Consider the following 57671-nt stretch of genomic DNA (forward strand, 5'->3'; position numbering starts at 1 on the left):
CGCACGATGGATATTCGATGACTGGTGCTTTTCGTATTGGCTTCCTTCGAAATATGGACAACATAATCATTGTTTTTAAGACGGCTTTCTCCGATTTCTTTCAATGTGTTTCTGATTTTTCCCGCCTTTTCCGGCTGGCTGCCATAAATGCTTCCATTCGGGGCAAGCACCGATATCATGGCGATGCTTCCGTTAATCAGCACAAGCTGTTGCATGGAGGTATACATGTAGTTGGCATCCGCAAAATATTCTTTGTCTGAAGAACGCTTGGACTTTTCCAGAATAGAGCTCAGCTTAAAATTCGTTAAATAAAAAAAGGAATAGCGGGCATGATTCGCAAAAAAATCGTTGATGCTTACATGGGTCCGGCTATCCAGCTGCTGCAGGATTTCCTCGTAATCGGAATTTGTCTGCTTGTACAGCTGTATACCCGACAGGAACATGGCCGTTATGACCGGGATCACGATAATGAGCACGTAAGTTAAGACAAGCTTGCTGCGAAAACTCGATCTGTGGAATTTTCGAAGCAAGTACGGCTGCAATTTCGGCATGGGATCACCTTTCTTAGATATGGAGTTTGATTGGCCGTATATGTGCGGTAATCAGCTTCATTATTTGTCATCAAGGACGTCTTTTCAATCCATTTTGAATAAAAACCTGATTTCAGGCACTTGGGACGGGTCAAATGTTAATTGCGGCAAGCCATATTCATTAACACTCCAAAAAAATGGAGGTTATTTGGCATGCAGCTTGGTGCATATTAGCAACCCGCACTAGATCTATTCAATAGATAATTAACTAGAATTATTTGGTTGTTCGCCCCGAAAAAAAGTTCAGAATATCCGGGCTGTCATGTAAATAGAGATGAATATACGCTCTCGTAAGCGTATACAAAATCTGGATATTTACTAGATGCTGGGGCAGCCAAAGGGAGGGAGAACAATTGAAATCATTCAAGAGAGGACTGGGGTTCGTAACTACGACCTTGCTGAGCGTTTCCATGCTGTTCGGTTGCGCGGGGGGCAAGGATACGCCCGATGATGCGGGAAGCGGGGGGACCGACAGCGGAGGAAAGACCGTCATTAACGTTACGTTCCGGGATGACGGGATCGGCGAGAACGGTTCGTTTTATAAATGGCTTAAGGAAATGTCCGCAGCCTTTCCGGACAAAAGCGTCGAGATCCGGCCGGCACCGATCCAGGCCTCCGAAGGCGACTATTTCGCCAAGGTTGCGCTGGCGCTGAAATCCAAGGATACCGCGCCGGATATCGTCACGGAGGATACCTTTATTTTGAACTCCGATGCCAGCGCCGGCTACCTGGAGCCGCTTGACGAACGATTGGCGCAGTGGGAGGACTGGGGCAACGGCTCGTTCATCGAGGCGATGAAGAAGGGCGTGACCGCCAGCGACGGCAAGGTGTACGGCGTTCCATACAATACGGATTCGCGGGGATTGTGGTATAACAAGGACATTTTCAAGCAGGTCGGGCTTCCGGAGGAATGGCAGCCGAAAACTTGGGAGGATGTACTGAATGCCGCCCGTACGATTAAGGAGAAGGCGCCGGATATCGTGCCTATCTGGATGAACATGGGCAAGGCGACCGGCGAAGCGACTTCCATGCAGACCTATGAGATGCTGCTCTACGGAACGGGCGAGCGGTTATACGATGGATGATACAAGCGGCAAATGGATCATCAAAAGCCAGGGTATCCTGGATGCCCTGACATTTGTAGAGACGGTCAACAAGGAAAAGCTCGGGCCGCCGCTGTCGAAGGTATTGAACGGTCAGGCCGGGAATACCGCATCCCGGGAGTATTTGCCGCAAGGCAAGCTGGCGATATCGCTTGACGGCTCCTGGATTACGGGCAACTATCTCGAAACCGGGGCCGCGCCTTGGCCGGAGTATAAGGATGTGCTGGGGTTCGCGCCGATGCCGACCAGCCAAGGCCAGGCTCCGGGCTCGATCACATTGGCCGGCGGGTGGGCGCTGTCGATCCCAAGCAACTCCAAGAACAAGGAGAAGGCTTGGGAATTCATCAAGTTTGCCTTGAACAAAGAAAATACGCAGAAGCTGGTCATGTCCTCGGGCAACATTACGGTCCGCGCCGACGTGGCGAAGGATCCGGAGTATACGAAGATGCCGTTTAACGAAATCGCGACGGAATATTTGCAGAATGCGGAATTCCGTCCGGCACAGGAGAAGTATCCGGAGGTGTCGACGCAGATCCAAACGATGGTTGAATCGGTCGCCACGGGCACCTCGCCGGCCGATGCGATGAATAAATACGCTCAGGACGTTACCCGGATCGTCGGCGCGGAGAAGGTTGTAGAGAAATAACCAGGCCCATCCACAATCGTTTAAATGGATGCCAACGCTTGCTCAAGGTCCCGATCGTTAAGGGAGGCCTTGGGCAGGCGGCTTTTCACGATCATCAGGAGAAAAGGGGAGAGCTCACGCATGAGCAGTCTAACGGCGAACGACGCTTTGAATAAGCGCAAACCATCGTACCCTTGGCTCTTTTATCTGCTTCCCTCGATTGCGATCATGCTTGTGTTTTTTATTTATCCGATTCTGCTGACCTTCTATTATTCGTTCACGAACCTGGCGTTAACGGGCGAAGCCGCGAGAGAGCTGAAATTCATCGGATTTGAGAACTATGCAAGAATGTTTCAAGACCCTACCGTTCGCATCAGCATATGGAATACGCTCGTATTCCTGATCGGCTCGGCCGTCATTGGACAGCAGGTGCTCGGCTTCCTGATCGCGCTGCTGATGAAGCAGCGAAACCGAACATTTCGGCGGGTCATCGGCACGATTGTCCTCGCCGGATGGGTGACCCCGGAAATCGTATGCGCCCTGTGCCTGTACAGCTTCTTCGGCGATGAGGGCACTTTGAACGCCATCATTGGCTTCTTCGGGTTCTCCGAAGTGACGTGGCTGTTCACGGTTCCGATGCTGACGATCATTTTGGCGAATATCTGGCACGGCACCGCCTTTTCCATGCTGGTGTTCCAAGCCGCGCTCGACGACGTCCCGAATGAGATCGAAGAAGCGGCAGTCGTCGACGGGGCGTCCAAATGGAAAATCTTCACGAGCATTATCATTCCGTATATTAAAGGGACGATCACGACAAATATGATGCTCGTCACGCTGCAGACGCTCGGCGTGTTCGGGCTGATCTATGCCATGACCGGCGGAGGGCCTGGCAATTCGACGACCACGCTGCCGATCTTCATGTACAACCAGGCTTTTGTCAATTACCAGCTGGGCTATGGAACCGCGATCTCGCTGCTGCTGCTTCTGATCGGCATCGTGCTCAGCCTTCTGTATATTCGATCGATGAAAGAGTAAAGCGGGGGTGAAACGATATGAATGCCAAACAACGCAAGCTCGTGTATCGTATCCTGCCGTATGCCATCCTTGCCGGAATCGGGATATGCTTCCTGCTGCCGCTGCTGTGGGTACTCGTAGCATCCGTCGATCCGAATGCGATGCAATCGCTGAAGATGCCGAGCCGCATCACCGGGGCGAACTACGCGGAGGTCATCACAAGCAGCGAGAATCAGCGGGCGTTCCTGATCGGCCTTATCATGTCGCTTGGCCAAGCCGTACTGGTTGTTCTGCTTGCGCTGCTCGCCGCTTATCCTTTATCCAGGTATCAGATGAAATATAAGAAGCCTTTCATGCTGACGATTCTGTTCATGACCTCGCTTCCGATAACAGCCGTTATGGTGCCGGTTTACCAGCTGTTCCTGGGGCTGAAGCTGTATGACAATATCTTCGGCGTCATCCTGTTCTATGTGGCGTCGTCCATGCCTTACGGCATCTGGATGATGAAAAATTTCATGGATTCCGTGCCGAATGATCTCGAAGAAGCTGCCTGGGTGGACGGGGCTTCGGTGTTTACCGGCATCCGCAAGGTCGTTGCGCCGCTGATGGTCCCGGGCATCTGCACGGTCGCGATCTTTACCTTCTCCGGCAGCTGGGGCAATTTTTTCGTGCCGTATATCCTGCTCCAGTCTCCGGAAAAATTTCCGGCATCCCTCAAGCTGTACCAGTTCTTCGGACAATACGGCATGGTCGAATACGGCAGTCTTGCTGCATTTTCGGTGCTGTATGCCATACCGGCGATCATCCTGTACATTTTGTCGCAGCAGTTTATGTCGAAGGGCTTCGGGCTCCAAGGCGGAACGAAGGGGTAAGCGACACTCAAAAAGGCACCTCCTTGCAGCCGTTCGGCTGCAAGCGGGGTGCCTTTCCATTCATATTTTGAAAGTGCGTGTCAGTACAGCCGGTAAACTCTGGCTTCATAGGGGCGAAGCTCGATCTGGTCTTGCCGTTCGTCCGGCACGGGCTCGTAATTGGAAATCAGCAGCTCCTGCGATAAGCCGCGAAGGTCCTTCGGCCACTCCATCCTAGGCATGTCGTCAAAAAAATTAAGGATCACGAGAATGGTATCCTGCTCCCATGTACGGGTGTACACATACAAATCGGGATCCAGGGGAAGGAGCAGCTTATATTCTCCGTACACTAGCGCTTTATGCTGTTTACGAAGGGCGATCAGCTGCCGGTAGTAATGGTAGATGGATTTCGGATCTTTCATTGCTAATTCCACATTCACTTCCGTATAATTCGGGTTCACCTTGATCCATGGTTCTCCGGTCGTAAATCCAGCCTGAGGGCCGCCATTCCATTGCATGGGAGTACGGGCATTATCCCGGCTCTTTGCGCGAATGGCCGCCATGATCCGGTCATTCGGCTTGCCTTGAAGCTGGGATTGCCCGTAATAATTCAGGGTTTCGACGTCCCGATAATCGCTGATGGTCTCAAAGGCTGCATTGGTCATCCCGATTTCCTCGCCCTGGTAAATATAAGGGGTCCCTTCCAAGGTAAGCATGAAGGTTGCCAGCATCTTGGCGGATTCGACGCGGAACTGCTGATCATTGCCGAATCGGGATACCGGTCTTGGCTGGTCGTGATTGCCCAAGTAGTTTGCATTCCAGCCCTGGTTATGAAGGGTGGTTTGCCAGCGGCTCATAACTTTTTTAAGTTCAAGCAGGGTCCAGGACCGGGCTTCCCATCTCCCGGTTCCCATCGAGACGGAATCCAGTGTCATATGTTCAAATTGAAACACCATATCCAGCTCGTGCCGTTTATCCCCAACGTATTGCAGCGCCTGTTCCGGGCCAAGGCCCGAGGTCTCCCCGACCGTCATAATGTCGTAATCCATCAGCACTTCCTCGTTCAGCCTTCTCAGCAAATCATGGACTTTTTCCAAATTCGAAAAAAGCTGATAGGCCCTCACGACCGGCAGATGCTGCGGATTATCGGCATTAGGCAATCCCTTGGCTTTCACGATATGAGCGATGGCGTCAAAGCGGAAGCCGTCAACTCCCTTTTCCAGCCACCACCGGATCATGTCGTACAATTCGTTGACCATTTCTTCGTTTGCCCAGTTGAGATCCGGCTGATGCTTGGAATACAGATGCATATAATACTCGCCGGTCTTCTCATCGAACTCCCACACCGAGCCGCTGAAATAGGACTCCCAGTTGTTGGGGAACAGGCCGTTCACGCCCTTGCGCCAGATATAATAATTCCGTTTGGAATTATCGATTGAGGACCTCGACTCTATGAACCAGGGGTGCTTGTCAGAGGTATGGTTCAACACAAGATCCATCATGATTTTCAAACCTCTTGCATGTGCTTCCCATAAGAGCTCGTCGAAATCCTCCATCGTCCCGAACGCCGGATTGATCGCATAATAATTGCTGATATCATAGCCGTTATCCATTCCGGGAGATTCGTAGATCGGGCAGATCCATAGGACATCGATGCCGAGATCCTTTAAATAATCGAGCTTGGAAATAATTCCGCGAAGATCGCCTTTCCCATCCCCGTTGCTATCTTTGAAACTGACGGGATAGATCTCGTAGACGACCGCCTCCTTCCACCAGGCTTCCAGCATTCGCCATTCCTCCTGTCCGTCTAGTAAGTGGTCGAACCGAATAACTCAGCCTTGTCCCCCTTGAAAAGCGGGGTATTTGGTCATGCCGCCGTCCGCAAACAGGGTAATGCCCGTGACATAACTGGATTCAGAAGACGCCAGCCATGCAGCTGCGGCGGCAATTTCCTCCGGCTTGCCGATATACCCAAGCGGAATCAGGGCTTCAACACTCGCCTTGGCTGCAGGATCGGAAAATTTGGCAGCATTGATCGGGGTGTCGATTGCCCCGGGTCCAAGGTTATTGACCCGGATTCCCTTCGGCGCGAATTCCAGCGCCAGCGTTTCGGTCATCATCTTGATCCCGCCCTTGCTAGCGGCATAATGGAGAAAATGAGGCCATGGAATCCTCTCGTGTACGCTCGAAACGTTGATAATCCGTCCCTTGATCCGGTGTTCGAGCATGTAATCGATTGCCTCACGGCAGCCTAGAAAGGCCCCGGTTAAATTCACGTCAAGCACTTTTCTCCAGTTATCCAGTGTCAAATCCTCGGAAGGCACCTCGTTTTCGATGCCCGCGTTATTCACCATGACCTCCAAGGAGCCGAAATGATGATGAGCGGCGGCTACCAGCTTCTTCACATCCTCCTCCTTGGTTACGTCGCCATGCACGCCAATGGCTTTTCCGCCGAAGGATTCAATCTTCCGTACGATGGAGTGCACTTCATCCTCGCTGCTGAGGTAATTGATGACTACGTTCATTTTTTCTTGACCGAATCTCAGAGCGATTGCGCGCCCGATGCCGGACGAAGCGCCGGTAATAACGGCCGTGTTTCCCACCAGATCTTTGTACACCATGCATACCTCCTATCGACCGTGTAATGGAATACAATAATATAATTAACCGGATTTCTTCCTTTTCAATATGGACGAGTGGGATCGAACCGCCGATAGATGATGACAGTCCTGAAGCATGATGTCTGTATACGTTTTCTTTTTTGGAAGTATTTGTTATACTTCATTGCAAGTGATTAGCGTGTTTTGTGCGTGGACGCCGGATTCGTTAATTTGGGGAAGTTCGAGAAAAGGGATCTGCGGAGCAGAAGGGTAGAAGGGGAGAGGGGCAGAAAGCTAGAAGGGTTAAGAGCAGAGGAGCAGAAGAGCTGAAGAGTGTAGGCTCTAACAAAGGAGGAATATGTGCTATGGCAGTCAAACGAATTATGGCTAATATTGAAACGGGACGAATTGCGGAAGCTAAACGTTTCTATCAGGACGTGCTCGGTCTGGAACTGCTGATGGATCACGGCTGGTTTGCTACCTACGGGTCGGCGGAAACGATGCAGGTACAGATCAGCTTTGCCGAAGAGGGAGGATCCGGCACGCCCGTACCCGACCTTTCCATCGAAGTCGACGATGTCGAGGCGGTGTTGGCCGATATGAAAAACGCCGGCTTCCCTGTCGAATACGGCCCAGTGGATGAGCCTTGGGGCGTTCGCCGATTTTTCGTACGCGATCCGTTCGGCAAGCTCGTCAATATTCTGATGCATTGAATCCATATGAGGCGACATCCATCCCGGCATGCATCGGACCACGCTTGAGTCCAGAAAGAGCGTACGCAATGATTCAAACAGCGCCGCCATGTTCCCGTTTGGCCTGCCGGCAGCGCGTAGTCTGTGATATACTGTTTATATAATAAACAATTTAATGGCTTATCGGGACTAACAGCCTTCGGAAAGGACGCATAGGTTATGTCAAAAGATAAAACGACAGAGCAGGATATCGGAGCAATGCTCCCCGGCGGCGCTGCGCTTAGCTGGGGATTGGTCAAGCCCCCTCAGCGCGGGCCGAAGAGGGAGCTGAGCATCCGGCAGATCGTTGACGCTGCAATCGAAATAGCCGATCGGGACGGGTTGTCCGCCGTTTCGATGAACCGGGTGGCATCGTCTTTAGGGTACACCGCCATGTCGCTGTACCGCTACATTCCCAGCAAGGACGACCTTCTGCTGCTCATGCAGGATGCGGTCTGCGAGGTTCCGCTTCCGGATGAGGATGCTCCGGACTGGCGGGACAACATGCGCCTATTCGTCAAATTAAGCATGCAGGTATTCCGGGACCATCCCTGGTTCGGCGACATTCCAATCTCCGGCGTGCCGATAACCCCGAACAATCTCCGGGTCATCGATTGGGGATTGCGCTTCATGAGGGATTTTCCGCTGAATGACTATGAAAAAATCTCCTTCATTCTGCTGCTTAGCAACTATGCGAGATCCAGCGGCCTCATCCAACGGGACATGGATCTTGCGCTCAAATCAGGGTCCACCGCGGAGCGGTTCAGCGGGACGGATTATACCTTGGCGCTGAAGGCGCTCGTGAAGCCCGAGCAGTTCCCGTTCCTGTACCCCGTCATCATGTCCGGCGTCTACACGGAAGAGAACCCGGGAGAGAATCCGATCGGGAACGACATTGATTTCGGGCTGGAGCGCATTTTGGACGGAATCGAGCACTATCTGGAAATGAAGAAGAAGGAGCAGGGGAAGGAGAAGGAGGAGGCTAACGGGTAGCGAGGTTCCGGAAATTATAAGTTTAAGAGATCGTGACAATAGGAAAGAAAAAATGCAAAAGCGATCCGATCGGATCGCTTTTTTTGTCCCTGATGGGAGAAGTCATGGACGATTTGAAATTGAGACTTAAGGAATACGCCAACTCCCGGGTGGCATTAGGGATGATGATGTTGCTGCTTGTGACAGCCAACGCGAGATGTTCCCTTAGGAGAGGTCAAGCGTTTGCCCATATTACCGGCGGCCCGCTCTTCTGCGGAATGACCACATGCCCCATAGCAATGAGACGAGCAAAATGAGCAAGCACCACCCGATTGCCCATCCGATAAACTCGCGTATCGAAGCTCCCATCAGCAATCCGCGAAGGGACTCGATCACCGGCGTAATGGGCTGGTTGCTTGCAATCCACTGCAGCCATTCCGGCATCGTATCCGTCTTGACGAAGGCGCTGGAAAGGTAAGGCAGAAAGAGCAGGGCGAACCCGTAGCTCCCCGCTGCGGCAGGGCTGCCGGCGACCATGCCGATCGCCGCAAACAGCCAGGTGAAGGCGAGGATGAACAAGGCGATAAGGGCTACCGCGAATACCCAATCGAGTATGCCGGCAGTAGGCTTGAAGCCGACGAGCAAGGCAACCGCGAGCACAACGCCGGTTGCCAGCAGATTGCGGGCCAGACTAGCGACGACGTGTCCGGTAATGACACTAACGCTGCGAATCGGCATCGTCCGGAACCGGTCGATAATGCCGTTCGTCATATCTTGCGCGACGTCGACGGCCACCGAGGAGGAGCCGAAGCCCGCGCATAACAGAATAATTCCGGGCACGACGTAGTTTACGTAATCGCCGCTGGAATCGATCGCTCCGCCGAATACGTACGTGAACAGCAGCATCAAGAGCACCGGCAGCAGAATCGCCATCAGCATCGCATCCGCATTGCGGAGGCTGTGGCGGAGGCTGCGTCCGATAAAGACGCTTTGGGTAACGGCAAGCGATGTTTTCTTTGCGGTGTGAACAGGTTTGACAATCATACGATCTCCTCCATTTTCTTTTCAGTCAGCGCGATGAATACTTCATCCATGTTCGGCCTGTGGATGCCGACCCGCGTTTCCGTCGGAAGCTGGCGCATAAGCTCCTGAAGCGTGTTTGCAACATCCCCTATAGATCCGCTCGTGGGAATGCGATGAATGACCTCATCCTCCGCGTTCCGCAGCTCCAGTACCTCGCCCCCGACCCGGGATTTTAGCTCCTCCGGACTTCCTTCCGCCACGATATGCCCCCCATCAAGCACCGCAATCCGGTCGGCAAGCTGATCCGCTTCCTCCAGATATTGCGTAGTGAGGACAATCGTGATGCCTTGGCTTTTCAGCTGCAAAATCATATCCCACAGCGCGCGTCGGCTTCGGGTATCAAGCCCGGTCGTCGGTTCATCCAGGAACAGAACGGGTTTTGGCACGACGAGACTGATCGCCAGATCCAGGCGCCTTTTCATGCCGCCGGAAAAGGTGCCTGCGCGCTTGGATCGTGCCGATGCCAGATCAAAGTAAGCCAGCAGCTCCGTGCTTCGAATGCGGGCCTCTGCTCCCGTGAGTCCGGACAGCCTGCATATCATCCGAAGATTTTCTTCGGCGGTCAACACTTCGTCCACGGCGGCGAATTGACCGGTAAGACTGATCGATTGCTGTACCTTCTGGCGCTCCCGGCTCACATCGTACCCGTTAATTAGCAAGGTCCCCGCATCAGGAGTGACCAAGGTTGACATGATGTTGACCAAGGTGGTTTTACCGGCCCCATTGGGACCGAGCAGGGCCAACACACTGCCCTCCGGCACTTTCAGATCGATTCCGTCCAGCACCTGCTGGCTGCCGAACCGTTTGTACAGTCCTTGAATTTCCACGGCATATTTCCGCATGATCGACGCTCCTTTATTAATTGTGTATATAATAAACAGTTTATTTCTTAATCAGTATATTATATAAACAGTTTTATTTCAATATGATTTTTTTCGTTGGCGAGAGGTCCTATAGAGACAGGTATAAAGGAGGGGGCGATGAAGCCTCTTGATGAGATCATGCCGGTAATCCTGAGTTTCATTTTGGACGGAGGTTATTATTCTGTTCGTTCGAATTGAAGGCCCTGTATCAAGAAAATAACCAGCTTTGTTGCAAGGGCGATTAAAGGGGAGAGGAGCTGATAAAGGCAAGAAGCCTCCGCAAGGATGCAATGTACACATCCAGCGGAGGCTCAATCATGCTTGCCTGCAGTATGTTGTTATGACGGGTCTGCCCCGTCCTCAAGCTCAAGCTCGATGACGGTATTGCGTTTGTCCGGGAGCGGGAAGGTGAAGTGCTCCGGACGGGCAAAGCTGACGAATGCATCCTCGGTGAATTCGGCTGCACTCCACGGGCGGCCGAGCAGCAGCTCGTAGCCGTCAGCCAGAAGCCGGGCTTTCTTGACCTTGCCCGCCAAGCCGACGAGATTGATGGGCCCGATCGGCTCCTCGAAGACGTGGGCATACAGCTTGTTGCCTTTTTGGGTATACCGTCCCCATTCCGGCTTCGGAAATTCGGCGGCTGCGCATCCGTAAATGCTGTCGCTGTTGCGGCTCATCCAATCGCCGATTTCCGCGAGCACATCAAGGCTTTCCTTCGGAATGACGCCTTTGGCGTCCGGCCCGACATTAAGCAGCATGTTGCCGTTTTTGCTGACGCATTCCACCAGCTTGCGGATGATCGTGGTCGCCGATTTGTAGTTGCGGTCAGCGGCCGCATATCCCCAGTTATTGTTCAGCGTAATGCATGCCTCCCAAGGAATGGGTGCGCCCGTTACATCGACAACGCCATGCGGAGGGATGATCTGCTCGGGGGAAGCGAAGTCCCCGCTGTATATGGACGGCTCGGTCGTATAGATGCTTCCGCCGCTCTCGCCGCTGCCCTCCAGCCGATTATCGATCAGGATATGCGGCTGAAGCCCGCGGATCATCTTCATGAGCTCGGTAGCACGCCATACTTCGCCGCGCATATTGTCATATGAGAAGTCGAACCACATAATATCCAGTTTGCCGTAATCGGTCAGCAGCTCGCGGATCTGCCCGTGCATGTAGTCCAAATAGCGGTCAAAGTTGTTCGGATCCCGCTTAAAGGCTTCGTTTCCTCTCATCGGATGAATCCGGTCTCCGAAGGCGGGATAGTCCTCATGATACCAATCGATCAGCGAATAATAGAGCCCGACCTTAAGCCCTTCTTCCCGGAAAGCTTCCAGGAACTCTCTCACGAGATCCCGGCCGGCTTTGGTATTGGTTGCTTTATATTCGGTCAGCTTGCTGTCGAACAAGCAGAAGCCGTCATGGTGCTTGGCGGTCAGCACCGCATACTTCATGCCGGCTTTTTTGGCCGCCTTGGCCCATTCGCGAGGATTATAATCGACGGGGTCGAATTCATCAAAATAGGTCTGATACTGCTCGATGCTCATCTGTTCCGTGCTCCGGAGCCATTCGCCTCTAGCCGGGATCGAATAGAGTCCCCAATGGATAAACATGCCGAAGCGGTCGTTCTGGAACCAACGTACGCGTTCATTTCGTTCGAGGATGACTTGATTTTGCGAAGCGGTAGTTGTCGTCATAGGATCAACCTTTCGGTACTAGGATTTGTCGGGTTTGATTTTAACAAGAATATGTTAGTATGAATAGATAATTACTTAACTCTGACGGGTATTATAATAACTTTGAAGGAACATGGAAGATGAAGAGTGAACGAAGCGAGCAAGAAGCGATTCAGCAGATGCTCTTAAACATGCAGGTTCAAATTTTGGAAGCGAAGAAGACGCAATGCTGGCCGGAGTGGAGAGAGCTGGATTACACCGTGTCCTATAATAAGCTCTATTTCATCCTGGAAGGGGAGGGCTGGGTGAAAATCGGAAAGGAGGAGCTGTATCCGAAGCCCGGCCAATTGATTCTGATGCCGGCCCGGACGAAGCAATCCTATTCCACCATCAGCGACCGGCCGTTTCTGAAATACTGGTGCCATTTCTCGGCCGCCGTAGGCGATGCGGATGTGTTCTCATGGCTGGATGTTCCTAGGTGCTACGATCTGGAACAGCCGCTGGAGATGTCGCATTTGTTTCAAGAGCTGGTGGATGCCCATCATACCGAAACCGTTGCCGCCCGCTTGAAGGAGAAATCGGTTATGCTGGACATCCTCTCCAGGGTGTTCTCCGATCAGGAGCCGCAGATTCATTCGCACCGGACCGGGGACATGGAACGTCTTAATAAGGTGCAGCAGTATGTTAAAGATCATCTGCACGAGGAGATCACGCTGGAACAGATGGCGGGAACCTTGCACTTGCATCCGAATTACTTTATTAAATACTTCAAGCGCCATTTCGGGATCACGCCTCAAAAATATCTAAGCGTCAAACGGATGGAGCGCGCTAAGCTGCTGCTGCGGACAACAAGCCTCAGCATCAAGGAAATCGCCGATGCGACCGGCTTCGAGTCGGCGAATTATTTCTCGAAAACATTCCGTAAAGAGGTGGGCTACAGCCCTTCGGAATATCGAAACAATATCTGAGCGTCCATGGCAGCGGCGACGAACGGCTGCCGGGCAGGCAATACAAACTAGGCCAATCGGAACGTACTCCGATTGACCTTGTTTTTTTGCGTCACGTTCATCTGATCAGGGGATGCCTACAGCCCTTTGCCGCCCAGCGGTTTTAGCTTCAGGGGCTCCGCGCCGGCGATCAGCTTGCGGCCGCGTTGCAGCAGCTCCGATGTGTCCGCTCCCTGAAGGGAAGCGGCATGTGCCTCGGCGCTGCTCCATAATTCCGTGACCCATACCGCATTCGGATCGCTGTCCGAAACATTGACGATGTACAGCTCGCAGTCCGCATTATCGCTCAGCATGTCCGCAGCCTCAAGCAAAATGCCTGCCAGCTCGTCGCGCTTGCCCGGATGGGCAATTAATTTTCCGTACATGGCGAATTTTTCCATGGGTATCACTCCTCGTATGTCTTCATTTCAGTCAACAATGCCTCGTAATGCCGGGCCATGCCGCCCGCAACCTCCCACAGCCGCATGATCAGAGATCTCGGCTCGAGAACGGTCAGGGCTTTGCCATAAGGGAGCAGGAAGTAGGGGACATACGACATCAGGGAATCGGCGGCCAGCCGGAAATGAGCTTCTTCAGGCAGGCGCTTGACCAGGGTGTGCCCGAACAGCCAGTGCTGGCACAATTCGTTCAGCGTAAACTCATGGCCCCGGATGATGACGTATTCCAAGTTCTCCGCATTGCCGGTATCCGGAATCAAACCGCCGAGCAGTACATCCTTGGCCGAGAAGTTATCCGGCCGCTCAAAACGATGATCGGTCAGCTCCAGCCCGGACATGCGATCGACGCGGAAGCTTCGTACCTCCTGGCGTAATCGGCAAAAACCGGCGGCATACCAATGGCCCTTCCAATGGACGATGCTGTACGGGTCGAATTCCCGGACAGATGCGTCTTGCCCCCTTCCCTTGGAGTACGTCATCTTCAGCGTGATGCCATGTGCCGACGCATTCTCCAGCGTTCGGAGCAGCGACCGGATCTCTTGGCTGACAGGGGGCTGAAGGACAGTGATGCCCCCGCCGTGCAGCTCGATCTGATGAAGCTGCTCCTCGTTCGTATAGCGCTTCAGCTTATGGATGGCCCGCTCCAGGGCTTCCGTAAACGGATAACCCGCTTCTCTTGCGAAAATGGAGGCATGCACGAGCGCTTTCTGCTCGTCCGCATCGAACATGAGCGGGGATTCAGCAAAGGCTCCGAGCAGCCGGTAGCCCCCGTTCGGCCCCGAATCCGCAATGATCGGCGCCCCGCTGGCGCATAGGGAATCGATGCAGCGATAGACCGTGCGGATATGAATTTCCAGCTCATCAGCGATTTGTTGAGCCGTTATTTTTCTGCCCGATCGAAGCATCCACAGGATGGACAGCATATTATCGGCTTTAGCCATCGGTGAACAGCCCCTTTCGCGAATCATGCCGGAAGCCAGTAGAGGCTCTTTTTGGTTTCCGATCCATTAAGGGGAATGCCGTTCAAGCAGCACAGCTCCGAATTCATGCCCTTAGTGGCCTTTTCATCGGGTACAACATCCTGAACGGCGCTCCCGCTTGTATCGATTGTATCGTCTTTAGACGAGCGGGTCCATGCCCTTGTCGATCCAGGTATCATAGGTCGGACCGTAAAGCTCAGGTATCCGGATGCCTGCCTGCCGCATAAGCACGGTCATCTGTCCGCGGTGATGGGCTTGATGGACGATGAGGAATTGCAATGACTCTCCGTTTCTCCATGCCTCTCCAGCGATATCATGCGACACGTATAGATCCTGCTCCGTCCACTGAGACTTCACGGCATCCAAAAAGGCACGGCTTACCCCGCGGTAGCTTTCCAGAATGACGCTCGCGGAATCGGGAATTTGCTGCTCCCGCGACGGGCCTTCAAAACTCAAACCGAGCATGCTCATATACTGAATCGACATGACCAGATGCCAGGCGAGCTGCCCTACGGAACGGTGCTGTTCCGTGATGGACTGCTTCAGCGATTCATCGGTCAAAGCGTTCATTACCCGCTCGGTGATTTGAACCTCTTTGGTCCATAGTTCGCAAAAATCCTCGATATTCAACATTCAACCAACCTCGCTTTTTTAGTGGGTTATCCATAGGGCAAGTATATTCCCGAATCCCTGACAGTTACGGTCAGTGATTCTTTGTTTGCACAGGCAATTCGGCAAACTGGAAGAATTTCACCGGGAGGATGCGTGCTATAATAACTGTAAAAAAGCGGGAGGGACTCGAAATTATGTCATCAGCAGATATTCAATTTACCGGAGGCAACAATATTGCACTGAAAATTCCGAAATTCAAATACGAGGAAACCGTAAGGTTTTACCGGGACGTTTTGAAGCTTCCGTATTTGGGGTTCAAGGACGAATCCCACGCGTTTAGCCTGGGCCCGAACACGCTCTGGCTCGATTGCAAGGACTCCTATCCTCAGAACGATGTGTGGCTGGAAGTGCAAGCGAATGATCCGGAACTTGCGAAGGACTACTTGCGGGAGCAGGGCGTTGATCGGCGGGACGAAGTGGAAATTTACGAAAATTCGAAGGGGTTCTGGATCTCGGATCCGTGCGGGACGATCCTTCGGGTTAATCCGAAGCCATAGGATCGTAGCGTAGAGAGCGGGGGATTCCGAAAAAAACAATAAAAAGCCAAGCGGTCCCGCGACCTTCCGAAAAGGCCGGGGAAACTTGGCTGTAACATTTGACATTGGATAGCAGGCTTATGGTCAAGGCTTCAGGACCACTTTGGTGCAGTCGTCCTCATGCTCATAGAAAATCCGGTAGGCTTCGCTGGCTTTCTCAAGCGGAAAGCGGTGGGAGATAATCTCGGTCGGATCGATCTCCCCGGCCGTGATTTTCTTGAACAGCTCCGGCATATAGTGTATGACGGGCGCTTGCCCCATCGTGAGCGTGATGTTTCGTTCGAAAATATGACCCAGCGGGAACATATTGTATAAAGATCCGTACACGCCGGTAAGCTGTATGGTCCCGAATTTCCGGACCGCTTCGATGGCGATGTCGATGGCGCTCAGCGTGCCGCCCTGGAGCTTCAGCTTTTGGCCGATGGCCTCCATCGCCGTTTTTTTGCCGTCCATACCGACGCAATCAATGACGATATCGGTACCGCCTTTCGTGATTTCGCGAATATACAAGCCCATATCATCGTAGTCCTCGAAATTATAGACTTCAGCCTGGTTCATTCGCTTGGCCTTATCCAGACGGTAGGGCACTCGGTCGATGGCAATGACCCGCTTCGCTCCCTTCATCCAGGCGAACTTCTGGACCATCAGTCCGACAGGCCCGCAGCCCAGCACCGTTACCGTATCACCCGGTTTGACGCCGGCATTTTCAACGCTCCAGTAAGCGGTGGGCAGCACATCGGAGAGGAGGAGCAGCGCTTCATCCTCAAGCTCGCACGATTCCGGAATGACCAGAGGCATGAAATTCCCGTAAGGCACCCGTAAATATTCGGCTTGGCCGCCGGGATAATTCCCGTAGCGCGCGGTGAAGCCGAGGTATCCGCCGGAATGGACATCCGGATTGCCGTTGGACCTGTCGCATTGACTCTCCATATCGTGATTGCAGTAATAGCAGTGTCCGCATGATACGTTGAACGGAATCACGACCCGGTCCCCTTTTTTGACGCGGGTTACGTTGGAGCCGACTTCCTCCACGATCCCCATGGGCTCATGCCCGATGACATAATCCTTCGCCGCCGGCATACCCCCTAGATAAATATGAAGATCCGAGCCGCAAATCGCCGTCGATGTAATTCGAACGATGATATCGTCCTCGGTTTGGATGGATGGAGCCTCCACCTGCTTCACTTGAATGTCCTTGGCTCCCTGAAACGTAACTGCTCTCATCAAGAATCCCTCCTTAATCAAGATGCACTCGGAAATCTAATACCCGATATGTACATATAGAAACGAACTGCCAAGTCGGCAGGAGATTATTTTGAATCTGCCTCTGGCCATTATCATGCCCCTGCATGATTGTTCCATACGTGCATATCATGGGGCGGCCTGCACGTTTTGGCTAAAACGTACTGCTTTCGTATACGATACGATCGGCATGGGCACCTCATCGGTTTGTAAAAAAGCGGGAAAAAACAAAAACACGGATGCCCCGGTGGGACAATCCGTGCTCTTTATGCGTTCGTTCAGATGTGTGACTGTGTATAGGATGCTGGCAAAGGCTGGCAAGCATTGCGCATAATTAAACCAGCTTCATATACTCCACGATCGTCAGCAAGCCTTTATCGAAATTTTCCAAATTAAAATGTTCGTTCGGCGCATGCAGATTCTCATCCGGCAAGCCAAAGCCCATCATCACGGCAGGGGCGTTCAGCGTGCTGGACAGCTTCTCGACGATCGGAATCGATCCTCCGTCTTTCGTGAACAGCGCGCGTGTGCCGTACACGTTCTCGAAGGCGTCTGCGGCTTTCTGCAGCATCGGATGGGTCGGATCGATGTTGAAGGCGAATGCCTTTTCCTTCGGCTTGAAGGTAATCTTGGCGCCGACCGGGGTGTGGGCATGCAGATGCTTCTCGATCGCGTCGAGAACAGCCTGCGGATCCTGGTTGGCCACCAGACGGCAGGTGATTTTCGCATGAGCTTCCCTCGGAATGACCGTCTTGCTGCCTTCGCCCTGGAATCCGCCGTATACCCCGTTCAGCTCAAGCGTTGGGCGCGCGCCGACGCGTTCCACGAAGGAGAAGCCTTCTTCGCCGTAGAGGGAATCCAGCCCGAGATCCTTCTTCAGCTTCTCTTCGTCAAACTCCTGCTTGGCGAATTCCTCGCGCATTTCAGGGGAAAGCTCAAGCACGCCGTCGTAAAAGCCGTCAACCGCGACGCGGCCTTGCTCGTCATGAAGCGATGCCAGCAAGGACACCATCGCATGCAGGGCGTTCGGCACGCCGCCGCCGTATGTACCGGAATGAAGATCGGTGTTGGCTGTTTCAAGAGACAGCTCGAGGGAGCATAATCCGCGAAGGCCGGTCGAGATCGCAGGCTTGCCCGGAGCAAGCAGGGAAGTGTCCGAGATCAGAATCGCATCGGCAGCCAGCTTGTCCTTGTTGTTATCGAGATACAGCGGCAGGTTCGGGCTGGATACCTCCTCCTCCCCTTCGATACAGAACTTAATATTGACAGGCAGCTCCTTCTCCTGCTTTAAAATGGCTTCGACCGCCTTAACATGCAGAAACAACTGGCCCTTGTCGTCGGTAGCTCCGCGTGCGTACAGCTTGCCGTTCCGTATCGCAGGCTCAAACGGCGGCGTCTCCCACAGGTGAAGCGGATCAACGGGCTGGACGTCGTAATGGCCGTAAATCAGCAGGGTCGGCTTTCCTTCCGCGTGGAGATAATCGGCGGTAATGATCGGGTGTCCGTCCGTCTGGTGAATTTCAACATGCTCGAGTCCCGCCTCGGTCAGCTTGCCTGCAAGCCATTCCGCAGCTTTAGCAACATCGCCTTTATGCTCGGACAGGGCCGAGATGCTCGGGATCGACAGCCATTCTTTCAGTTCGTTAAGATGAGTCTCCCGGTGTTCAGCGAAATACGCTTTATAATCAACGCTCATGATGGTTCCTCCTTCGATTTACATTGGCATTCGAAAGATGCCGTATCTTCTTATTCTAACCGTTTTTCGGCGAATGCGAAATATGAGGCGGAAGAAGGATGCCATTGGCTGGGACAGAAGCAAAGGATACGCCCGCATTTCCGCGGCGTATCCCGTCTTGTGAAGCCCTGATTAGAATTCCTCGGCAAAAATATCCCAGCCGTTTCCGATGACCTGACGACGGGGGAGCTGCTCCTGCGGCTGCCGCCCGGAGGAGTGTTGAAACTGATGCTGGAAATGGCGCTCTTGCTGCTCGAGCAGCTGCTCCTGCTGCTGTTGAAACATATCGTAATAATCGCGTTTAAAATGCTGCTGAATCATTTCGCCCTGAACCTGCCCTTGGTTCGGGCAGTCTTTCGGCGGGCCGATCACGACCGTATCCTTAATTGGCGCAAGGGTTTCTTTCACTTTCGCCTCATTCAGGCAGTACGTGTGCGCGAAGACGCTGGCCGGTGTCAGCCGCAGAAGATCGGACCCGCCGATGAACTCCGGAACCGGAGCGTCAAAGATGGCCAATAAATGCGTATCGTCAGCCGTAGCGATTTCGTAATGCCACCAGCCTTGAGGCACGAGGGCGACCTGACCCGGCGTAATCGGAAAATTCAACAGCTCCTTCGTAAACGGGTTGATTATGGAGACCGTTGCCGCGCCCGTGACGGCATACACTAATTCGGATGCGTTCTGGTGGATGTGCGGCTCCACGACATTGCCCCTGCTGAGATAGATATCCAGCAGCGAGGCATTGCCAAGCGTATTCAATTGATTGATGGATAGGGAATTGATAAAGTTCTGGCTATCCTTCGTGAAAAATCGGTTTTGGTTGACGTCGTAAGTAAACCGTACAGACGGCGAAGTGAAATCCATATAAGACACTGCCATAGCTGCTTCCGCCCTTCTTTTTTCGGAGTAGGCATGAACCTATAAAATACGGTATGACGGTGGACAGAAGGGCGTGAGCCCATTTTTTACGAGGCTGCAGGCTAAATGGCGGATTGCTTTGAGATAAAGCCATAAATATGACGGAGCGGCTCGTGTCTTTTTCAAACCGAAAGACGGCTCTCGCTTTCATGAACCACAGCTTTCGCTTTCATAAATCACTGCGAGCCGTCTCCTAACGCGCCTGTTAATCAGGCGGCTGGCGATTCGGACAGCGGCTTTCTTCTCCCGGCGGAAAAGCTGACCAGCCCTGCTGCCAGGCCAAGCGCAAGCACAAGCGCCCCGAGCCATGGGTGGTATTGGAGCGTGGAGGATGCGTTGACCATGAAGCCGCCGGCGCCTGCGCCAGCCGCAAGACCAAGGTGAATGATAGACGTGTTCAAGCTCAAGATCAGGTTCGGAGAGCCCGGGGCCTGCTGGATGAAATAGCTCTGTACGGCCGGACCCGCAGCAAACATCGAGATGACCATCATGCCGATGAAGGGAAGGCCGATCAGAGGGGAGTGCAAGAGCGGGAGAATGGCGAATACCCCGATGTGGATCATCATGCTGGCGATGATGACTTTGGAAGCGCCGAACCGGTCCACGCCATATCCTCCAAGCTTTGCGCCGACGGCGCCCAAAACGCCAAACACGAGCATGACGATGCTGATTCCTGCTGGAGGAATCCGGAAGATATCCTGCAGAAATGCCGCAATGAAGGTAAATAACACCGAATTGCCGGATTCCCGGAATAGCGTAAGGAGCAGGGCGCTGACAATGACGACGCTGCCGAGGACCTTGAACTGCTGATGAAACGGTACCGGCTCATCTCCTTCCACATTAGGCAGGAGACGCGCGAGAAGGAAAACAATCAGCAGGCTGAGCAGGGCCAGCAGCAGGAAGATGGCCTGCCAGCTTAACGCATTTGCGATCATTATGCCGATCGGAACCCCAAGCACCATGGCGCTGCTGAAGCCGAGAACGATCGTTCCGATGGCACGGCCGAGATGCTCAGGAGGCGTCAGCTTAGCGGCCGCTCCCATGGCCGACACCAGATATACGCCCGAGCTCACGCCCAGCAGGACCCGGGATCCCATTAGCAGCCATATGTCATGGCTGGCAAAGGAAACGAGGCTTCCGGCGATATATACCAGGAGCGAGCCAAGCAGCACCTTTTTTCGGTCCATGCGTGCGGTAAGGGACACCAGGATCGGTGTTCCGATGGCAAAAGAAAGCGAATAGGCCGTAATCAATTGGCCGGCGAGCGCAAGCGAAATATGCAGATCCTCCGATATGGGGTATAAGATGCCGGAGACAACCAGCTCGGAGGTAGCGGTTAAAAACACCCCGAGCGTAACCAAATACATTGTGAGTCGGTTCATTCGAATCCATCCCTTCAGCTTTGTGGAATATCCGAGTTTACCGGATCATGGCTAGCACATGCCGATTCGGATGTTTAACATACGCGAGATCTCTTTGTGTTTGTATTATAAGTAAGCCCCATATATTATGTAAGAAGGCAAATAAAATAGATATTATCCAACTTGTTTGATTAACTAACGATTAGTAAGTTTGAGAGGAGGAATGAAGCAGTGAGCATGTTAAGGAATGAGGTTCAGGGAACAGAAAGCCATGCTGAGCAAGAGCAAATTCATCAGCCTCAAAATAACCATGGGGCTGGTGAAAACTCGGACCTGTACGATTTCAAGCACATCTGCACGGTTCTACAAATACTCGGCGCAAAATGGGCCTTTCTCGTCATCGCGCAGCTGGCGCAGGGACCTAAACGGTTCAACCAGCTTCATCGGGACGTCGCGGTCGTGAAGACGCAGTCCCTCACCAACGTGCTGCGGCATCTGGAGCTTTCCGGGATCGTCTCCCGGACGGTAATTCCGACCGTGCCGGTGTCGGTGGAGTACGCCCTGACGGCAAAAGGCATGGATTTCTTGGATTCATTGACGGCAATGGAGCGCTGGGCCAAGAAATGGGGAGCCGAGCCGCTTCGGCAGACCCAAACCTAACCGGCAGGCAGCCGGAAACAAGCTCAATTCACGGGATGTCACCCCAGGAATTGAGTTTTCTTTTTTATGAAAATTTCGTATTCTTATATATAACTTTTTCAAGTATGTGAGAACACTGGAGGTGAAATGACGGATTGGGAAAGCCGAAAGCCAACCTGCTGACCAAACTGCTGATTTCCTATTTTCTTGTGCTGTTGTTTCCGATTGCCATGATTTTGTTCTATTACTACCCATATTCCGCCGATGTCGTAAAGGAGAAGGAGCTGGACTGGAATGCGCATATTACCGAGCAGTTCATGACCTCAATGGATACGTTCACGCGGTATGTGTATAACCTGCCGCACGAGCTTGTCCAGAACCGCGAATTCAGGATGTACAAGGCGGAGGAGAGCGACTATCAGCGCGTGCTCATTGCTAATGAAATGAAAAAATACAACGCAACCGATGCCTTTATCTACAACACGCTGCTGTATGTGAAGAACATCGGTTATTTGTTTTCCAAGACTGGAAGCGCATACAGCGTGCAGGATTTGGCGATACCTGGCGTGGGATTCTATTATGAGGACTGGCCGCATGAGGAGATGGTGGACACGCTGAACACATTAAACCAGCCCATCGTGCGCCCGGTGGAGAACGTCATTATTCCCGGCCATAACCGGCTGAGGCTGCTAACCTTTCTTCAGCCGCTCCCGGTCGGCGGCTCCAATTCCCCGGGCGCCGTCCTTATTATGGTCCGGGAGGACACGATCCTTCGGATGATGCGGTCGGTGTCCGAAATTTATACCGGGGATTTTTTTATTTTTGACAATGAAGGACGGCCTCTTGTCGCTTCAAACAAGAAGATCTACGAGGCGTCCGATGATATGTCGGCGCTCGTAAAGGGCATGGGAGCAGACCCGGGGGCCACATCCGGAATTGAGCGGATCAACGGGATTTCGTATCTCGTCTCGACGTCGGTATCGGATAAGAACGGTTGGAAATATGTGAGCCTGATTCCGGTGTCGGAATCGCTGCAGGGCCTTCGGACCATCCAATGGAACACGGCCCTCCTCGTCGGGCTTGTTTTGCTGCTTGAGGTTATCGTGGTCTACATATCCATCCGCAAAAATTATCATCCGATCAAGCGCCTTGTCGATGTGGCGGTCAGCTTGTTCGAGCCGCAGCAGCGAAGGCCCATGAATGAGATCGATACGATCCGCTATACGCTAAACGAGCTGTCCGCCGCCAACAGCAGACTTGACGAGAGGGTGAAGGGAACGTTGCCGATTATGCGGGACAATATTCTGTTCGGGCTCGTCGTCGGGCAATACGGGACATGGGAGGCGTTCGCGCAGGAGGCGGACAAGGTCGGAGTCGCGTTTGACGGTTCCCAGCCAGGCAGCGAAACCAAGCCTCAGGGCTCCCCATTTCACGATCCTCCATCTCCGATCGACCCGGCCCAAGAAGCACCACCTGCTGCTGTGCCGGTCGACCCAGCCCAAGAAGCATCATCGCCTGCTGCTTCGGTTCTTGAGACGATGCAGGGGGGCGATCCGGCTCTGCCTGGCGGTACCATTCTTACGGTGGCCGTGCTGGCGTGCGAATCCGAGGAAGAGTTCAATACTGCGGCGGATTTCTGCAGGCAAGCCGAGGATCGCTGGCCTGACGGCGTGAACGGATATTTTTGCAGAAGCGTGTATCATCATGAAATCGTCCTGATTTGCGCTCATCCACCGAGCTTTCCGCTTCAAGCTTTTTTGACGCAGCTTCAGGAGGAGCTCGTCGGCGCAGAGGGGACCCGGGTGATGATCGGTATTGGCAGGCCGGGAGATTACCGCTGCCCGAGGGCGGCGCAAACGTCATATTTGCAGGCGCTCCGGACGGTGGAGCATGTGCGGGTTCGCGAAACAGCGCCGGTGCTGACCTTTGACGAGATCGGAGCAACGCATTCGGGCGCCGTCTCTTACGTAGCCGAGATGCTGCAGTCGCTGGAGCTCTCCATCCTGAAGAACGAGCCCGAGATGGTGGCCGGCTTGACCGAACGGCTGATCGGGTATATCCGCAGTGACGGCATGCCGCCGCATATGATCCGAAGCGTGTATTTAAACACGGTGACCGTCATCATCAACGGCCTGCAGCGCTTCCGCCGCGAAGATCAAACCCTGCTGCGGCTGACAGACGCAGCCTTCAAGCCGCGTTATACCATGGAGCAAATGATCGGAATTATTCGCGAGAGCAGCTTGAAGCTGTGCGAATTCATCCGGGACACGGTCCCTGCCGCACGTACGGCGACACGGGAAGAGATCCTGGCGGTCATCGATGAAAAAGGGTTGGATCCGAGCTGCTCCCTGCAGCTGATGGCTGACCACTTCGGCATGTCCGTATCGAATTTCAGCCACCATTTCAAGAAAACGATGGGACAAAATTTCAAGGAATACATCGAGCGGCTTCGCATTCAAACATCGATTCAGCTGCTGCGGGAGACTGACGAAACGTTGGAGTCCATCGCTCAGAAGTCGGGATACACCAATACCTCGAGCTTTATCCGGGCCTTTAAAAAAATCATGGGCACCACGCCGGGGCAATACCGGAATACTCACAAAGATGCATGAGGACCGATGGCGTTGAGCCTGTCCGCCCAAAGGACGCTAGGCACGCGATTCTCTCCCGGCGCGCGCTGAAATAATGGCTGCTGGACGCTCATATTCGCTCGGACGACGCGGCATGCAGCTGACAATTTTTGAATATCTACAAATTTTGAATGTCCGCATAGAGAGGCAGATCCCTGATTTGCCTCTTCTTTGGCGATATAAGCGCTTTCAAAAAATGCGTATCGGTAAAATACTGCCCGTTTACGCGGCTTCCCGCCTCCATTTAGAGTCATAGGTGTCCGATCAGGGCAAGCAAAGCTGCGGCAAAAACCCGAGAGGGATTGGATGCTGCAAATAAATAGCTGGAGGTAGAACAATGCGGAAAAGAGTAAACGTTTACATCTCACTCTTCTTGGTCATGGCGATGCTGATGGCCGGATGCAGCGGTTCCGGAAGCGGAACGGACGATTCAGCCGAACCACCGGGTAACACTTCAGACAAAAAAGTAAAGCTGACGGCCATCATGACCAAGCATGCTTTGACAAAGCCGCTGGCTGAGATGGAGTGGCTGCAGAAAGTGGAAGAAGCCGCCGGGGTGGAGATCGAATGGCAGGAAATTACGGCCGATTGGGGACAGAAGAAGGGAACGATGCTGGCCAGCGGCGACATTCCGGATTTGTTCATCGGACCGAATGTGATCACGGACGCGGATTTCGCCCAGTTCCAAGGACTGTTCCAGGACTTGTCCGGCATGCTTGACCAGGCACCGAACGTGCAGAAGATGTTCAACGAAAAGCCGGATACGAAGCTCATCGCTACCCAGCCCGACGGGAAAATTTACGGGCTTCCGAAATATCAACGCTTCTGGCCCGCTTCGGCCAGCCGTCAGTTCATTAACCAGAAGTGGCTTGATGAGCTCGGGCTTACAATGCCGACGACATGGGACGAATTGTACGAGGTGCTCGTCGCGTTCAAAGAGAAGGATGCCAATGGCAACGGCGACCCGAATGACGAAATACCGATGGATTGGCCGGGAGGCATCGGCGGATATTTCAACCCGGCGGTGATGCTTGGCAGCATGGGGATCACACTGACGGACGGGAGCCCGCAGGGCTATTTTGTAGAAGACGGCAAGGTGAAGAATTATCTTACGGACGAGCGCTACAAGATGATGGTCGCGTTCCTTCATAAGCTGTATCGGGCGGGATTGATCAATCCGGAAGTGTTTACGCACGACTATACCAAGTATCAGTCCGTTGCACGGGGCGAAGGGGATACGGCGAAGGTCGGCTTTACTTGGGGCTGGGTGGCTTCCGATCGGTTCGGACAGCAGCTTGCGTCGCAATACGCGTCCATGCCGCCGCTCAAGGCGACGGCCGATTATGCCGGAGAGCTGTCCTGGAGCTATGACTACTACTCGCTCAACTACGGAACGAACCATATCGTCATGTCGGCAAAGAGCAAGCAGAAGGAAGCGGCGATGCGGTTCATCAACGAGCTGTACGCGCCGGAAGTCGGGATGCAGGTGCTGTTCGGATCGATCGGGCCGAATATTAAAGACAATGGGGACGGTACATACAGCGTTCTGCCTCCGGCGGATGACAAAATGGACCCGGGCACGTGGAAATGGACGTCGACGATGGCGGATAACGGGGCTTTTTATATTCCGGATTCGCTGGAGCTGACGCTCGGTACCGATATGCAGGAGGTGCTCGGCCAATCGGAGCCGCTTGCCGAAGCGCTGGAGGTCGATCCGGAGAAGGATGTTTTTCCGGGCATGTTCATTAAATATTCGACGATGGACAACAACACGATGAGCCTTAACAACACCAACGTCATGAATCTGGCCGAGTCCAGCTTTGCCAAATGGGTGACCAAGGGCGGCATTGAAGCGGAATGGGATGCTTACGTGAAGGAAAGCGAGAAGGCCGGCCTCAATCAAAACCTGGAGATCATGCAGAAATATTACGACGAATACATGAGCAAGAACTAATCGGGGATAACGGGCGAGACTAGGCCATTTTCAGCGGGTGAAGATGGCCTCCTCCCCCTAGCTGCGAAGGAGGGATATCATGCGGTCACCCAAAGGCATTCAGAGCTTTAAACGCGATTATCAATTATGGATTATGATTTTGCCGGCGATCCTCGTCATTCTGGTGTTCAACTACATCCCCATGTACGGAATTCAGCTGGCCTTTCGGGATTTTGATTTCACCAAAGGCCTCACCGGCGGGGAATGGAGAGGGCTTGCTTATTTCGAGCAGTTCATCGACAGTTATCTGTTCACGGATTTGATGCGCAATACGTTTCTTATCAGCCTGGCTTCGATTGTTCTGGGCTTTCCGGCTCCGATTATTCTGGCGCTGATTCTGAACCAGATTCGAAAAAAGCGAATGAAAAAGCTCATGCAGACGACGGTATATTTGCCTCATTTTATTTCCGTCATCGTTCTCGTGGGCATGCTCAACGTGCTGCTGTCCTCGGAAACCGGCGTGGTCGGTCATTTCATGAAATCAATCGGGCTCGAACATATCAATCTGCTGGCCTCAACCTCGACCTTTATCCCGGTCTACGTGCTCTCGGATATTTGGCAGCATTGCGGCTGGAACAGCATTATCTATCTGGCAGCGTTGTCCGCAGTAGACCCCCAGCTCTATGATGCGGCCAAAATGGACGGCGCCAGCCGCTGGCAGACGATCCGGTACGTGGATATTCCCGCGCTCGTGCCGACGATCATCATTTTGTTCATTCTCAGCATGGGCAGCATTCTCAGCACCGGCTTCGAGAAAATATTCCTGATGCAAAACGCTCTCAACCTGCCGGTATCCGAGGTCATTGCGACGTATGTGTACAAGATCGGCATTATCTCCAACCAATTCAGCTTGGCTTCAGCCATCGGGCTGTTCAATACCTTGATCAATTTCGTGTTTCTGTTTGCCATGAACGCCATTTCGAAACGCGTGTCCAATACGAGCCTATTCTAATGAGAGAGGGGAGGAGGAACGGCCATGGATCACATAAGTGCCCGGGTCACCGGTAAAGAATTCGCCTTCAGGGTCGTCCTGGCCCTGTTGTGTGTCGTTATTTTTCTTTTGATCGCATACCCGTTGTATTTTATCGTTATCGCTTCCTTCAGTGATTCGACGCTGGTATCGACAGGCAAAGTGCTGTTCTTTCCGAAAAACATCAGCTTCTTCGGATATCAGGAAATTTTCAAGGATATGCGGATTTGGACCGGCTACCGGAACACGGTGTTTTACACGTTATTCGGGACGCTCGTGAACATGCTGTTCACGCTGCCGGCGGCGTATGTGCTTTCGCGGAGGGAATTCCGGGCGAGACGGATCATCATGTTCTTCTTCGTGGTGACGATGTTTTTCAATGGCGGTCTGATTCCGACTTACCTGCTGATGAAGGATTTGCAGCTGACCAATACGATCTGGGTGTTCATCCTGCCTTTTTCGGTGAATGTGTTTTACCTCATCATCGCCAGGACGTTCTTCGAAACGTCTCTGCCGAAGGAGCTGCACGAGGCGGCCGTGATGGACGGCTGCTCGCATTTCACGTTTTTTTTCAAAGTGGCGCTGCCGCTGTCCAAAGCGATGGTGTCGGTCATCGCCCTCTATTATCTGGTGGGGCACTGGAACGATTTCTTCACAGCGCTGATCTATATTCGGGATACGAAGCTGCAGCCGCTGCAGATCATCCTGCGGGACATCCTGTTGTCCAATCAGGTATTTGCCAACGGGGCAGGCACCGGCGGCGATGCGGGGGGATATGCTCAGCGGTATGCGGATCAGATCAAGTACGGGGTCATTATCGTTTCGACGCTTCCGATTTTGGTCATTTATCCGTTTATGCAGAAATATTTCGAAAAAGGCGTCATGATCGGTTCGATCAAAGGGTAACGGTGGAAGAGGCGTGCCGGGCAGCGCAGGGGCTGGTCGGCACGCTTTTGTGCGTGCTGCCAGAGGCGGCGCGGGGGAGTGACAAGGCGCCGGCAGGGGCTTCACAAGTCCCGAAAAGGGACTTGCTGTCGTGAAAAAGCGCCGCATGGACCTCACAAGTCCCGAAAAGGGACTTGCTGTCGTGAAACGGCGCCGCATGGACCTCACAAGTCCTCAAAAGGGACTTGCTGTCGTGAAACGGCGCCTAAACGCCGAACTGTTTTAAGTGGTGGTCCAGGTGCTTGTATAACCCAATTCCCCATTGTTCGGCGGTCAGCTTGCCGAAAAAGGGATGCGGGTGCGGCGTGATTTTCGCCGGCCCGTCTTTCTGAAGCTGGACGATTTTTCCCTTCAGAGTTTCTTTTTCCACCTCAAAATCGCGATCATCTGCAATGATTATGCTGGGGATCGTGGACATATTGCGAGCCGGGGGCTTCGCATTATAAAACATCGGTTTCACAAAGCGGCCGATCAATATCCCCAGCCAGCCTCTAGGAGGGAAAGAATTCCCCATGGCGATATCCTGGAAAGCCGAACAATGGGCTAGCATCTGGGCGACGTTCATTTTGCCCCACTGCGGTTGTAAGCTCGGATTTAGATTGTCGATACGGTTCATGAGTTCTTTAACATGGGCTTGATTGAACATGGTTTCCATGATTTGATTGCTCCTTATTGGCGAGGTGTAATCACAGGGCTTTCCTGAGGCCGACTCAATCTCGGAAACCATTATACCAATTCATTTAAAGACCGATTTCTTTCCGATTGCTGTATCTCACGATGATTCACGTCAGTTTTAGAGTCATGATGCTGCCCCGGGGTTACTGCATCGGCTGGTTTCTGTTGGGTCTATCTTGTTCGGGTGGGTGCTTATCTTGGTCCGAAGAACCTTTTTAGATGATATGACAGATCGAATAGAGACCAAGCTCTCCTCATTACAATGGTAAAGGCAATCTTAATCGAAAGAAAGATGGAAAACTAACCATGAGGAGGATATTCCGATGATCCAATTATGTATGGTGAAAAGAGGGCTGCGGCAGCTGGCCTTGATCGGATTGCTGATGGTCTCGATCAGCAGCCTTGGCCTGTCTGAATTCACAACGGTAAAGCAGGCCGATGCGTTTAGCGCAGAAGCGGCCAGGCCGGCAACATGTTCCGCAGCTCCGTGGGAAGCGACGGCTACCTACAGCGGAGACAGCGAGGTGTCGCATCAAGGCAAGCTCTGGACAGCAAGATGGTGGACAACGGGCGAGGAGCCGGGAACGAGCGCTTCTTGGGGAGTATGGGATGCCCGAGAGACTTGCGGAAACGGGGGAGGACGTGATGAAGACGGTAGGTTTGAACCTGAACCCCATTCCGCATCTAACGATACTTCTTGCGCATCGTCTTCCTGTCTGCACAGTGCGTTGAAAAATGCCGTTCCAGGCGGCCGGATCGTCCTGGAGCCTGGCACCTACACGGGAAGCTTCTCCTCGGATGCAGGCGGGACCTCGGAGCAGCCCATCGTCATCGAAAGCCGGGATGCCGCGAACCCGGCGGTCATTTCCGGATATTCCGCCGGCTCCGGCTACGCACTTCGGGTCCGGGGAGACCATTGGATCATCCGTAATCTGAAGCTGACGAACGCCCAAAAGGGCATATTGCTTGATCATTCGAACCACACGCTGGTTTCCGGCGTAGAGGTCTTTAACATCGGCTACGAAGCCGTGCATTTCCGGGACGGCACTTCATACAGCACCATTGAAAACTCGCGGATATACAATACCGGCAAAACCGGCCCGGGCTTTGGCGAGGGGGTTTACGTCGGTTCGGCGGAAGGTGCGTCATATGACCAGAATACGCATTACAATACGATCCGGGGCGTCATTTTCGGCCCGAACATTACAGCCGAGCATATTGACATTAAGGAAAGATCGATCGGGACGCTGGTCGAGAATTGCACCTTTTACGGCGAGGGAATCAGTGGAGCGAATTATGCCGACAGCTTCGTGGATGTGAAAGGGAGCGGGGCCATAATCCGGAATAATACCGCTTACCAGAATGGAAACAGCGTCATTGTGGATGCCTTTCAGCTTCATGAAATTGTACCGGGATGGGGAATCAGCAACGAATTCTCCAATAACACGGTGTTTCTGTCCGATCCGGACGTTTATGTCATCGCAGCCTATGGTAATACATCGGCCACAGCCTCCCAGAATACGAGAAGCCCGGTCGGCAATATGTACAAGGGGAACGTGACGGTTGCGCCATGATTGACAGGGTCAAGCGTTGTAACGATGACTCCAGCAAGGGCTCAGCAACGACGCTCGGACGATTGGCCATCGGTTGCTCTCCCAATGATCTTTTATAAAATGTGAATTTTAATATTGGAAGCGTCGTGACAGAATGTGAAGGTTCGTGTTGGATGATGAGCATGGGTATAGGAGGGAGGGGATCAGCTGCGCTTGTAGGGATCAGGAGAAGCTGCCGGTGCACGGACTCATTTAGAAATAAGAAACCGAACAGCTATACCTCAATCTTCGGAGGTCTTTTTTAATAGAGAGTCCAGTTTTTTGTGCAAATGCTGCAATTCTTTATTGTAGTGCCTGTAAGTTATGACACCAATAACGGATTTTATGCCGAAAAAGAGGATGGCTGCAATAACAATCAGCAAATAATTGTGAGCCATTTGACTAAGCCAGCTGTTGATCTTTTCCATGATGGACCCCCTTTAGGAACAGTATTCCCTTGTAAACAATAAATTTATGCCACGTTGGCCGTTGATTTACGCTGCGGTTCGGCCATTGCTTAATAATGAGAGACAGATAGGAGGCATGATAAAATTGTAGATTGATTTTGACGCAAAAAAACAACAGGAGCATCGCGGGGCGATGCTCCTGTTGCGATAGCGGAACTCCGCCCGGAGAAGACTAGGCAGTATAGTCTACCGGGCTCCTCTTTGAAAGGACTAACCCGCACCGTCTGCCATACTCTGCTTCGTGAATCAAGCCCGTATCCTCTTCAGGCTCCGCTCGAACAACAACCAAGCCGTACCGTCTACCAGACTTTTGCTTTATGGCAACCAAGCAAGAGTCCGCTGGCTGACTCCTCGTTCCTAAAAATCGGAAAAATCCTCGCTCGGCTGCGAATCCGACGGAATTGTAAATGAAACCGTCGTGCCTTGATTCCGGGTGCTCTTGATCACGAGACCGGAGCCGAAGGTTTGCAGCAGCCGCCGATTCGTATTATAGAGACCGATGCCGCCTTTTCTCTGATCAGGAGCTTGCAGGAGCTGGGCGACGCGGTCAGGCTCCATACCGAGGCCGTTATCCGTCACTTCAACGGCAATGGTTTCCTCCTGCCTAGCGATTTTGATCGTTATCGTACCGCCTCCGGCCCTTGTTATAATACCGTGCCGTACCGCGTTCTCCACAAGCGGCTGAATGGCCAGTGGCGGGATGAGGACACGAATATCCCGGTCCACGTCCCATACCACGTTCAAACGTTCTCCGTATCGCTCCTTCTCGACGTATAAATAGGCCTGGATAAGCTCAAGCTCCTGCTGGAGCGGAACCAGTCGATCCTGATTCCGATAGTGGAAGCTGATCTGCAGATAGGAGCTGAATGCCTCGCCAAGGCTCCGCATGCGATCGACGTCCAAGTCGCTAAGCGCCATGATCGAATTCAAGGTGTTGAATAAGAAATGCGGGTGAATCTGCGCCTGCATATAGGCAGCTTCCATTCGCAAGCGATCATCCACGGAATGCTTCAACGTAATCAGCGAATGGATACGGTATCTTAATTCCACCGGGTCCACGGGCTTCGTCACATAATCATTTGCGCCGGACTGGAAGCCGGCATACACATCGGCTGATTCGCTCCGCGCCGTCAGCAGCAGAACGGGCAGCTCCGATGCGTTAAAGCGTTCCCTTACGTTGCGCGTAAGCTCGTAGCCTGACATCTCCGGCATCATGACGTCCGCAATGAGGAGATCCCATGGCTGCGAGCCGAGAAGCTCCAGCGCTTCGGCAGCCGAGGCTACGAATTTCAGGTTGTACGGCTCCGCTGATAGTATGCCGGCAAGGATCCGCAGGTTAACAGGATCGTCATCCACGGCCAGGATGCTGACGGGATGACTTTGGGCCAAGGAACCCGTCGGTACCTGAATAGGAGAATCGCCTTTGGCGAGGTCCCAGCTGGCCGCGAGCTCTTCGTAGGCAGCTGTGCCTACGGCAGGTACGGGAACCTGCTGCGGTGACGTGCTCTCTGTTCTCGTGTCCGCAAGCGGAAGTGTGAAGGCAAACGTCGTCCCGCTTCCTTCTACCGATTTGACAGACAGCTCGCCGCCGTGAAGCTCAACGAGCTCCTTGCTGATGCTGAGCCCAAGGCCGATCCCCTTCGCGTCATTCAACCCTTGATTGCCCTGCTCGTACGGAAGAAAAATGCGCCTTATCGTTTCAGCGTCCATCCCGATGCCCGTATCCGAGACCGTGATGGTCATTTTTCTGCTATCTGCAGCGGCAGAGACGGTAATGGTTCCTTTCTCCGTGTACTTGATGGCGTTGTGGATCAAATTGAGCAAAATTTGAACCAGCCGCTTTTCATCCGCCTTGACGGCTGGAAGGGAGTCCGGGATCTTCATCTGGAGTCGAACGGCCGTGCTTTCCGTCATAAATTTTACAATATCGAATACCCCATTAACGACGGAAACCAGGGATACCTGGGTCGGCTGCAGCTGAATCTGCTTCTCTTGAAGACGCACGGCATCCAGCAGGTCATTTAATAAATGCGACATGCGGCGGCTGACCGTGATCAGAAGGTTCAAGTCTTCGCTGCTCTGCTTGCTGAGGGTTTCCTTTTCCCGTTCGGCGAGACTTATGGCAATATTCATGATACCGTGCAGCGGCGTGCGCAGCTCGTGGGACGTGTTGGCCAGAAAGCGGTCCTTCATTCGGTCCGCGAGCTTCAGTTTATCGTTAAGTTTGCTGATTTGATGAATGTTGCGGAAGTATCGCTTAAACCAATAGGCTGAAAAACCGATTAGGGCCGCGAGCACATCCACCGGATAATATACGGACGGCAGCTCCCAATAATTACTGATCGCCCCCCATATGACACTCGCCATCACGCCGCTGGCTGATAGCAGGAGGAATATCGCATCATCCCGGCTGTCAAGGACCATTCGCGTAAATACGTAGACCGAGAGCAGGACCGGCAACAAGTAAAAGAAGGCAAATACCCGGTATTCCACCATCCCGTGAACCCAAGGCCCCGGAGCGGCAAAGACCACGATCGTATAGAGGATCAAAAGCCCGCTGAAGGCGTTAAACCACAAGTTCCGTTTTCGGGCGGTAAAGCTGCGGCTCAGCTTCCAAATGAAATAGGAGAGCCACGAATAGGAGAGGAAGGTTACTTTAAGCTCCCATTCATAATTTAAAGGGACCCACTTCATCAAGAGGCTGTCGTGCGATGTGACGACACTCAAAGCTGCCGATACAAGCAGCAGGAAAAAGTCGAGCAGAGACCGTTCCCGCGGATTGAATAAGTATAAAATGCAGGCGTACAATCCGTGCAGCATCAGGACGACAAACGTAATTTGCTGGAGATCGACGGAGACGCCGTACTCATCCTGGATCGCCTGGTGCGATCCCAGCTTGATCGGCTTTGAGATTCCGCCCATGTAAGGATGCTCATAGTTTGCGACCCGGATAACCAGATCAAGCTCCCGAGCCTCCCGGTCGGGAACATAATCGACAACGAAAGAGGTGCGGTTCGGCTGATAGGAAGCTTGGCCAGTCTCTCCTGTCCTTCCCATAGAAGCTACCGTTTCGCCGTTGATGTCCACGGTGGTCGCGGATTGAATCTCCTGAACCCAGAACGAGAGTGGGGCCGCAAGCGGACGATCCAGCAAGATGCGAAGCCGGTACGTCCCGTTTCCGAATGATGATTTCACTTCATGCGCCCGGCCTTTATTCCAGTCTCCAGGTACATGCACGAAGGATGACGTCTCAGACGTCTTCAGCTCCTGTTCATTTGCCAAGGTGTCCGGGTAGAACGCCCATTCTCCGTCCAAATTGATGGGCTTGGAGCCCAAGAGATCCCAGCCTCTCAGATCGAGCACCCCATCAGAGGCTTTCGGTTGATCTGCAGGAGGGGCGTAGGCTTCAAGCCAAAGCCAGCGGATTCCGAGGAGCATGCTCAGAAAAACAACGAATGCCGCAACACGGTGGATAAATTTGGTAAAACGAAAACGTTCATGGTTCTTTGCGCGTAGGGTTGTCACCGTTCACGTTCCTTTTTAAGAAGTCTTACTTTCAAATATACGCAAAATTACATCAGCCGTACAGACATTTCCTATTTGAGCACGCGGCCCAAGCCAATGGAAAACGGATTTGGAAATGCGATGAATCGAGAAGAGGGCAAGCTTGTGGGGCATCTGTTCATAAAAAAACCGGCGGCTTTTCGTAAAAGCACAAAGCTTTCGAAAAGCGCCGGTATGATTCAAAAGGTGGACCTTGCGCTCAGGCGCAAGCAAATCCGGGGGCAGCTTACATGCCTACGTGTTGACCGGGCTGGCTGCTCTCTGAGCTCCGTTCTTTCGGCGTGAAAGGCCACCAGTTGGCCCGGCCGAAGATGCGTACCATGACCGGCACGAAGAACGGAAGAAATACGAGGGCGTACAGCACGAGTCCGACCAGCACGACGGTGGCGATCTGCATCATGGACAGGACGCCCGACGGATACATCGCGGCGAACGTTCCGCCGAGAATGACGACTGCGGACAAGATGACCGTGCCCATATTCCGCATGGCGTGAAGGATGGCATCCTTGACATCCCAGCTCTTGTTCTCGTTAAAGCGCGCCATCAGGAAGATGCTGTAATCGACGCCAAGCGCGATCAGCATAACAAAGCTGAAGAATGGCGTCGCCCAGGTAATGCCGGAGTAACCCAGTCCGTGCACGAAGATCATCTCGGTTACTCCAACCGAAGTAAAGTACGTAATAACGAGGGAGATAATGAGATAAATCGGCATCACGATGGAACGCAGCAGCACGACGAGAATAATAAAGATTCCGCTGAGCATCAGAATAACCGTACGGGTATAGTCCTCGTCCGAGATGCTCTGCAGGTCATGGTTCGTGCTCGTAATGCCGCTGATGGCGACCTCGGCGTTTTCCAGCTTCGTATCCTTCACCGCGCGGGCAACGGCCGCCTCAATCTGCTCGACGCTTCCCAGCGCTTCCTCGCTGTACGGGTTTGTCGACAGCACGACATCGAGGGTCATGACCTTGCGGTTATCGGATAAGTACGTATCGAACACCGTCTGCATCTCGTCGTTCTCCAGCGCTTCCTGCGGAATGAAGAACCCGCTGAGCTCATCGTCCTGGAGATCCTGGATCTGCTGCAGGTAGTCTTGGGCCGAACTTAAACCGTCGGTAATCTGCTTCAACCCGTCCGCGCTGGAGTTCAGGCCTTCCGTCAGCTCGCCAAGCTGTCCGGTGAGATCACCGAAGCCGTCCGCCAGCTGTTGCTGGCCGCCCTGCAGCTGCTCGAGCCCGCCTGTAATGGATGGGATCTGGCTCACGATGCGTCCCTGGCCGTCCGCGGCCTGCGAAAGTCCGGACTTGAGCTCACCGATGCCTGCCGCCAGCTTTTGAAGCCCGTCTGCGAGGGCGGTCTGCCCGGCGGCCGCTTTGGTGTAGCCCTTGTTGGCTTCCGATAGACCGGCGGCCGCACCCTTCATCTGCTCGGAAATCTGTCCGAGTCCTGCCGCCAGCTCGGCAGTGCCGGCAGCTGTCTGGGTCACGGTCCCCTTAATCGTCTGGTAGTTCATGTCCTGGAGGATTTCAGGATGACTGTTCTCAAGACCCGAGAAGGAGGCTTCAAGCCCCTTCAGTGCAGCCGCTACGCTTCCAAGCTGCTCCTGAATTCCGCTTACGCCGCCGTTTAGCGCCGCAAGTCCGGTATCCAGCTGCTTGTAGCCCTCAAGCAGCTTGGCATGCGCGTTCGCAAGCTCTTTCGCGCTTTGCGCCGCTTGCGTAAGCCCGGACTCGATTTCGCCGGCTCCGGCGGATCCGCTTTTGATCCCTTGCTCAATGGCTTTGAGGCCTGTTGCAAGCTCAGTCATGCCGGCCTTCAGCTCGGCCGTTCCTTTCGTTAATTCCTTTGCGCCGGCAGCGGCTTCATTCAGCTTGGGCGCATTTTCGCTCAGCTGCTTGCCTGCCTCGGATAAACCGCTCTGAATTTGTGCCAGCCCGTCATTCGTTTCCGTAAGGCCCTCATTCAGCGTTTTCACTTGAGTCGGAATGAGGAAGTCATGTATTTGCTCGCCGGTCGGGCGGGAGAGGCTGCGAATGCTGGATACGCCTTCGACCTTTTCCACTTCCCGGCTGATCTTCTCCGCGAGTCCCATATATTCGGCCGTATCCATCTCGTCATCATTCTTAATGACAATGGTGGAAGGCAGCGATTGTCCGGGACCAAAGCTGTCGGAAATAATGTTGAAGCCTTTGACGGACTCATAGCTCGGACCGATCTCCTCCAAACTGTTGAAGGACAGCTTGCCGCTGTATGTCACGAGAAACGGAGCCACGATAACAGCCACGACAAGCAGGGGGGCCCAAGGCCTTTTAAGCGAGAAGGATCCGGCCGCTCCCCACAGCTTGTTCTCGCTGTGCTCCAGCTTCCCGCGGGAAGGCCAGAACAGCTTCTTGCCGAGCACCGCCATAAAGAACGGGACGACGGTTATGAGAGCAAGCAGCATGACGGCGATGCCGACGGCGACAGCAACCGCGGATTTGTACAAGATGAATTTCGACAGGCCGATCGCTATAAAGCCGACGAATACGGCCAAACCGGAATAAAAGACGGTGCCGCCCGCTTTCCGGTACGTTTCGATGATTGCCGACTTCGTATCATCCGAGGCTGTCAGCTCCTCCTTGAAGCGGCTGATCAGCAGGATGCAGTAGTCGGTCCCGATGCCGAACATGACGGCAACCATGAAGATCTGCGTAAATGTTGAGATCGGGAAGTCGAACCGGTCGACGAGGAACGAGACCACCGATTGGGACACGATGTAGCTGAGACCGACGGTGAGCAGCGGAACGAATGGGGCGACAAAAGAACGGAATACGATGAAGAGGATAAGAAGAATAAAGATGACCGTAATATATTCCGTTTTCTTGAGCCCTTCTTCCGAGCTGACGATCGTATCTTCATTAATGAGTCCTTCACTCGTCAGATAATGCTCCGCGCTAACGCCTTCAAGGATCTGATCGACTTGCTCAGGCAGCGCCTTGACGGCCTCTTGGCCTCCGCTGACCTGCAACGCCGTCATGATCGTTTTGCCGTCCTTGGCAATCAGCGTATCTTCAAGCTCCTTCTGGGTGAACGGCTCATTGATGGAGTCGATATTCAGGCTTTCCTTTCGGTCGTTCAGGCTCTGAATCCCCTGCTTAATGCTCTCCTTATCGGCTTCGCTCAAGCCATCGGGATTATGAAAGACTAGGGCAACCTGATGTAAGGTTTCTCCGCCCTCGCCTCCCGATGCTTCCTTAAGAATTTCGGCAGCTCTCGACGACGTGTAGCCGTCAGGAACGGACAGCTGACCCTTCTCGCGGACGAGATCCGCCATCGACGGTGCCGTCAAGAATAGTGAGACGGCAGCAGCAAGCCACAGGACAATAATGAGCCATCTTGCTTTTAGTATGGCTTTCAATTTTTTCTCCCTCCTGATTCCTGCATCAATTGACCCAGCTTCTCGAACATCGAGATAAACATTTCGATATCTTTTTCTTCGAAATGCTTTAGGTACGGGGAAATGATATTCCGTACTTGCTCCTGGGCCGATTCGAAAATGGATGTACCATAGTCGGTTAACGCCAGGTAGACCTGCCGCCGGTCCGCTTCGTCGCGGGTCCGGTATAGGATCCCGGCGTCAACGAGTCGGTTGACGATGGCAGTGATCGAGCTTTTGCCTACGGCCAGCGTGTCGGCCAACTGCGAAGAGGTGCACTGGGGCATGCTGTTGATCAAGCGCACGACCTGGAATTGGTCGTTCGTCAGATCCTCGCCAAGATGTTCCCGCATTTCGGCACTAATGCGCCGGGTAACCAACTGGTAAACATCCAAATACCGGTCGATCCACTGCTTCGCTTTGTCATTCAACCGATAGCCCTCCTTTCCCGAGCCATATAGTTCGTGTGTGAAATAGTTTCATTATTGAACTATATGGCAGCTGGGGGCAAAAGTCAAACAGCTTGCTTATTGAGGCTGATGACCGGGGAATGGCCATGAGGGGGCGGGGAGATTTATTCGCATGTCCACCAAGCCGGCTTTTCTTGCGGCGCTTAAAATCCGCTTGAAGCCATCCTTTTACGATATGATCGATCGCTTGGCTTATATGAAGCCCGGGACTACCGGGATACGCCTTTTCGGATGCGAGGAGGCTCCCTCCGAGATCTCGCACGGACACCAATCAAAACATTCGTGGAGACGATGTAATAATTAGAGAATCAAGCTGAAAGGAAGCGAATTATTCAAAAGGCACGTTACGGACCGGGGCGAGTCGCATGCCGATGGTCAGACCCAACCATACGAGAAACAGCGTGACCGGCATTGCGATGGCCAAGCCAAGGGCAAGGGCTCCGAGATCGATCATTTTCTGGTGGATCAGATTGTATAGAGCGTAAGCTCCAAAGGGAATTTCAAGAAGAGCAGCGGTAATCACACCGGGAGTGTATTTCCGCAGCAGGACGGTAGCCCCTACATGCTTTATTCCGTCCAGGAGGAACACCGCAACGAATCCGGCGTATAGAAACGGCATGCTGCCGACCGTGTCATAACGAACAGCGGCATGCCAGGTTACGGAGGTGAGCACGAAGCCGAGCACCAGTACGGCAAATGTAAAAGAAAGCGTCAGATTTTTATCCCACCTTATCGGGATGGACGATACTTTGGAGAGCCATAGGCTGTCTTTGTTCCTCCTAATCCAGTGCTCCATGCTTGCGATTTCCTCGCCATCGTGCAGGAAGAATACGACTGGCAGCAGCCATAACAGCATTTCCGAGTTCCAATCCACCATCATCACAATTCTCTCCCTTCAAAGGTCCTTCAACAGAACAAAAAGTTGAGTAGACACTCAAATTATGAGTATAAAATTAGCTGATGCTTTAGCGAAAATTGCTTAAGCAATCAGCAGGAAATCATCTTATGCAATACGCCAGGACAGCAGCCTGCTTAAAAAAGGGCCTTACAAGGATTAACCATTATGACAATATAAACATATTGGTATGCATTACCGATCCCGTCGGATGTTTCCTAACTCCATCCGTGCATCAGCAAACGGACAAGCTCCCGGACATACGCCTCGCCACCAAGCGGCATAAACTCCTCGCCGAAACGGGAATGGAGCATGAAGTAAACGAGAATGGAAGAGGTGACCGTCATCATGGCGACTTGGACGGTAAATTCCTGAGGAGGCCCGGATGCTCCCTGGCGTTTCAACATATTCCTGCCCGCCGTACCGAATCCGTCGATCAGGCTGGCAACTTCAGCCGATACCTCGGCATCGTTAACTAACTCCGGGGACCAGATGAGCATGATATATTCCTGATTCAATTTCAGAAACTCGAGATACTTCAAGCCATAGCGGACCAACGCCTCTTCCGTCGACAGCTCAGCCAGCGCATCCGCATCTGCTTCTACTTGCGGAATAAAGGAAAAGTTGCGAACGATATCAAGCAGCAGCTTCCGTTTATCACCGAAATGATAAAATATCAAGCCTTCGGCTACCCCGCTCTCGGCAGCGATTTCCTTGGTCGTTGTGGCATGGTATCCCTGTCTGGAGAACAGGCTTAAAGCTGATTGAAGAATCCGTTCTTTTTTTGCATTCGCTTTGCTGGTTGGCATAAGTAAATACCGCCTTTGTGGTTGGAATTTCGGTCCTGATATGAACTTCGTTTTGAAGGGATGCCGATTCGAAAAAGAGCGGGACATTCATCATTATGATATCGGTATACGGGTCCAAGCGTCAGGCGAATATCGACCTGAAAGCGGAAATTGAGTGTTTACTCAATATTATTTTTTCACTCACTCGTTGTCAATAGGGCTTGGAAAGGACCGCGTAGGGTCGATCGGATTCTTCGAGTACGGTTCTGGTGGATACATCTTTACATAATAGGAAAACCGCGCGATAAGCGCGGCTTCATGACGGGGTCAATTCGATTCCCTGCAGCCGATAATACTTCTCCAAAAAATCGCGAAAAGATCGTGCGGCTTGGGATAAATATCGGGACCGCAGCCAGGCGATGCGGAAGGTGCGGCGGGCTTCGGGCTGCTCGATGCGCAGCTTGACCAGCTTCAATTCCTCGCCGCTCTTGCATTCGCCGATGAGCGCTACGCCGAATCCGCTGCGCACGAGTTCGGCAATCGTGCGGGGATCCTCGACCTCGCATACGACGTTCGGGATGAAACCGGCCTGGCTGCAAAACTCGTTGTTCATTTTTTGATAGGGATGCCCTTCCTTATAACCGACAAAGGGCTCCTGCGCGGCCTCGCTTAAATGGACGGAGGCTCTTGAAGCCAGCCGGTGGGCCGGAGGGACCGCCAGAAATACTTCTTCGTCGAGCAGGGGAAGGTGGTCGATATCCGGATGCTTGATCGGCATGGATGTGAGGAAGAAATCGACCTCGCTGTACTCGATTGTCTGCTCCATGTCTTCCATAGAGGATTGAACGATGTGGAAATTGATCTCGGGATGCTCTTCCAGGAACAGTCGCAGCGGCTCGCGAAGCTGCTCCATGTTCGATAAAGCCAAATGAATGCGGCCGCGCTCCAGCCCCGCCAGATCGGCAACCTCCCTTCGTCCTTCCTCCAGCAATTGAAGCGCCGCCCTGGCTCTGGCCAAAAACGCTTTGCCGTAGGCATTCAACCGGATATGCCGTCCCTGCCGTTCGAACAAGGGGGTGCCGAGATCCTCCTCCAACCGGGAAATCGTCTTGCTCAGGGCAGGCTGCGCAATGCGAAGCTCCTGGGCGGCTTTGGTCATATGCTCAAGCCTGGCGACCGTGACAAAATACTTCAGCTGCAGCAGCTCCATCGTATCTCCTGCCTTCCTTATATACTTCAGTATATATATACATGGATTATTTTATATTTTTTATTATCTATTGGTGATTATAGAATGAAGTCGAGAGGAAGATCAATCGATAAAAGGGGATGAGATCCATGAAAGCAGCAGCTTTTTCTTCGATCGGGCCGCCGGAGGTCCTTCGCATCATGAACTTCGAGGATCCGCAGGCAGGACCGGGCGAGGTGCGGGTAAAAGTCAGGAGTGCGGGCGTGCAGCCTGCCGACTGCGCGGTGCGGGGCACCGGATGGACGCCTCCGCCGTTAACCTTGAAACAGCCTCAAATCGTAGGAAATGAGTTTGCCGGCACGATCGATCAGGTCGGGGAGGGGGTAGCCGGCTTCTCGCCGGGGGACGCCGTGCTCGGATGGTCGCTCCTAGCCTGTTATGCGGAGTATGTCGTCGTCAGTACGGATCAGATCGTGCGAAAGCCTGAATCCATGAGCTGGGAGGAAGCCGGCGTCCTGAGCGCCTCCGGGCAAACAGCCCATACGGCCCTGGAGCAGCTGCGGGTAGGGGCCGGCGACACCGTATTGATTCATGCGGCTGCCGGCGGGGTAGGGACCTTTGCCGTCCAGATCGCCTTGGCCCTTGGAGCCAAGCAGGTCATCGGAACGGCAAGCGAGCGGAACCATGATTATCTGCGCTCGCTTGGCGCGGTTCCGGTCCTCTATGGTCCGGGTCTGGTTGATCGAGTGAGGGAGATCGCTCCCGAGGGGGTGGATGCAGCTTTGGATGCGGCGGGCGAGGAGGCTTTGCGGGCATCGGTAGAGCTGGTAAACGACAGGAGCCGGGTCGGCACGATCGCCTCGTTTGAAGCGGTGCCTGAGCTTGGCGTTCTGGCGATTCGCAGTCAAAGATCCCAATCCCGGTTAAATGGGCTGGTTCGTTTATATGAGCAGGGAATGCTTCAGATTCACATTTCGCATGCGTTCCCGCTCAGCGAAGCTGCGAAGGCGCACCGGCTGGTGGAAACGGGACATGCCCGCGGCAAGACCGTACTGGTCATCGACTAGCCGCCTTAAGAGCCTGTTAGCAGGCTGACGCTTGGCGGGAGCTGCCTTGGATTCGAACAAAAGGAGATGTTCCATAAGATCATTTGATCTTGCGGACATCTCCTTTATTACGTTGGATGGCCTGCGGCCTTGATTATATCAGCTTCAGCACCTCACACAGGCGGTACACATAATGGACGCCGCGGATTTGATGGTGATTCAGGTGATTTAAATAGACAAGCGTCTCTTTAAACAGCCTTCTTGCATTATGGACCTGGTGGTGCTGGAGCTCTTGCAGCACATCCTTAATGACCTCAAGCGGATAATTGGCCGAACGGAGAATGCGGATGATCAGGATTTGTCGGACCAGCGCCCGGTTGAACGTCCGATAGCCATTCTCTTCATCGCGCGGCAGCGTTATGACCCCTTCCTTCTCCCAATGCCGGATTGCCGTGGCTTCAACGCCGGTTTCGGCGGCGACCTCGCCGATGGTCATCTTATCCTTGCGGCCATGGGAATCGGCATCATCCAATTGCTCCGTCTCCAGAATGCGGATCGTTCGTTCGGCAAGGGTTTTGTCGCGATGGAGCCGGGCCTGCACTTCATTGATGATCCATAGCGCTTCATCAAGCTCCTTCTCCTGCAGCTTTTTCATCACTTTCTTCGTAACATCGACGCCGAAGCCCGGAAACATGGCCCGGATGCATTCAAAGTATGCCGCATGCTCCTCGGTGTAGATCCGGTAGCCGCTTGCAGTGCGTTCAGTCGGCGGAACGATGCCCCAGCTCTCATAGTGCCGAAGCGCGCTTGTGCTGATGCCCAGCTTTCTGGCGATCTCGATCGGCCGGATTCCCATGGTTTTCTACCTCCTCCGGATGGGCTCGTACAATTACGTTTCTGGGTGGATTGTACCATGACGGACCACGGGAATGAAGCGGATCCTTGTATACCATTTCGATCACCGGATGATGAACAGCAAGTTAAAAGGCTAGCGGGATATTTTTGCAGAAACGCAGTCGCTCAACATTATCACTAAACCTTAAAGCACCATGACGGGATTGAGCTCAAAAAATCGCGATGCGCCAAAGATCGGAATCCTGAAATTTTGTACTTGCATCAATGTTGTAATATGGGGATGTAATCGGCGCTGGTGCTTCCGAAGCGAGTTTTGTTTCGACGTAACTCCTTCCGAAGCATATGCTCCACAAAACTGAGCGGACGCTTCCGAAGCGAGTTTTGTTGTGATTTATCTCCTTCCGAAGCATTTGCTCCACAAAACTGAGCGGACGCTCCCGAAGCGAGTTTTGTTGCGATGTAACTCCTTCGAAGCATATGCTCCACAAAACTGAGCAAATGCTTTCGAAGCGAGTTTTGTTGCGATGTAACTCCTTCGAAGCATATGCTCCACAAAACTTTTAGGAGGTTATCATGAACGGATCCATCAAAATTCGCGGCGCAAGAGAAAACAATCTGAAAAACATCTCCCTGGAAGTTCCGAAATACCAGCTGGTCGTCGTAACCGGCCCATCCGGCTCAGGCAAGTCGACGCTGGCGATGGACACGCTTCAACGTGAATGTCAGCGGCAATACATGGAATCCATGGGCATGGTGTCGGATTCGGTAAGCAAGCCGAAGGTGGACGCGATCGAAGGGCTCTCGCCTTCCATCAGCGTAGGCCAGCACATCACGAACCGGAACCCGCGCTCCACGATCGGAACGGTGACAGACATCTACACGCTGCTGCGGATTCTGTATGCCAAGCTGGGTGAGCGGAAATGCCCGTCCTGCGGCGATACCGTCGTGCCGAATGTCGAAGGCGAGTCGTACCACGGCGCTTCGGAGGACGACGAGGCCACAGACTCCTATGAGACGGTTCACTGCAGGCGATGCGGACATGCCATGGAGAAGCTGACGATGTCCCATTTTTCCTTTAACAAGCCGGAAGGTGCATGCGGCACCTGCAGCGGGCTCGGTCACACCGTGGATTTAAACCTGGAAGCGGTGTTCCGACCGGAGCTCAGCCTGCGCGATGGCGCGGTCACCATCTGGTACAGCGTGCTTATCGATTACAACACGAACATTCTGAAGGCCGCGGCGAAGCACTACGGCTTCACGTTTGACGAGCATTTGCCGCTCCGGGATTACAGCGAAGCCCAGCGGGACCTCCTCTATTACGGCGTGGAGAGCGAGGCGTTCAGCCGCCATTTCCCGGACGTTAAGCCGCCGAAGTCGGTCGGACAGGGGAAGTTCGAAGGCGTCGTGACCGGCATATGGCGAAGGTACCGGGAGAAAGGAAGCGAATCCGGCGAGGCCGCATTATTCCATGAATCCGTCTGTCCGGATTGCCTAGGCACGAAGCTGAAGGCGAACAGCAGACGCGTACTGGTCGACGGAACGCCGATCACGGAAGTGAACGCCTGGTCCATCGGCGAGGCCCTCCATTGGATGGAAGCGCTCATGAAGAAGCTGAGCAGCGACCAGCTGTTCATTGTTGAGCCGCTCATTCATGATTCGATTGTCCGCTTGAAGCGCATCATCGATGTCGGTCTCGGCTATATGACGATGGACCGGCAGGTCATCACGATGTCGGGGGGCGAGGCGCAGAGGCTTCGGCTCGCATCCATTCTCGGCTCGGGTCTCACGGGCGTGCTGTATATTCTGGATGAGCCGACCACCGGACTGCATCCGAAGGATACCCGCGGCTTGATTCAGGTGCTGAAGCAGCTGCGGGATCTGGGCAATACGGTGCTCGTGATCGAGCATGACGAGGACGTGATGCGGGCTGCCGACCATATTATCGATATTGGACCTGGTGCGGGAGCGATGGGCGGAACCGTTGTCGGACAGGGAACGCTGGCGCAGTTGATGGAACAGCCGGCCTCCGTGACCGGAGCGTATTTCCGCGAGAACGATGCACAGAAGCCGCCGCGGCGCAGACGCGGCAACGGAAGCATGCTGACGATCCATGACGCGCATCTGAGAAACCTGAAGCATATTACGGCCTCCTTCCCGCTCGGCACGCTGATCTCCGTAACGGGCGTATCGGGCTCGGGCAAATCCACGCTGCTGTTCGATCTTTTGGCCGAATCGGGAAGCGAGCGGAAGACGCCGCCGGGATGTAAAGAAATAACAGGGTGGGAGGCGGTTGGCCAGCTGATCACCGTCGATCAATCTCCGGTATCCCGCATGCAGCGCTCGAACGTGGCCACATATACCGATGTGTACACCCATATTCGGAACTGGTTCGCCGGGCTGCCGGAAGCCAAACGGAACAAGTTGACGGCCAAGCACTTCTCCTTCAACACCCAGGGCGGCCGATGCGAGACATGCCAGGGCTTGGGCGTCGTCCCGCTGCACATGCATTTTCTGCCGGAGATCGAGGTTCGCTGCCCGGATTGCAAGGGGAAACGCTTCAAGGAAGAGGTGCTCCGCGTGACATACAACGGCTTCTCCATCTCCGATCTGCTGGATATGACGGTGGAGGAAAGCTTGTCCGTTCTGGAAGACCAGCCGAAAATCATGGATTTGACCAGGCTGCTCTGCGACGTGGGCCTTGGTTACCTGAAGTGGGGGCAGTCGGTTCGCACCCTCTCGGGCGGAGAAGGACAGCGGATCAAGCTGGCGAAGGAGCTCAGCAAGAAAACGAAAAATCATACGCTGTACCTGCTCGACGAGCCGTCTACCGGTCTTCATCCGGGGGATGTGAAGCAGCTGCTGGTCCTGCTGAACCGTCTGGTCGATGCGGGAAATACCGTGATACTCGTGGAGCATAATCTCGATCTGATTTGGAACTCCGACTGGATTCTCGATATCGGGCCGGGCGGCGGGGCAGCCGGCGGAGACGTGGTAGCCAGCGGCACGCCGGAGGAGGTTGCGGCAGTCGAAGCCTCGCATACCGGCCGGTTTATCAAGGAAACGTATCTGTCTTAACCTTGGGAGGAGGAATCTGACATGGGAATCGGAACAGAACAAAACGCTGCGGAAGAGAAAGGCAAAGTAACGAGGACCACCGTCCGGTATTTTACCGGACTGCTGCAGGCTGCAGGCATGCCGAGGCTGGTGCTTGCGGCAGCGATCCTGCTGAGCCTGGTCGGGGCGGTGACGGGACTGGTCGTCCCGCTCATCACCGGCCGATTCATTGACAGCTTCTCGACGGATTCGTTCGATTTGCGCATGGTCGCGTCGCTGGCTGCGCTCTTCCTGCTTGAAGCTGTAGCCAGCGGACTGTCCTACTACATGCTGGCATACGTCGGCAACCAGATGGTCAATAAAATCCGCAAACGGCTCTGGACCAAGGTGCTGTCGCTGCCGGTCCCGTTCTTTGACCGTCACCGCTCGGCCGAAACCATGAGCCGGGTAACGAATGATACGAACGAGATCAAGACGTTGATCACCGATCACCTTATCGCCTTCTGCTCCAATCTGCTGACGGTGATCGGCGCGGTGGCCATTCTCTTCTATCTGGATTGGCAGATGACGCTGATCATCCTGGTGGCCGTGCCCGTAGGTTTCGGCATCCTGATGCCCATCGGCGGAAAAATGTACAAAATCTCCATCAGCATGTACGGGCAGCTTGCCCAGCTTTCCGCGATGCTGACCCAGGTCATCAGCGAGATCCGCCTCGTCAAGGCGTCCAATGCGGAACGGAAGGAAGAGAAAAGCGGCTTCGGCGATATGGACAGCCTGTACCGCTTCGGCATGAAGGAAGCCAAAATCAACGCGGTGCTTGTTCCCCTGATGTCCATGGTGATGGTTGTGCTGCTCGTGGTCATTATCGGCTACGGCGGCGTTCGCGTCTCTTCCGGCGCGCTTAGCGCCGGAGAGCTGGTGTCGTTCATCCTGCTGCTGTTCCAGATCATGTTTCCTTTCAGCCAGTTTGCGACATTCTATTCTCAACTGCAAAAGGTGATGGCCGCTACGGAACGGCTGCGGCTGATTCTGGAATACCGGTCGGAAGGGGACGACCGTGCCGTTCGCCCGGCACCCGAGGGGCACCGCGACTTGCGCTTTGAGGATGTGACGTTTGCCTACCATGAAGGCGAGACGATCCTGTCCGAGGTGACCTTTTCCATTCCTGCCAAAAAGGTTACGGCCCTTGTCGGGCCGAGCGGGAGCGGGAAGACGACGATATTCTCGCTGATCGAGCGCTTCTATGCGCCAAGCGGCGGAGATATCGTCTTCGGCTCGGAATCGATCCGGGACTACTCACTGGACTCCTGGCGGCGCAAGATCGGTTACGTATCCCAAGACAGCCCGCTCATGACCGGGTCCATCCGGGATAACATCGTGTACGGGCGCGAGGAGCCGGTGACGGATGAAGAGGTAGCGGAAGCGGCAAGGCTTGCTTATGCCCAAGGTTTCATCGAGTCGCTTCCGCGGGGATACGAGACGGAGGTCGGCGAGCGGGGGATTCAGCTGTCCGGCGGGCAGCGGCAGCGCGTGGCGATCGCGAGAGCGTTGCTCCGGCAACCGGATATTTTGCTGCTCGACGAGGCGACCGCAAGTCTGGACAGCGACTCTGAGCATGAGGTGCAGAAGGCGCTTGGCAACCTGATGATCGAGAGGACAACGGTTGTGATCGCCCACCGGCTGTCCACCGTAGTCGCGGCTGATCAGATCATCGTGCTGGAGCACGGCAGGGTTACCGGCAGCGGAACCCACGAGGAGCTGCTTGACAGCCATCCGTCGTATGCGGAATGGGCCAAGAAGCAGTTTCAGACGGGAGAACAATAGAGAACGCTGAAATGACCCTTCCAAGAGCAAGCCTTTAGGCACTGCTCCCGGAAGGGTTTTTCACTGCCTCCGCGTACTTTGTCACACATCATTCAGGGATATTGACCGTAGACCGGCCGATTTCAAATGGAGTGTAGACTCCCTCGTACATGAGGTGCATGGACATCCCTGCCGCGGCGTGTTCCAGGTTGTGGCAATGATCCATCCAGAGTCCGGGATTATCCGCAACAAAAGCGGCTTCATACACTTCGCCTGGGGCTACGTTCAAGGAATCGGTCCACCACGGACTGCCCTGAACCGGTATGCCGTACCGGCTCAGCACCAATAGGTGATGGCCGTGCAGATGCATCGGGTGATCCATGAATCCGCGATTGACGAATTTCATTTTGACGACATCGCCTTCACTTACCATCAGCGAGGGCGTATCCGGAAAGACATACCCATTGATCGTCTGTAAATTGGTCATGGTTCCGTTATAAAATCCAACCCGATTGTCCAGTACCAGCGTAAACGCCTTGTCATATTTCGTGTCGGAATCAAAGGGAACCGGCGCCGGAGCGCCATAGTGTGCAGGGTCAAAGATCGTTCCCTCAACCCCGGGAGCCGGCATGTCGTGATCCGTGGCCGAGAGGACAACGGCCTCGCTGGTTTCGTTGATCGTACCCAGGCTGTGCGACACCGAAACGGCATGCTCCGGCATGACCAAGGCGAGATCATACCTTCCGCCGGCGGCAAGCAGAAGCGGCCGGTCTTCCATCCATTCCGGTCCGTTCAGATTGACCCCGTCTATGGCGGCTACTCGATACCGCGCCCCCGATACGTAAAAAATACGCGGCATGTTATGGGCGTTAATGAGCCGGATACGGACGGCCGTACCCGGTTCAATGATCCGGCGCGACAGCACGCCAGTGGGACCCAGCGTAATCGTGCTGCCGTTGCTCGTCCCGTGAGAGTGGGACATGACGGTCATATCGACATCCTCCGCGATACCTTCCTTCGGTTCGATGATCAGCGTGCCGTAGAGTCCTTTGGCAACTTGAACCGAGGATTGTTGATGCGAATGATACCAGTAAGTTCCCGTCTGATTGGTAATGAAACGGTAAACGAACCGTTCTCCCGGCATCACAGCATCTTGCGTCAGCCCCGCTACGCCGTCTTCGCCGTTCGGGACATTCAGGCCATGCCAGTGGATGGTGACGCCATCCTCGATATCAACGTTGTGCAATACGACTTCGACCAGGTCACCTTCCTTTACTCGAAGCTCTGGTCCCGGGACGGTTTGATTGAAGGTCCAGAGTTCCGTATGTTCTCCGGTGGGAAGCGTTGTTATCAGCTTTGACGCTGATATTGTAAAAGAGCGGTCCGGCGGCGCATCTTGCGGACCTCTCAGGTCCTCGACGCTGACGGCTTCCGGGCTCATTACAGCCGCAGACACAGGCGAGTCTGCATGATCGAGACCTGCAAGATTGTGGCTTGCATTGGCGTGGCCTCCATGGGAGCTTTGGCTACCGTGATCCATCATGCTCATCCGATCCGGAAGTCTGGATGATAGCAGGCCGGATGCAACGATCGTCGAGACGACAACAAGAAGCACCAAGCCCTTTTGGACCATGCGGAGGAACCGTTTCCCTGAGTTTTCTTGCCTGGCTAACTTTCCGCCTGCGGCTTGACGATTCAGGTGCCTTCGATAAGTGAAGGCTTGGAAAGCAACCGCAAGACCAAACCCTGCCCAAACCCCATATAACGTCCCGAATCGTAGCGGGGATTGCGCGAAGAACAGCATTTGGATCGCGGAAGCTGCGGATGCGGTAAATGCTGCCGAAAACGGCAGGAATATGATGGGATTAGATAGCCCTCCCGCTCTCCCCTTCGTGGAAGAGAAGGCGAGCTGTTCGCGCCGATAGAGTTCCGGAAGCGAGAACATGAAAATGGCGAACATGCCGCATAGGTACAGCGGCCACTGGATCAGCACCTTGTCTTCGACGAAGGACCAGTCGGTCATCCACATCCGAATCGTTGCGGCTAGCTTGACCGTGGTCAAGCAGACGGCCGGCCATAACCGGAATCGCAGGCTGCGCAGATGGGTATGGAACGATTCCGAAGTGTTATGGTCAAGCACATGTCGAGCTCGGGAATAGACCAGCCACCAGAGCGGCACAAGAGCGATTGTGATTCCGTATTCAATCATAATCCAAGTTCTCATAAGTTCAATTCTCCTTCGCCTTTTCATTGATGTAACCAGTTTACCGTCCGATTGTGTAGAACTTGTGGAAACGATCTTTTGATTATGTGTAAGAGCACTTTTTATGGCCATATCCGGGTTATAATGGCTACAAACGAATGAGGAGAAATTATGCTTATGGAAACGAAACTTATGATAGTAGAGGATGAAAAGGCGATGCTCGAGTCGATGAAGCAATATTTAGAGGCCGAAGGCTTCCTCGTATACGCAGTTACCAATGGTCTTGACGCGGTGGAAGCCGCACGCAGGGAACGGCCCGCGATCGTAGTCCTTGACTGGATGCTTCCGGGTAAGAGCGGCATTGACGTTTGCAGGGAGTTACGACAGGTCAGCTCTTGCGGCATTATTATGGTAACGGCCAAAACGGAGGAAACGGATAAAATTATCGGCCTGGAGCTGGGGGCGGATGATTATATGACCAAGCCCTTTAGTTTGCGGGAGCTTGCCTCCCGGATCCGTTCATTGCTTCGGAGAATCGATCCGAGAAACGACGAACCGGCCGACCTTGAGCGGGGAGATCTTCGTATTTCCTTGACCAAGTGCCAGGTTACAAGAAACGGCGCACTCATTCCCCTGACCCCGACCGAGTTTAAAATTTTGCTGACACTGGCTTCAAGACCAGGCGTCGTTTTCAGCCGGCTGCAGTTAATAAAAGCCGCCATGGACGATGATTTCATGAATTATGAACGCACGCTGGACTCCCATATCAGCAAGCTTCGGAAAAAGCTGGAGAATGATCCGGAGCGGATGAAATATATTCAGACGGTGTACGGATTCGGATACAGGTTCGGTGAAGAAGGATGAGTGTGCGGGGCAAAATCTTTTTGGCGATGGGCGTCCTGGTAGTCCTTGTCAGTGCGGCCTATATCGGGACGACGCAAGGTTACCTGGGTAGCCTATTCGCCCGATATTACACGGATGGCGGTGGAAGCAATGAAGGAATGATCTCTTTGGAGGGGGTAAGCCAGTATATCCTCGCAGAGATGAAGATCAAGGCCTTCAACATGACTTTGTTTATTGCGGGAGCGGCATTGATCCTCGGCTACTGGCTTTCTGGGCTAATCATGAATCCCTTGAACAAGCTGATACGCGTCATGCGCCGGGTAGCGGGCGGTGAGCTTGCCACCGAAGTCCCGATTGAACGGGCCGATGAATACGGTCAGGTCGGCGAGGCATTTAATTCGATGACGACCCAGCTCCGCGACTTGATGGATAATCGAAAGCGCCTTGTTGAGGATGTAGCGCATGAGCTTAGGACGCCGCTGGCGATCATTCAATCCAAGCTCGAGCTGATTCAGCAGTCTCAAGGGACCGTTAAGCCGGAAGCGCTGCTCTCCGTGCATGATGAAGTGCTGCGGCTGATCAGGCTAGTGGATGAACTGCAGTTGCTGAATACGGCGGAAGCCGGAGAGCTTATATTAAACAAAGAACCAACGAACTTGCCTATGCTTATGGAGGAGCTGATTGAGCTGGTGCAGCCGGAAGCGGATGAATATGGGGTTAGTCTGGCCGTATCTTGTAACGAAGATATGCCGACGGTATGTCTGGATCCTATACGGATAAAGCAGGTGTTTCTGAATTTATTGACGAATGCGCTAAGACATACGCGGGAAGGCGGGAAGATTACGGTCTGCATGCAGATCATTCATGATTGCGTCTCGATTTCGATCACCGATACCGGATCCGGAATTCCGGAGGGAGCGATTCCGCATTTGTTCGACCGGTTCTATCGCGCCGATGCCGGAAGAGGAAGAATCGCCGGTGGCTCAGGGCTCGGACTGTCGATTGCACATCAGATCGTTTCAGTCCATGGGGGAAGCATCCAGGTACGGAGCGAAGTGGGGGTCGGCTCCGAGTTTACGGTAAAACTTCCATTAGGATGAAAAAAACAGCCCACCTACAACACGGGAATAGATGGGCTGCAGACCACGAAGCGGTCTCTTCTTTTATGTACTGAAAGCGTTCAAAGCCTTGGCAGGCGAATGAGGCATTTAATCGGTCGCCTCTTTCGCCAACTGGTCCATGATGCCGTTCAAGTCCGTGACCAGCGCTGCCATAAGATCCGCGGCATCCGACACCTGCCGGATGGATGCGGCGTGCTCTTGGAAAGCTTCGACGATGTCGTGAGCGTGGGCGGCCGTATCGTTCGTAAAACGGGTCATTTCTTGAATCGAATGATTCATCCGGTCGGAGCCGGCGGACAACTGCTGCGTCGCGGCGGATATTTCCTTCATCTGGTCGGAAGACTGTTTCACGGCATGGTGGATGACATCAAACGAGGCCCTCGCCTGATCGACGACCTGTACTCCCGAGCTCATATTGTCGTGGACTTGGCCGATGCTGCCGAGCAGATCGGCGGTTTCCCTATGTATGCTGTCAATCAGTTCGGTGATTTCGCCGACAGAGGCCGAGGATTGCTCGGCGAGCTTACGTACTTCGCCGGCAACGACGGCAAATCCCCTGCCAGCTTCCCCGGCTCTTGCCGACTCAATCGACGCGTTTAATGCCAGGAGATGGGTTTGGCTTGCAATGCCTCGGACTACCTCGAGAATATCACCGATTCGGGAGACGTGCCGGTTCAGCACCATCAACGTATTCCGGCTTTGGTCGACCGAGTGACCGGTATTCTTGATTTCGGATAAAATATTGCCGATGATATGACTGCCGAATTCCGCCTGTCGCGCGGATTCCTCGGAGGCCCCGGCGGCTTCCGACGCCGATGCTGCCGCATGGCGGATGCTTCCGCCAATTTCGAGAATGATGGCACGGTTTTGCTCCATCGCAGCCATCTGTTCCCTCGTTCCATGAGCAATGTCCTCGATGATCTTCCCCAGATGTTGACTTAGTCCGGTGCTTTGCCTGGATTGCCCGGCCAGCCGCTCAGCGGTCTCCTTCAATTGGCGGGTGGAGTCGGCCAGCTTAGACGTGATGTCATTCATCATCGCTGCACGCTGCTGATGCTGCGCCTCTCTCAAGGATGCTTCGATCCGCAGAGTGCTGTGAATTTGCCAGCTGGTTGCAGCCGAGGTAAGAATGAGAAATACCGCATGAATGATCAGCATCGTCAAGGAATAGCTCGTCGTTCCAAACACAAGCTCCGGAATAAGAAGAAACCCGAGAATATGCTGCGCGGCAAATATGCCGGTCATGCAGAAGATGAGCTTTATATTTTTATAGTAAGAGAGGGCCGCGATCACCATGAAGATGGAAAAGTGAAATTCGACATGCCCCCCTGCGCCGGCAATGATCGAGATGCTGCCAAGGGTTAGGACTAAGGTATGCATATAGGGAATACTCGGGTGGTCCGGCTTGCGGCTGTAAATGACGAGCGTAACCGCCAGCAGCAGTGCAGGCAAAACAAGCAGCACGTTCAGGATGGCTCCGAATTGGCCTTCCATTTGGGCAGAGGAGAGCATCTCCTGGGCGTGCATGTTTTGGTCGAACACATGGAACCTGCGGGCTAGAAGATGTACAATAGCGGTAATTCCGATAATAGCTAGCGATACGGCATTCATAAGTTTGTTCTTACGGTTCATCATGGGCAGGGATCGGACTCCTTTTCATTTGGCAGGGTGCAATAGTAGGTTCTGCGTATACCTGTGCTTGGGATAAGTACAATGGCGCAGAGGAAGTGCTTTTCTTCAGATCAAGAATTCTGGACTTAAAATATACAGCTTAAATTTTAAAGATTTCTTGTAATTATGTTATCGGCCGCATGGCTCAAAAAATAAAATTTTATGCCATTGGTCCTTCGTGAACATGTAAAAGATCAGCGTTAAAGTCCGGTGTTAGAAGGGGGAGATCTAGGGTGACATTGCAGCAATTGAAGTATGTGATAGAGGTTGCGGGCCGGGGCTCGATGAATGAGGCGGCCAAGCGTTTGTTTATCTCTCAGCCCAGTCTGTCCAATGCGATCAAGGACCTGGAGGAGGAGCTTGGGATAACCATTTTCGAACGGACGAACAAAGGAATCATCCTGTCCAAGGAAGGGGCCGAGTTCCTAGGATATGCCCGGCAGGTCGTCGAGCAGGCGGAGCTGCTGGAGGGAAGGTACCTGAACGCCAAGCCGTCACCGCAGCATTTCTCGGTGTCGACGCAGCATTATGCTTTTGCCGTGAATGCCTTCGTCCATTTGGTTCAGGAGTACGGACAGGAGGAGTACGAGCTTGCGCTCCGTGAGACGAAGACTTATGAAATCATTCAGGATGTGAAGACCTTCCGCAGCGAGATCGGAATCCTGTACCTTAATGAATTTAATGCCAAGGTCATCAACAAGCTGCTGAAGGACGCCGGTTTAGAGTTTAACAGCCTGTTCACAGCGAAGCCGCATATTTTTATCAGCGTCCATAACCCGCTTGCCAAGCAGTCCATCGTCACGATCGAAGAGCTGCAGCATTATCCGTACCTGTCCTTCGAGCAGGGGGAATACAACTCCTTCCATTTCTCCGAGGAGATTCTGAGCACGTTGTCGCATAAAAAAAGCATCCGGGTCAACGACCGTGCAACTTTGTTCAATCTGCTGATCGGCCTGAACGGCTATACGATTTCCACGGGCGTGCTCAGCGCGGATTTGAACGGCAACGAGATCATTCCCGTTCCTCTGGCGTGCGATGAGACGATCAACGTCGGCTGGATTCATCATAAAAATATCGCGCTCTCCAAGCTGGCCACGGCCTATGTGGAGGCTCTGCATGCGGCGATTGCCGATTGACCGGGCTTTCGCACAGGGCTGTCATAGCTGATCTCGAATCCATAATATATCTGAAAGCATCCTCCGGGGTAATGATAGGAAAGACGCTTTGTCTTTTTTGATCATGGCACGGGGGATTTTTTATTTCGTAGTCTAATATAACATATATTTGTGCGAGATATTGCATATATGTGAGGTTTTGCATACAATGAAGTTGTAATTGATAGGATCGTTTCAGATTCATCATCCATTTAGGAGGGAATTTATATGGCAAGTCACTCGTTAAGCGCTTTCTTGCAGCAGAATTTAACCGAACTCAAGGAGCAGGGGCTCTATAATACGATCCAGCCGCTCGAAAGTCCGAACGGTCCGGTCATCAAGATTCAAGGACGCGAATTCGTGAATTTGTCCTCCAACAATTATTTGGGCCTTGCCAATGACGAGCGGCTGAAGGAAGCGGCAATCCGGGCAACCCGGGAGTTTGGAACAGGAAGCGGCGCCGTGCGCAGCATTAACGGGACGCTGTCGCTTCACGTGGAGCTTGAAGAGAAGCTGGCCCAGTTCAAAGGAACGGAAGCCGTGCTGTCGTACCAATCCGGGTTCAACTGCAATATGGCGGCCATTTCGGCTGTGATGGGAGCCGGGGATGCCATTCTCTCGGATGAGCTGAACCATGCTTCGATCATCGACGGCTGCCGTCTGACGAAAGCGAAGGTGATTCGCTACAACCACTCGGATATGGATGATTTGCGGACAAAAGCCCGCGAGGCGAGAGAATCCGGGCAATACAATAAAATTATGGTTATTACCGACGGCGTATTTTCCATGGACGGCGATATCGCCAAGCTGCCGGAAATCGTGGAAATCGCGGAGGCCTATGATCTCATTACTTATGTTGACGATGCCCATGGCTCCGGCGTGCTCGGGGACGGAGCGGGGACGGTGAAGCATTTCGGGTTGTCGGACCGGGTTGATCTGCAGATCGGAACGCTGTCCAAGGCTGTCGGCGTGGTCGGCGGTTACGTCGCGGGATCCAGGGATTTGATCGACTGGCTCAAGGTCCGCAGCCGGCCGTTCCTCTTCTCGACCGCACTGCCTCCAGGTGCAGTTGCAGCGTGCATTACGGCGATAGATATCCTTCAGAACAGCAAGGAGCTTCAATCGAAGCTATGGGAAAATACCCGCTATTTGCAGGAAGGGCTCCGGCAGCTCGGCTACTCGACCGGCGCTACGGAAACCCCGATTACGCCTTGCATCATCGGGGACGAATCGACGACTCAGAAGTTCAGCACCCGTCTCTACGAAGAGGGAGTGTACGCCAAAGCGATCGTGTTCCCGACGGTGCCGAAAGGGACGGGGAGAGTACGCAACATGCCTACCGCGATCCATACGAAGGAAATGCTGGACCGCGCGCTTGCGGCATACGAATCCATCGGACGCGAGCTTGGTCTGATCTAAGAAGGAGGCATGATTCATGAAACGAATCTTGGTCACGGGTGCACTCGGTCAGATCGGTTCGGACCTGATCGTGAAGCTGCGGCAAATATACGGCGACGAAGCCGTGCTGGCAACGGATATTCGTCAATCGCAAAGCGAGGCGGTGCAGAGCGGACCGTTCAGGCTGTTGGATGTCACGGACAGCAAGGCGTTCTATGACGCGGCTAAAGAGTTTCGAGCGGATACAATAATCCATCTGGCGGCTCTGTTGTCAGCGCGGGCGGAATCGAACCCGGCGCTTGCCTGGAATCTGAATATGGGAGGCCTGTTGAGCGCGCTGGAGACGGCACGGGCGTTGTCATGCCAGTTCTTTACACCGAGCTCGATCGCAGCCTTCGGGGCGGATACCCCGAAGCGTGCGACCCCGCAGGATACGCTGCAGCGTCCACTGACGATGTACGGAGTCAGCAAAGTGTCTGGCGAGCTGCTGTGCGATTATTACCATCATAAATACGGCGTGGACACGAGGGGACTCCGTTTTCCAGGGCTAATCTCCCATTCCGCGCCACCTGGAGGAGGAACGACCGATTACGCGGTCGACATGTATTGGGAAGCGGTTCGCAGCGGCTCATACACCTCCTATATCGCGAAAGGAACGTACCTCGACATGATGTATATGCCGGATGCCATATCCGCGATCATAACGCTGATGGAGGCAGACGGTTCCCGGCTGAAGCACCGGAACGCCTTTAATGTGACGGCGATGAGCGTTGAGCCTGAATCGATCGCTGCCAGCATCCGCCGGCATATCCCGGACTTTAAGCTGGATTATCAGGTCGATCCGGTCCGCCAGTCCATTGCGAACGAATGGCCGGACGCGATTGATGCAACTTGCGCACGCGAAGAATGGGGATTTGATGTACAATATGATTTGAACCGCATGACGGATGATATGGTATCAAAGCTTACGGAAAAGCTGCGGGCGGATCAGAGCAAAATCAGCTAGCCGTTTTAGGTACCGAAGGAGGATATTGTACGATTGGAACCCATTCATAAAAAGGTAGGGAGAAATTTACAAGCCATTCGAAAATCGAGGAGCCTTAGCCTGGACAATGTATCGGAGCTGACCGGCGTAAGCAAAGCAATGCTCGGCCAGATCGAGCGGGGGGATTCGAACCCGACGATATCGGTGTTATGGCGCATCGTAAGCGGTCTGGGGATATCATTCACGACGCTGATTGAGGAAGCGGAGACCGAGGTGACGGTCGTATCGCCTGAGGATGTGGAGCCTTTCCATGAGGCAG

Annotated in this window: 45 protein-coding genes and 1 pseudogene (2 of these 46 cut by a window edge); 22 read left to right on the forward strand and 24 right to left on the reverse strand. The window is 53.6% G+C overall.

Going from position 1 to position 57671, the window contains the following annotated elements; translation table 11 throughout:
• Positions 1-551: the 5' portion of a sensor histidine kinase gene (locus tag J2Z18_RS16205; protein ID WP_210095023.1), read on the reverse strand. The gene continues 1288 nt to the left of window position 1, outside the view; 551 of the gene's 1839 nt are visible here — the first part of the coding sequence; the start codon lies at positions 549-551; its stop codon lies beyond the left edge, outside the window.
• 392 nt (positions 552-943) lie between these two features.
• Between J2Z18_RS16205 and J2Z18_RS30905 the strand changes: the two are divergent.
• The 3 genes and pseudogenes from J2Z18_RS30905 (at position 944) to J2Z18_RS16220 (ending at position 4204) form a co-directional block, all read left to right on the forward strand.
• A pseudogene (locus tag J2Z18_RS30905) lies at positions 944-2339 on the forward strand (ABC transporter substrate-binding protein).
• Positions 2340-2459: 120 nt separating this feature from the next.
• The gene (locus tag J2Z18_RS16215; protein ID WP_007127573.1) at positions 2460-3353 is read left to right on the forward strand and encodes a carbohydrate ABC transporter permease; all 894 of its coding nucleotides are present in this window, start codon (positions 2460-2462) and stop codon (positions 3351-3353) included.
• Between the two features lie 17 nt (positions 3354-3370).
• The gene (locus J2Z18_RS16220) at positions 3371-4204 is read left to right on the forward strand and encodes a carbohydrate ABC transporter permease (protein ID WP_007127574.1); all 834 of its coding nucleotides are present in this window, start codon (positions 3371-3373) and stop codon (positions 4202-4204) included.
• An 80-nt stretch (positions 4205-4284) separates the two neighbouring features.
• On the opposite strand, the gene J2Z18_RS16225 is transcribed toward J2Z18_RS16220, so the two are convergent.
• Positions 4285-5970 (reverse strand): glycoside hydrolase family 13 protein, encoded by a 1686-nt coding sequence (locus J2Z18_RS16225; protein WP_210095024.1) that lies wholly within the window; start codon positions 5968-5970, stop codon positions 4285-4287.
• A gap of 45 nt (positions 5971-6015) precedes the next feature.
• Positions 6016-6801 carry a glucose-1-dehydrogenase gene (locus tag J2Z18_RS16230; protein WP_040737978.1) on the reverse strand — a complete coding sequence of 262 codons (786 nt, stop codon included), beginning with the start codon at positions 6799-6801 and terminating at the stop codon, positions 6016-6018.
• A 347-nt stretch (positions 6802-7148) separates the two neighbouring features.
• Here J2Z18_RS16230 and J2Z18_RS16235 point away from each other — a divergent pair, with 347 nt between their 5' ends.
• Both J2Z18_RS16235 and J2Z18_RS16240 read left to right on the forward strand, forming a co-directional pair.
• Positions 7149-7496, forward strand: a complete 348-nt coding sequence (locus tag J2Z18_RS16235; RefSeq protein ID WP_007127577.1) for a VOC family protein — start codon at positions 7149-7151, stop codon at positions 7494-7496.
• 198 nt (positions 7497-7694) lie between these two features.
• Entirely contained in the window at positions 7695-8507 is an 813-nt protein-coding gene (locus J2Z18_RS16240) for a TetR/AcrR family transcriptional regulator (protein WP_007127578.1), read from the forward strand.
• A gap of 231 nt (positions 8508-8738) precedes the next feature.
• Here the strand turns inward: J2Z18_RS16240 and J2Z18_RS16245 are convergent, their stop codons facing one another.
• The 3 genes from J2Z18_RS16245 to J2Z18_RS16255 all read right to left on the reverse strand — a co-directional run bounded on the left by J2Z18_RS16245 (position 8739) and on the right by J2Z18_RS16255 (position 12120).
• A complete protein-coding gene (locus tag J2Z18_RS16245; protein ID WP_007127579.1) occupies positions 8739-9530 on the reverse strand; it encodes an ABC transporter permease in 792 nt (263 codons plus the stop codon).
• Complete coding sequence (locus J2Z18_RS16250; protein WP_007127580.1) at positions 9527-10411, reverse strand: ATP-binding cassette domain-containing protein; 885 nt, start codon at positions 10409-10411, stop codon at positions 9527-9529. Before J2Z18_RS16250 ends, J2Z18_RS16245 begins: the two co-directional genes overlap by 4 nt.
• A 359-nt stretch (positions 10412-10770) precedes the next feature.
• Positions 10771-12120 carry an alpha-L-fucosidase gene (locus J2Z18_RS16255; RefSeq protein ID WP_007127581.1) on the reverse strand — a complete coding sequence of 450 codons (1350 nt, stop codon included), beginning with the start codon at positions 12118-12120 and terminating at the stop codon, positions 10771-10773.
• A 119-nt stretch (positions 12121-12239) separates the two neighbouring features.
• Between J2Z18_RS16255 and J2Z18_RS16260 the strand changes: the two genes are divergently transcribed.
• A complete protein-coding gene (locus tag J2Z18_RS16260; RefSeq protein WP_210095025.1) occupies positions 12240-13067 on the forward strand; it encodes an AraC family transcriptional regulator in 828 nt (275 codons plus the stop codon).
• A 116-nt stretch (positions 13068-13183) separates the two neighbouring features.
• On the opposite strand, the gene J2Z18_RS16265 is transcribed toward J2Z18_RS16260, so the two are convergent.
• From J2Z18_RS16265 to J2Z18_RS16275, 3 genes are all read right to left on the reverse strand, one after another.
• Complete coding sequence (locus tag J2Z18_RS16265; RefSeq protein WP_007127583.1) at positions 13184-13486, reverse strand: putative quinol monooxygenase; 303 nt, start codon at positions 13484-13486, stop codon at positions 13184-13186.
• A 5-nt stretch (positions 13487-13491) separates the two neighbouring features.
• A complete protein-coding gene (locus J2Z18_RS16270; RefSeq protein ID WP_007127584.1) occupies positions 13492-14484 on the reverse strand; it encodes a helix-turn-helix transcriptional regulator in 993 nt (330 codons plus the stop codon).
• A 177-nt stretch (positions 14485-14661) separates the two neighbouring features.
• A complete protein-coding gene (locus J2Z18_RS16275; protein WP_007127585.1) occupies positions 14662-15156 on the reverse strand; it encodes a DinB family protein in 495 nt (164 codons plus the stop codon).
• 173 nt (positions 15157-15329) lie between these two features.
• Here J2Z18_RS16275 and J2Z18_RS16280 point away from each other — a divergent pair, with 173 nt between their 5' ends.
• Positions 15330-15692: a VOC family protein gene (locus J2Z18_RS16280; protein WP_007127586.1), complete on the forward strand. Its 363-nt coding sequence runs from the start codon at positions 15330-15332 to the stop codon at positions 15690-15692.
• 123 nt (positions 15693-15815) lie between these two features.
• On the opposite strand, the gene J2Z18_RS16285 is transcribed toward J2Z18_RS16280, so the two are convergent.
• The 4 genes from J2Z18_RS16285 to J2Z18_RS16300 form a co-directional block, all read right to left on the reverse strand.
• On the reverse strand, positions 15816-16955 hold the full coding sequence (locus J2Z18_RS16285; RefSeq protein WP_007127587.1) for a zinc-dependent alcohol dehydrogenase: 1140 nt from the start codon (positions 16953-16955) through the stop codon (positions 15816-15818).
• Between the two features lie 352 nt (positions 16956-17307).
• Entirely contained in the window at positions 17308-18669 is a 1362-nt protein-coding gene (locus J2Z18_RS16290; RefSeq protein ID WP_007127589.1) for a dipeptidase, read from the reverse strand.
• 171 nt (positions 18670-18840) lie between these two features.
• Positions 18841-19587 carry a cupin domain-containing protein gene (locus J2Z18_RS16295; RefSeq protein WP_007127590.1) on the reverse strand — a complete coding sequence of 249 codons (747 nt, stop codon included), beginning with the start codon at positions 19585-19587 and terminating at the stop codon, positions 18841-18843.
• A 248-nt stretch (positions 19588-19835) separates the two neighbouring features.
• Positions 19836-21008 carry an MFS transporter gene (locus tag J2Z18_RS16300; RefSeq protein ID WP_007127591.1) on the reverse strand — a complete coding sequence of 391 codons (1173 nt, stop codon included), beginning with the start codon at positions 21006-21008 and terminating at the stop codon, positions 19836-19838.
• 210 nt (positions 21009-21218) lie between these two features.
• Between J2Z18_RS16300 and J2Z18_RS16305 the strand changes: the two genes are divergently transcribed.
• The 5 genes from J2Z18_RS16305 to J2Z18_RS16325 all read left to right on the forward strand — a co-directional run bounded on the left by J2Z18_RS16305 (position 21219) and on the right by J2Z18_RS16325 (position 28125).
• Positions 21219-21647, forward strand: coding sequence for a winged helix-turn-helix transcriptional regulator (locus J2Z18_RS16305; RefSeq protein WP_007127592.1), 429 nt, complete (start codon positions 21219-21221; stop codon positions 21645-21647).
• A 134-nt stretch (positions 21648-21781) separates the two neighbouring features.
• Positions 21782-24238, forward strand: coding sequence for an AraC family transcriptional regulator (locus J2Z18_RS16310; RefSeq protein ID WP_210095026.1), 2457 nt, complete (start codon positions 21782-21784; stop codon positions 24236-24238).
• Positions 24239-24593: 355 nt separating this feature from the next.
• A complete protein-coding gene (locus J2Z18_RS16315) occupies positions 24594-26210 on the forward strand; it encodes an ABC transporter substrate-binding protein (protein WP_028406062.1) in 1617 nt (538 codons plus the stop codon).
• A gap of 79 nt (positions 26211-26289) precedes the next feature.
• A complete protein-coding gene (locus tag J2Z18_RS16320) occupies positions 26290-27201 on the forward strand; it encodes an ABC transporter permease (RefSeq protein ID WP_210095027.1) in 912 nt (303 codons plus the stop codon).
• Between the two features lie 24 nt (positions 27202-27225).
• Positions 27226-28125 (forward strand): carbohydrate ABC transporter permease, encoded by a 900-nt coding sequence (locus tag J2Z18_RS16325; RefSeq protein WP_210095028.1) that lies wholly within the window; start codon positions 27226-27228, stop codon positions 28123-28125.
• A gap of 244 nt (positions 28126-28369) precedes the next feature.
• On the opposite strand, the gene J2Z18_RS16330 is transcribed toward J2Z18_RS16325, so the two are convergent.
• A complete protein-coding gene (locus tag J2Z18_RS16330) occupies positions 28370-28819 on the reverse strand; it encodes a DUF1569 domain-containing protein (protein ID WP_028406065.1) in 450 nt (149 codons plus the stop codon).
• A gap of 343 nt (positions 28820-29162) precedes the next feature.
• Between J2Z18_RS16330 and J2Z18_RS16335 the strand changes: the two genes are divergently transcribed.
• A complete protein-coding gene (locus tag J2Z18_RS16335; protein WP_245256032.1) occupies positions 29163-30413 on the forward strand; it encodes a right-handed parallel beta-helix repeat-containing protein in 1251 nt (416 codons plus the stop codon).
• A gap of 260 nt (positions 30414-30673) precedes the next feature.
• On the opposite strand, the gene J2Z18_RS16340 is transcribed toward J2Z18_RS16335, so the two are convergent.
• The 7 genes from J2Z18_RS16340 to J2Z18_RS16370 form a co-directional block, all read right to left on the reverse strand.
• The gene (locus tag J2Z18_RS16340) at positions 30674-30859 is read right to left on the reverse strand and encodes a hypothetical protein (RefSeq protein ID WP_007127599.1); all 186 of its coding nucleotides are present in this window, start codon (positions 30857-30859) and stop codon (positions 30674-30676) included.
• A gap of 396 nt (positions 30860-31255) precedes the next feature.
• Positions 31256-34423: a hybrid sensor histidine kinase/response regulator gene (locus J2Z18_RS16345; RefSeq protein ID WP_210095029.1), complete on the reverse strand. Its 3168-nt coding sequence runs from the start codon at positions 34421-34423 to the stop codon at positions 31256-31258.
• A gap of 265 nt (positions 34424-34688) precedes the next feature.
• Positions 34689-37859: an MMPL family transporter gene (locus J2Z18_RS16350; protein WP_210095030.1), complete on the reverse strand. Its 3171-nt coding sequence runs from the start codon at positions 37857-37859 to the stop codon at positions 34689-34691.
• A complete protein-coding gene (locus J2Z18_RS16355; RefSeq protein WP_007127603.1) occupies positions 37856-38308 on the reverse strand; it encodes a MarR family winged helix-turn-helix transcriptional regulator in 453 nt (150 codons plus the stop codon). The genes J2Z18_RS16350 and J2Z18_RS16355 overlap by 4 nt, the downstream gene beginning before the upstream one ends.
• A 367-nt stretch (positions 38309-38675) precedes the next feature.
• Positions 38676-39227: an HXXEE domain-containing protein gene (locus tag J2Z18_RS16360; protein ID WP_210095031.1), complete on the reverse strand. Its 552-nt coding sequence runs from the start codon at positions 39225-39227 to the stop codon at positions 38676-38678.
• Positions 39228-39460: 233 nt separating this feature from the next.
• Positions 39461-40051, reverse strand: a complete 591-nt coding sequence (locus tag J2Z18_RS16365; protein WP_007127605.1) for a TetR/AcrR family transcriptional regulator — start codon at positions 40049-40051, stop codon at positions 39461-39463.
• Positions 40052-40346: 295 nt separating this feature from the next.
• On the reverse strand, positions 40347-41240 hold the full coding sequence (locus tag J2Z18_RS16370; RefSeq protein ID WP_028406069.1) for a LysR family transcriptional regulator: 894 nt from the start codon (positions 41238-41240) through the stop codon (positions 40347-40349).
• Between the two features lie 128 nt (positions 41241-41368).
• Here J2Z18_RS16370 and J2Z18_RS16375 point away from each other — a divergent pair, with 128 nt between their 5' ends.
• Entirely contained in the window at positions 41369-42286 is a 918-nt protein-coding gene (locus J2Z18_RS16375; protein ID WP_028406070.1) for an NADP-dependent oxidoreductase, read from the forward strand.
• 133 nt (positions 42287-42419) lie between these two features.
• On the opposite strand, the gene J2Z18_RS16380 is transcribed toward J2Z18_RS16375, so the two are convergent.
• The gene (locus J2Z18_RS16380; RefSeq protein WP_028406071.1) at positions 42420-43121 is read right to left on the reverse strand and encodes a MerR family transcriptional regulator; all 702 of its coding nucleotides are present in this window, start codon (positions 43119-43121) and stop codon (positions 42420-42422) included.
• Between the two features lie 572 nt (positions 43122-43693).
• Between J2Z18_RS16380 and uvrA the strand changes: the two genes are divergently transcribed.
• Together uvrA and J2Z18_RS16390 are read left to right on the forward strand one after the other, a co-directional pair.
• Complete coding sequence (gene uvrA, locus J2Z18_RS16385; RefSeq protein WP_144867520.1) at positions 43694-46195, forward strand: excinuclease ABC subunit UvrA; 2502 nt, start codon at positions 43694-43696, stop codon at positions 46193-46195.
• A gap of 21 nt (positions 46196-46216) precedes the next feature.
• Complete coding sequence (locus tag J2Z18_RS16390; RefSeq protein WP_210095032.1) at positions 46217-47998, forward strand: ABC transporter ATP-binding protein; 1782 nt, start codon at positions 46217-46219, stop codon at positions 47996-47998.
• Between the two features lie 88 nt (positions 47999-48086).
• Here the strand turns inward: J2Z18_RS16390 and J2Z18_RS16395 are convergent, their stop codons facing one another.
• Positions 48087-50201: a multicopper oxidase family protein gene (locus J2Z18_RS16395; RefSeq protein WP_028406074.1), complete on the reverse strand. Its 2115-nt coding sequence runs from the start codon at positions 50199-50201 to the stop codon at positions 48087-48089.
• A gap of 156 nt (positions 50202-50357) precedes the next feature.
• Here J2Z18_RS16395 and J2Z18_RS16400 point away from each other — a divergent pair, with 156 nt between their 5' ends.
• A complete protein-coding gene (locus J2Z18_RS16400; protein ID WP_028406075.1) occupies positions 50358-51044 on the forward strand; it encodes a response regulator transcription factor in 687 nt (228 codons plus the stop codon).
• Positions 51041-52123, forward strand: a complete 1083-nt coding sequence (locus J2Z18_RS16405; protein WP_028406076.1) for a sensor histidine kinase — start codon at positions 51041-51043, stop codon at positions 52121-52123. Before J2Z18_RS16400 ends, J2Z18_RS16405 begins: the two co-directional genes overlap by 4 nt.
• A 108-nt stretch (positions 52124-52231) precedes the next feature.
• On the opposite strand, the gene J2Z18_RS16410 is transcribed toward J2Z18_RS16405, so the two are convergent.
• The gene (locus J2Z18_RS16410) at positions 52232-53779 is read right to left on the reverse strand and encodes a methyl-accepting chemotaxis protein (protein WP_210095033.1); all 1548 of its coding nucleotides are present in this window, start codon (positions 53777-53779) and stop codon (positions 52232-52234) included.
• 269 nt (positions 53780-54048) lie between these two features.
• Between J2Z18_RS16410 and J2Z18_RS16415 the strand changes: the two genes are divergently transcribed.
• From J2Z18_RS16415 to J2Z18_RS16430, 4 genes are all read left to right on the forward strand, one after another.
• A complete protein-coding gene (locus J2Z18_RS16415; protein ID WP_007127615.1) occupies positions 54049-54951 on the forward strand; it encodes a LysR family transcriptional regulator in 903 nt (300 codons plus the stop codon).
• A gap of 246 nt (positions 54952-55197) precedes the next feature.
• Positions 55198-56388, forward strand: coding sequence for a glycine C-acetyltransferase (locus J2Z18_RS16420; protein ID WP_007127616.1), 1191 nt, complete (start codon positions 55198-55200; stop codon positions 56386-56388).
• Positions 56389-56404: 16 nt separating this feature from the next.
• A complete protein-coding gene (locus J2Z18_RS16425; protein ID WP_007127617.1) occupies positions 56405-57373 on the forward strand; it encodes an NAD-dependent epimerase/dehydratase family protein in 969 nt (322 codons plus the stop codon).
• A 33-nt stretch (positions 57374-57406) separates the two neighbouring features.
• A protein-coding gene (locus J2Z18_RS16430) for a helix-turn-helix domain-containing protein (protein WP_007127618.1) crosses the window boundary here: on the forward strand, positions 57407-57671 show its beginning. 305 nt of this gene lie beyond the right edge of the window; 265 of the gene's 570 nt are visible here — the first part of the coding sequence; it begins with the start codon at positions 57407-57409; its stop codon lies off the right edge, out of view.

Origin of the sequence: Paenibacillus lactis, assembly GCF_017873605.1 — a bacterium.
Classification (GTDB): domain Bacteria; phylum Bacillota; class Bacilli; order Paenibacillales; family Paenibacillaceae; genus Paenibacillus_AQ; species Paenibacillus_AQ lactis.

Excerpts from the sequence above, each read along its gene's own strand:
- J2Z18_RS16215 (WP_007127573.1), top strand. The coding sequence starts at position 2,460 with ATGAGCAGTCTAACGGCGAACGACGCTTTGAATAAGCGCAAACCATCG.
- J2Z18_RS16220 (WP_007127574.1), top strand. The coding sequence starts at position 3,371 with ATGAATGCCAAACAACGCAAGCTCGTGTATCGTATCCTGCCGTATGCC.
- J2Z18_RS16225 (WP_210095024.1), bottom strand. The coding sequence starts at position 5,970 with ATGCTGGAAGCCTGGTGGAAGGAGGCGGTCGTCTACGAGATCTATCCC.
- J2Z18_RS16235 (WP_007127577.1), top strand. The coding sequence starts at position 7,149 with ATGGCAGTCAAACGAATTATGGCTAATATTGAAACGGGACGAATTGCG.
- J2Z18_RS16240 (WP_007127578.1), top strand. The coding sequence starts at position 7,695 with ATGTCAAAAGATAAAACGACAGAGCAGGATATCGGAGCAATGCTCCCC.
- J2Z18_RS16245 (WP_007127579.1), bottom strand. The coding sequence starts at position 9,530 with ATGATTGTCAAACCTGTTCACACCGCAAAGAAAACATCGCTTGCCGTT.
- J2Z18_RS16250 (WP_007127580.1), bottom strand. The coding sequence starts at position 10,411 with ATGCGGAAATATGCCGTGGAAATTCAAGGACTGTACAAACGGTTCGGC.
- J2Z18_RS16255 (WP_007127581.1), bottom strand. The coding sequence starts at position 12,120 with ATGACGACAACTACCGCTTCGCAAAATCAAGTCATCCTCGAACGAAAT.
- J2Z18_RS16260 (WP_210095025.1), top strand. The coding sequence starts at position 12,240 with ATGAAGAGTGAACGAAGCGAGCAAGAAGCGATTCAGCAGATGCTCTTA.
- J2Z18_RS16265 (WP_007127583.1), bottom strand. The coding sequence starts at position 13,486 with ATGGAAAAATTCGCCATGTACGGAAAATTAATTGCCCATCCGGGCAAG.
- J2Z18_RS16270 (WP_007127584.1), bottom strand. The coding sequence starts at position 14,484 with ATGGCTAAAGCCGATAATATGCTGTCCATCCTGTGGATGCTTCGATCG.
- J2Z18_RS16275 (WP_007127585.1), bottom strand. The coding sequence starts at position 15,156 with ATGTTGAATATCGAGGATTTTTGCGAACTATGGACCAAAGAGGTTCAA.
- J2Z18_RS16280 (WP_007127586.1), top strand. The coding sequence starts at position 15,330 with ATGTCATCAGCAGATATTCAATTTACCGGAGGCAACAATATTGCACTG.
- J2Z18_RS16285 (WP_007127587.1), bottom strand. The coding sequence starts at position 16,955 with ATGAGAGCAGTTACGTTTCAGGGAGCCAAGGACATTCAAGTGAAGCAG.
- J2Z18_RS16290 (WP_007127589.1), bottom strand. The coding sequence starts at position 18,669 with ATGAGCGTTGATTATAAAGCGTATTTCGCTGAACACCGGGAGACTCAT.
- J2Z18_RS16295 (WP_007127590.1), bottom strand. The coding sequence starts at position 19,587 with ATGGCAGTGTCTTATATGGATTTCACTTCGCCGTCTGTACGGTTTACT.
- J2Z18_RS16300 (WP_007127591.1), bottom strand. The coding sequence starts at position 21,008 with ATGAACCGACTCACAATGTATTTGGTTACGCTCGGGGTGTTTTTAACC.
- J2Z18_RS16315 (WP_028406062.1), top strand. The coding sequence starts at position 24,594 with ATGCGGAAAAGAGTAAACGTTTACATCTCACTCTTCTTGGTCATGGCG.
- J2Z18_RS16320 (WP_210095027.1), top strand. The coding sequence starts at position 26,290 with ATGCGGTCACCCAAAGGCATTCAGAGCTTTAAACGCGATTATCAATTA.
- J2Z18_RS16325 (WP_210095028.1), top strand. The coding sequence starts at position 27,226 with ATGGATCACATAAGTGCCCGGGTCACCGGTAAAGAATTCGCCTTCAGG.
- J2Z18_RS16330 (WP_028406065.1), bottom strand. The coding sequence starts at position 28,819 with ATGGAAACCATGTTCAATCAAGCCCATGTTAAAGAACTCATGAACCGT.
- J2Z18_RS16335 (WP_245256032.1), top strand. The coding sequence starts at position 29,163 with ATGATCCAATTATGTATGGTGAAAAGAGGGCTGCGGCAGCTGGCCTTG.
- J2Z18_RS16340 (WP_007127599.1), bottom strand. The coding sequence starts at position 30,859 with ATGGAAAAGATCAACAGCTGGCTTAGTCAAATGGCTCACAATTATTTG.
- J2Z18_RS16360 (WP_210095031.1), bottom strand. The coding sequence starts at position 39,227 with ATGATGGTGGATTGGAACTCGGAAATGCTGTTATGGCTGCTGCCAGTC.
- J2Z18_RS16365 (WP_007127605.1), bottom strand. The coding sequence starts at position 40,051 with ATGCCAACCAGCAAAGCGAATGCAAAAAAAGAACGGATTCTTCAATCA.
- J2Z18_RS16370 (WP_028406069.1), bottom strand. The coding sequence starts at position 41,240 with ATGGAGCTGCTGCAGCTGAAGTATTTTGTCACGGTCGCCAGGCTTGAG.
- J2Z18_RS16375 (WP_028406070.1), top strand. The coding sequence starts at position 41,369 with ATGAAAGCAGCAGCTTTTTCTTCGATCGGGCCGCCGGAGGTCCTTCGC.
- J2Z18_RS16380 (WP_028406071.1), bottom strand. The coding sequence starts at position 43,121 with ATGGGAATCCGGCCGATCGAGATCGCCAGAAAGCTGGGCATCAGCACA.
- uvrA (WP_144867520.1), top strand. The coding sequence starts at position 43,694 with ATGAACGGATCCATCAAAATTCGCGGCGCAAGAGAAAACAATCTGAAA.
- J2Z18_RS16390 (WP_210095032.1), top strand. The coding sequence starts at position 46,217 with ATGGGAATCGGAACAGAACAAAACGCTGCGGAAGAGAAAGGCAAAGTA.
- J2Z18_RS16395 (WP_028406074.1), bottom strand. The coding sequence starts at position 50,201 with ATGAGAACTTGGATTATGATTGAATACGGAATCACAATCGCTCTTGTG.
- J2Z18_RS16400 (WP_028406075.1), top strand. The coding sequence starts at position 50,358 with ATGGAAACGAAACTTATGATAGTAGAGGATGAAAAGGCGATGCTCGAG.
- J2Z18_RS16405 (WP_028406076.1), top strand. The coding sequence starts at position 51,041 with ATGAGTGTGCGGGGCAAAATCTTTTTGGCGATGGGCGTCCTGGTAGTC.
- J2Z18_RS16410 (WP_210095033.1), bottom strand. The coding sequence starts at position 53,779 with ATGATGAACCGTAAGAACAAACTTATGAATGCCGTATCGCTAGCTATT.
- J2Z18_RS16420 (WP_007127616.1), top strand. The coding sequence starts at position 55,198 with ATGGCAAGTCACTCGTTAAGCGCTTTCTTGCAGCAGAATTTAACCGAA.
- J2Z18_RS16425 (WP_007127617.1), top strand. The coding sequence starts at position 56,405 with ATGAAACGAATCTTGGTCACGGGTGCACTCGGTCAGATCGGTTCGGAC.